The following is a 57671-nucleotide window of genomic DNA, read 5'->3' on the forward strand; positions in this document are numbered from 1 at the left end:
TTATACGGACTTTATCGAAAAAAATATTATTTGAATAATGAAAACGCTTTCGTAATATAAATTATAATGATAACATATTATTAATTTATAAAAGGAGGAGTTTTTATGACTAATATAAATCATCAAAAATTTGTAAATAATATTATTTTCGAAAAAGAGGAACTTTTAATCGAGACCAGTAAATATTTATGGTCTCATCCCGAAACAAGGTTTGAAGAATACTTATCTTCTAAAAAATTACTAACTGTACTAGAAGAAGAAGGATTCCAAATTGAAGAAAATTTAGCTGACATTAAAACTGCTTTTAAAGGCGAGTATGGCCAAGGGAAGCCTATCATAGGGTTTTTAGGTGAGTTTGATGCCTTATCTGGTTTAAGTCAAAAAGCACTGACAGATATTGAACAAGCTATAGATGGACAAACTAATGGGCACGGATGTGGTCATAATCTATTAGGTGTTGGTTCATTAGGAGCTGCAATAGCAACTAAAGCTTATTTAAAAGAAAACAACTTATCAGGTACAGTTATATATTATGGTTGTCCAGGAGAAGAAGGCGGTTCTGGGAAGACGTTTATGTCGAGAGCAGGTGTATTTGATCAATTGGATTATGCTTTCTGTTGGCATCCTTCACCAGCAAATGCCATTATGAGCAACAAAACTTTAGCTAATTTTCAAGTATATTTTCGGTTTAAAGGTATCAGTTCACATGCTGCAAATTCACCAGAATTAGGTAGAAGTGCTTTAGATGCTGTTGAATTAATGAATGTGGGTGTCAATTATCTAAGGGAACATATGCCAATGACAAATAGAATTCATTATGCTTTGACAAATACAGGAGGGATATCACCGAATGTAGTTCAATCAAATGCTGAAGTATTATACTTAATTCGTGCGGAAAATCTAAGCGAAGTAAATGAATTATTAGATAGAGTCAAAAATATAGCTCAAGGTGCAGCATTAATGACTGGTACAGAATGTGAAATAGAAATAGATAAGGCATGTTCTGACTATTCTCCCAATCGTAAAATGGAAGAAATTATGTATCAATATTTAAAAGAAGAAGAAAAAACTATTTCATATACTAAAGAAGAATTGGATTTTGCGGAAAATATTTGGGACTCTTTGACACAAGGTGAAAAAGGAAATGCTAGAAAAATGTTACAGAGCTTTGGTGTCATTAAAGATAGTGATAAATTAGAAAATATGAAACTCAGTAATATTGTTAATGATTACATAATTCCAGAAACACCTATGATGGGTTCTTCTGATGTAGCGGATGTTAGTTGGGTAACGCCTACAGCTCAATGTACGTGTACAACTGAAGCTATGGGCACACCGTTACATACATGGCAAATGGTGTCGCAAGGATTATCAACATATGCATTCAAAGGTATGTTTAGGGCTTCAAGCGTTATGGCTAACACTGCTATACATATTCTAAAAGATGAACAACTTTTAAAAGCGATAAAAAAAGAGCATAAGGAAAAATTAGAAAAATATCCTTATAAAAACCCTATACCGGATGATGTGGAACCATCAACATTATGATTTAAAATACACCATTATATTTCAGAAAATTCTGTAAAATAAAGGGGCGTTTTGATGGCGAATAAAGTAAAAAAGCAAAGTAAATTTTTAAATAAGGTAGAATATTTGGGCAATAAATTACCTCATCCATTTTTTCTTTTTATATATTTAGCATTAGTTGTGGTAGTGCTTTCATTTATATTTAACATGTATGGTGCAACTGTTAGACCACCAGGAAGTGAGAAAACATTAGAAGTTAAAAATTTGCTATCTGGTGACGGATTACAATATATGTTAGAAAACATGATTACAAACTTCACGGGATTCGCACCATTAGGAATTGTCATTGCTATGATGTTAGGTGTTGGTTTAGCAGAAAAAGTAGGTTTGTTAGAATATGTTATTAGAAAAACGATTACAAAAGCACCTTCTTCATTAGTTACATATGTTGTAGTGTTTGTCGGTATAATGGGGAATATTGCGTCAGATGCAGCAATGATCTTGGTACCTCCATTAGCTGCAATTGTTTTTTATAAATTAGGTAGACATCCAATCGCAGGGTTAGCGGCTGGTTTTGGTGCAGCAGGTGCTGGTTTTACAGCAAATTTATTTGTAGTTGGTACAGATGCATTACTATCTGGTATCAGTACTGAAGCAGCCTCGATTATTGACACAGGTTTAAAAGTTTCACCAGTATCCAACTGGTATTTTAATATTGTCTCAACATTTGCACTCACGATTGTTGGTGGTTTGGTAACTACGAGAATTATAGAGCCGAGACTAGGTGAATATAATAAAAAAGTAGATGATTTAGAAGTAGATGAGTCATCTCCTACTGCTAAGAAAGCATTGATTAGTTCATTGATTGCTGCTTTATTATATATACTTGCAATTGTTATCACATTATTTATACCAAATAGTCCTTTACGTGGTGAAAATGGTTCAATTATAAACTCACCCTTTATAGATGGTATTGTGCCAATTATATTGGTATTGTTTTTAATCATTGGTATTACGTTTGGTATTGTTGACAATAAAATTCATACTACACATGACATAGGTAAATATATGACCGATGCTGTACGAGACTTATCAGGTTATATTGTTTTAGCATTTGCTGCAGCACAATTTATAAGTTTTTTCCAATGGTCCAATATGGCTACATGGATTGCTGTTAATGGTGCAGAATTTCTGAAAAGTATTAATTTAACTGGATTCCCATTGATTATCCTATACATTATATTTACTGCCTTCCTTGGATTCTTAATCACATCTGGTTCGGCCAAGTGGGCGTTAGAAGCGCCGGTATTTGTGCCAATGTTTATGCAACTAGGTGTGCACCCAGGCTTTACACAAGTGGCATACAGAGTGGCTGATTCCTCAATTGCGACTGTTACACCGCTAAACCCATATTTTGTGGTAATACTATCTTTCTTAAATAAATATGATAAAAAAGCAGGTGTTGGTACGTTAATTTCATTAATGATACCTTATACGCTATCATTCTTATTTACATGGATTATTCTAGTAGCATTTTTCTATTTAACAGGATTGCCGGTAGGTCCTGGTGTTACGAAAGATTTAAAATAAAGGAGCGAGAAAGTAATGCTAAATGATAATCAAAAAACATATTTAAAAAAACTAAGAAGAAAGCTACACACGATACCTGAACCGGGTTTTTTAGAAATAAATACGGCAAATATACTGTATGATGAACTTCAATTATTAGATTTTGATTTGAAAATTGGTGATGAAGTTATGGATTCGCATTATATGCTGGGTAGACCGAGCGAGGAAACATTGAATGAACATATCACATATTTAGAAAATAATGGATTTAAAATTGAAAAATTCAAAGATGGCTTAACTGGTTTGGTTGCAACAAAACATTTTGAACAACCAGGGCCAACATTAGCTTTTAGATTTGATATAGATGCATTACCAATTCAAGAAAGCACGTCAGAATGTCATGTACCTTATCAAGCAAAGTTTAGTTCGCAAAATGAAGGTTATATGCATGCATGTGGACATGATGCACATATGACTATGGGTATTGGTTTAGCAAATTTAATTAATGTAAGTGATTTTAATAAAGGTAAAATAAAACTTATTTTTCAACCAGCAGAAGAAGGCGTGCGAGGTGCACTTTCTATGGTGAAAAAAGGAGTTGTTGATGACGTTGATTATTTCTTTGCAACACATATTGGTTTAAATGGAAAATCGAATGAAATTATTACGTCTGTTGAAGGTTTTATGGCCTCAACTAAATATGATTTATTTATAAATGGTGAATCCAGCCATGCAGGTGCTAATCCACAAGATGGTAGTAATGCGATATTAGCTGCTGCCACGCTCATACAGCAATTGTATGCAATTCAACGACATGAGAATGGCGATTCTCGAATTAATGTCGGAAAGATTATGGGAGGTTCGAGTAGGAATATCATAGCTGATAAAGTTAAACTTGAAATTGAAGTAAGGGGTATCAACAACGAAGTTAATCTATTTATGAAGCGTCGTGTCTCTGAAATTATACAAGGCGTTGAACAAATGTTTAAGGTTGAAATTTTCCAAATTAAAGTTGGAGAAGCGCCTAGCATCGAACCTTCAAGTAAGTTGAAAGAAAAAATTTATTCATTAATTTCAAAAGAAGTAGCTGATTTAAAAATTTTAAAAGAAGAAATTACACCATCTGGCAGTGAAGATGCAACTTACTTTATTCAAAGAGTTCAAGAATTAGGGCATGAAGGTCTATATTTAAATATAGGCTCAAACCATTCATTTAATCATCATCATCCACAGTTTGATATTGTTGAACAAGATATATTTAATGGTATAAATGTATTATATGCAATTGCTAAACATTTCAATGCTTAATCGTTAATGGAAATGTTATATGATAATGGTTTATACTTATTGATTTTAAAAGGGAGGAAATAAATGGAATATAATCAGTTTAAACAACCTATTGGTAAGTCATTAATCAATTTCACTCAACCCAAAGCACCAACCGTTGATGTGTTAGAAGGGAAGTACTGTAGGTTAGAAAAATTAACTTCGCAACATATTAACCCTTTATTTAATCATTTCAAGGCACAAGATGATGCACCTAATTGGACTTATTTACCGGATGAGCAGCCTCAAAGTTATGATGATTTTGCAGCATATATAAATAATAAAAGACAAACAAAAGATCCATACTTTTTTGCTATAATTGATCAATTGGATAATGACGTGGTAGGTATTTTATCATTACTGAGAATAAATGAACAAAATGCAACGATTGAAGTTGGGCATATTCATTATGCTAATAAAATGCAACAAACACGTATAGCTACAGAGACACACTACTTATTAGCAAAATATATTTTTGACACGTTGGGTTATAGAAGGTATGAATGGAAGTGTGATGCATTCAATGAACCATCTATAAAAGCAGCAAAACGACTTGGGTTCAAATATGAAGGTTTATTTAAACATCATACTATTTATAAACAACGAAGTAGAGATACATACTGGCTTGCTATGTTAGCAGATGAGTGGTCACTTTATAAAAGTAAGTTTGAAAATTGGTTGAACGAAAACAATTTTGATGAATTTGGTAATCAAATCAATAAGTTATCGCTATGATTTTACAAAAGTTAACTGGAGCATAAAAATATATTACACCGTAAGCTTGTATGTGAGAGCTTGCGGTTATATTTTGTGATGAAGTAAAAGCGTAAAAAAGAAAATATGTATTGTTTTAACGCTTGCATTTCATCTAACCTTGGTGCAAATTTAACTAAAATAAGTTATAATGATGTGATGAATTTTTATGAGGAGTAATTTGTATGACAATAAAGCAACTTGTTGCAGCAGAAAATCCAATTTTACATAAAAACGTTCCTGATGTAACGCGATTTGATGAAAACTTAGCTCAATTATTGCTCGATTTAGAAGACACTATGTATGAAGTTGAAGCTTCTGCCATATGTGCGCCACAAATTGGCATCTTACAAAAAGTAGCTATTATCGATATGGAAGTAGATGGATTGTTACAACTTATCAATCCAAAAATTATTCGCGAATCAGACCAAAAAGTAACTGACTTAGAAGGATCTATTTCATTACCTGACATTTATGGTGAAGTTGAAAGAAGTAAAATGATTGTTGTTAAAAGTAATGATAAAAATGGAAATGAAGTAGAGATGACAGCATATGATGATATTGCGCGTATGATATTACATATGATTGATCATTTTGAAGGGAAGTTTTTTACAGAACGTGCGGATAAAATTTTGACTGAAGCAGAAGTGGAGGCGTATTTTGAAAATGAGTAGAATTATTTTTATGGGCACACCTGATTTTTCGACAAAAGTGTTAGAAATGTTAATTGCAGAACATAATGTCATAGCAGTAGTTACACAACCTGATCGACCAGTTGGCAGAAAACGAAAATTAACACCACCACCAGTGAAACAAGTTGCGATAGAACATGCAATTCCTGTATATCAACCGGAAAAACTGTCACAATCTGAAGAATTACAGATGTTGATTGATTTGAACGCGGATTTAATTGTTACTGCAGCATTTGGCCAATTATTACCACAAACTTTATTGGATTCACCAAAGTTAGGTGCTATCAATGTGCATGCATCATTATTGCCTAAATATAGAGGTGGCGCTCCCATACATCAAGCGATTATTGATGGAGAAAAACAAACTGGTATTTCTATCATGTATATGGCTAAGAAATTGGATGCTGGAAATATTATATCTCAAAAAGCAATCGATATTGAACCACAAGATGATGTTGGTGTGATGCATGATAAATTAAGCTTTTTAGGTGCTGAATTATTAAAAGAAACACTTCCTTCTATTATTAATGGTACGAATGAAAGTATTGTTCAAAATGAAGACGAAGCAACATTTGCATCTAACATTCGTCGTGAAGATGAAAAAATTGATTGGTCAGAACCTGCTGAAGTAATTTATAACCATATTAGAGGCTTGTCTCCATGGCCGGTTGCTTACACAATAATGGATGAAGAAAATTTAAAGGTCTATGCTTCTCGCATTGAAAATGATAAAGATGGTGAACCGGGTACAATAATAGAGACAACTAAGAAAGCAATTATTGTGGCTACAGGTTCTAACGATGCGATTGCATTAACAGAGATTCAAGTTGCAGGTAAAAAAAGAATGCCTACAGCTAATTACTTAAGTGGTGTGCAATCAACACTCGTTGGGAAGGTATTAAAATGACAATTGAAACTAATGTAAGATTATTAGCTTTTGAAACATTACAAGATATTATTAATGATAAGGCATATAGTAATATTATTATTAACGAGGTATTAACCAATAATGATTTGAGCCGGGCAGATAAGAATTTATTAACCGAATTGGTATATGGTACATTAAAAAGAAAATATACACTTGATTATTATTTGAAACCTTTCGTACAAACTAAACTTAAAGGTTGGGTCAGACAATTACTGTGGATGAGTATCTATCAGTATATTTACTTGGATAAAGTCCCTGAACATGCGATTATTAATGAAGCTGTTAATATAGCAAAATATAAAGGTGGCCCGCATAACGGTAATGTGGTTAATGGGATTTTGAGAAACCTTATGCGCAGTGAATTACCAAATTTTAATGAAATTACGGACGATAAAAAGCGCATTGCTATTCAATATAGTTTGCCCAAATGGCTTGTTGATCACTGGGTTACACACTTTGGAATAGAAGAAACTGAAGCAATTGCACAATCATTTTTAACAAAAGTGACAACAACTGTAAGGGTCAATTTGACAAGAATTTCAGTTGAAAATGTGATGCAACGTTTAGAAGACGAAGGTTATACCGTAACGCAAGATAGTGACATTACAATTTGTTTACATATTAGTGGTAAACCAATTATAGAGTCACGTGTATTTAAAGATGGTCTAGTGTCTATCCAAGATAAAAGCTCTATGTTTGTAGCTGATGTAATGAATCTCCAAGATGGCGACCTTGTATTAGATGCTTGTAGTGCACCTGGCGGAAAGGCATGCTATATAGCAGAAAGGCTTCACGGTACTGGACATGTAGATGCGACAGATATCCATGAACATAAAATCGACTTGATTGATTTTAATATTCGAAAATTACGATTATCTAACATTTCTGCTTTTAGTCACGATGCGACGGAAAATTATGATAAAGTGTATGATAAGATTTTGGTAGATGCACCTTGTAGTGGCTTGGGTGTACTTAGACATAAGCCAGAAATCAAATATGAACAAAGTCAACAAAGCATTCAATCTTTAGTGAATATTCAACTAGAAATTTTAAATAACGTGAAAAATCATTTACGACCTGGTGGCACATTAGTTTATTCAACTTGTACGATAGAACAGTTAGAAAATGAAAATGTTATATATACATTTTTAAAAGAAAATAAAGATTTTGAATTTGATTTATTTGAACATCCAATCAGTGGAGAAAAAGTAAAAACGTTACAGGTGCTACCACAGCAATTTAATTCTGATGGCTTTTTCATTACTAGGATAAAAAGAAAGGAACAATAAATAATGATAACTGCAGAGAAGAAGAAAAAAAATAAATTTCTTCCCAATTTCGAAAAGCAATCTATTTACTCTTTGAGATATGATGAAATGGAAAATTGGTTAAAAGAAAATGGACAACAAAAATTTAGAGCGAAACAAATCTTTGAATGGTTATATGAAAAACGAGTAGATAGCATTGATGAAATGACAAATTTGTCTAAAGAGCTAAGAGCACTTTTGAAAGACCATTTTGCAATGACAGTGATGACTACAGTAGTTAAACAAGAAAGTAGAGACGGAACGATTAAGTTTTTATTTGAATTACAAGATGGTTACACGATTGAAACAGTATTAATGAGACATGAATATGGGAACTCCGTATGTGTTACTACTCAAGTGGGTTGCCGTATAGGTTGTACATTCTGTGCATCCACATTAGGTGGCCTAAAGCGTAATTTAGAAGCGGGAGAAATTGTATCTCAGGTACTCACTGTCCAAAAAGCATTAGATGAAACCGATGAACGTGTATCACAAATTGTAATCATGGGAATTGGTGAGCCATTTGAAAACTATGATGAAATGATGGACTTTTTAAAGATTGTTAACCATGATAATGGTTTAAATATAGGTGCGCGTCATATTACTGTTTCTACTTCTGGTATTATACCTAGAATTTATGATTTTGCTGACGAAGATATTCAAATAAATTTTGCAGTAAGCTTACATGGTGCTAATGACGAAATTCGTTCTCGTTTAATGCCTATTAATCGAGCGTATAATGTTGAAAAATTAATGGAAGCCATTAAATATTATCAAGAAACAACAAATAGACGTATTACATTTGAATATGGACTGTTTGGAGGAGTCAACGACCAAGTTGAACATGCAAGAGAATTAGCACATTTAATCCAAAAATTAAACTGTCATGTGAATTTAATACCTGTAAACCATGTACCAGAAAGAAATTACGTTAAGACACCTAAAGAGGATATTTTTAAATTTGAGAAAGAATTAAAGAGACTAGGTATTAATGCAACAATAAGAAGAGAACAAGGTGCTGATATCGATGCAGCATGTGGTCAATTAAGAGCTAAGGAACGAAAAGTAGAAACGAGGTAATAGTATGCTAAAAGCACAATTTTTTACTGACACAGGTCAATATCGTGATAAGAACGAAGATGCAGGTGGTGTGTTCTTTAATCAAACAGAACAACAATTACTTGTACTCTGTGATGGTATGGGTGGACATTTAGCAGGAGAAGTAGCAAGTCAATTTGTGACAGATGAGTTGCAACGTCGTTTTGAAGAAGAAAATTTAATTGAACCTAACCAAGCTGAAGATTGGCTGAGAACCACACTAAAAGCGATTAACCGTGAATTATATCAACTCTCAGTTGACAATGCAGACTATCATGGTATGGGAACAACTTGTGTTTGTGCACTTGTATTTGATGATTATGTCGTTGTCGCAAATATTGGTGATTCAAGAGGATATTTGATTAATAGTAGAGAAATTGAACAAATTACAAATGATCATTCCTTCGTTAATCACTTAGTAATGATTGGGCAAATTAGTGTCGAAGAAGCATTTAATCATCCCCAAAAGAATATCATTACAAAAGTCATGGGTACGGATAAAGTAGTAACACCAGATATTTTTGTAAAAAGAACCAATTTTTATGATTTTCTATTATTAAATTCGGATGGATTAACAGACTTTGCAAGAAATCAAATGATTCAAGAAGAATTAATGCAAGAAAATGATCTAGAAACACATGGTCGGAATCTTATTGAATTAGCATTATCACAAGAAACAAATGATAATGTAAGCATTGTTTTAGCAGAAATTGAAGGAGATAAGGTATGATTGGAAAATTAATAAGCGAACGTTATAAAGTGATAAAAAAGCTTGGCGGCGGTGGCATGAGCACGGTTTATTTGGCTGATGACACTATTTTGAATCGCAATGTAGCAATCAAAGCTATTAGGATACCTTCTGGTGAAAAAGAAGAAACAATAAAGCGTTTTGAGCGTGAAGTTCACAACTTAACACAACTTTCACATAAACATATCGTTAATGTTTTTGATGTTACTGAAAATGATGAAAATTTCTTTTTAGTGATGGAATACATAGAAGGTCCCACTTTATCAGAATATATTCAACAACATCGACCTTTAGACATCAAAACTGTAATCAAATTTACTGAACAAATTATTGAAGGAATAAAGCATGCACATGATACAAAAATTGTTCATCGTGATGTAAAGCCTCAAAATATTTTGGTGAATCATGATCAAACATTAAAAATATTAGATTTTGGTATTGCTAAAGCATTAAGTGAAACAACGATGACTCAAACAAATCATGTTTTAGGTACAGTTCAATACCTTTCTCCTGAACAAGCTCGCGGTGATGCAACAGATAACGGTACGGATATATATTCTATTGGTGTTGTGCTTTATGAAATGTTAGTAGGGCAACCTCCATTTTCAGGTGAAACAGCAGTAAGCATTGCTATAAAGCATATTCAAGATCCGATGCCTAATGTTTCTAATAAACGTTCTGAAGTACCACAATCACTGAGCAATGTCGTGCTAAAAGCTACTGAAAAAGATAAGAATGATCGTTATCAAACAGTTCAAGAAATGCAAGATGACTTGTCTACTGTGCTGTCAAAAGAGCGAGAGAATGAATCACCATATCATTCTGTTGATGCTGACACTAAAACGGTTCCTATTGATAAAAATGAAATAGCTAATCAGACACGTGCTGAAGATAAATCAAAAAGCATGAATCAAACCATGCAAATTCCAATTGTTAATCAACAATATTTTCAATCAAATGAGGAACAATTATATGCGATGCCTCCGAAAAAAAGATCAAAAAAGAAAAAGTTTTTCTATGGTTTAATCATCGTACTACTTTTATTTGGACTTTTTGGTTTCATGGCTATGGGAATGTTTGGTAATAAATATTTAGAAACACCTAATTTAATAGGTAAAACTGAAAAAGAAGCAGAAGGTATTTTAAAAGATAACAAACTAGAATTAGGCAAAACTACAAGAGCATACAGTGATAAGTATCCGGAGAATAAAATTATTAAAACAACACCAGGAAAAGGTGAGCGTTTAGAACAGCAAAGTAAAGTAGACATTGTATTATCAAAAGGTCCTAAAACTGCAGAAATGCCAAATTTATATGGCTTACCAAAATCAGAAGCGTTAAATAAATTAAAAAAACTAGGAATTGATGATGCTAAAGTTGACCAATCTTATACAAAACAAAATGTTGCTAAAGGTTTAATTGAAGCACAAAGTATTTCACCAGGAGACAGAGTGAAAATCAATGATAGTGATATTAAATTGACTGAATCGTTAGGTGTTAAACAAGTTTATGTGGATGATTATGAGAAAAAATCGTTTAAGACTGCTAAATCCGAGCTGGAATCTAAAGGGTTTAAAGTAGCTACTGTAGAAAAACGCTCTGATAAAACAGTTAAAAAGGATAATGTCATTAGTCAATCACCTAAAGGCGAAGAAGTAGATGAAGGTTCTACTATAGAATTTGTGGTATCCACAGGTGAACCGAAATCATCAGAGAAAAAAGATGATAAAGATTCTGATGAGCAAGAAGATAAGTCATCTAAAGAAGATGAAAAATCACAAACTAAAACATATACAGAAACCTATCAAGTTCCCTATACGGGTGATGATGATGAAAGTCAAGAAGTGAAGGTATATGTGAGAGATAAAGATGACAAAGGATCGTCAGCTGCACAAAGCTTTAAAATTAAAGATGACAAAACTGTAACCATTCCGATGACTATTGAAAAAGGAGAGACGGCTGGTTATACCATTCGAGTTGATGGTAAGGTTGTAGCTGATAAAGATATTCCTTACGATTTTTAGCGCAACTTAACGAATGGAGCAAAGCGAAGAGAGTTTAGTTGCGCTTATGCAGAAGCCAAAGGCTTCAGCGAACCGAAAGGCGAATGGAGCAAAGCGAAGAGAGTTTAGTTGCGCTTATGCACAGCGTACTGCTTTTAAAAAACGTTTATAACAGAGTGTTATTTCTACGATTGCTCGTAGTTATAATGCTCTGTTATTTATTTTTAACTGAAATAGTCTCAAATCGTATTTAAATTAAAAAGCCTTTGCTATAATATAGTATGTAAAGCTTTAAAAAGAGGGGTGCCTAAGTGAAAACAGGACGCATCATAAAATCATTAAGTGGTGTATATCGTGTAGATGTAAATGGAGAAATGTATGACACAAAACCACGTGGATTATTTAGAAAAAATAAATTTTCGCCTATAGTTGGTGATGTTGTAGATTTTGAAGTTGAAAATATTACAGAGGGCTATATTCACCATGTTCATGAACGAAAAAATGAATTAAAAAGACCACCAGTTAGCAATGTTGATCATCTTGTATTAGTGATGAGTGCAGTAGAGCCTGAATTTTCAACTCAGTTATTGGATAGATTTTTAGTAATAGCACATTCTTATCATATGAGACCTCGCATATTAGTAACAAAACGGGATATTACTTCACCTAACATGCAAAATACAATATTGCAGACACTAAAAGTTTATGAAAAGATGGGATATAATACACAATTTATAAGTGTTGAAGACCATATTGGTGAGGTTTTCACACAATGGGGTGAAGGACTAGTGGTATTAAGCGGTCAGTCAGGTGTAGGGAAATCTACGTTATTAAATAAATATTTTCCAGAATTGGATATTGAAACGCAACATATATCTAAAGCCTTAAATAGAGGAAGACATACTACAAGACATGTAGAGTTATTTGAACGAGAAAATGGCTTTATAGCTGATACGCCTGGATTTAGTGCGCTAGATTTTAATCATATTCAAAAAGATGAAGTGAAACATTATTTCATGGAAATCAATGAATATGGCGAACAATGTAAATTTAGAGACTGCAACCATATAAACGAACCCAAATGTAACGTTAAAAATGAAATAGAAAAAGGAAATATAGCTCATTTTAGATATGAGCATTATTTACAATTATTTAAAGAAATTGCAAACAGAAAGGAAAGATATTAAGTGGCAAAATTATATCCATCATTATTATCAGCTGATTTTTTACAATTACAAAAGGAATTAAAGGCTTTGGAAGATGCAGGTGTTGATGGTGTGCACTTTGATGTGATGGACGGTCAATTTGTTCCAAACATTTCAATTGGATTACCTATATTAGAAGCAGTTAGGAAGGGTACTGATTTACCAATAGATGTACATTTAATGATAGAAGAACCTGAAAAATATGTAGAGCTTTTTGCAACGCAAGGAGCAGATATGATTTCAGTACATGTAGAAGCAACGCCACATATTCACAGAGTGATACAACAAATTAAAAAGACAAATGTAAAAGCTGGTGTAGTCATTAACCCAGGTACATCGGTTGATGCGATTATTCCAGTATTGAAAATGGTGGATTATGTACTTGTCATGACAGTCAATCCTGGATTTGGTGGACAAACTTTCATTCAAGAAAGTATTGATAAATTAGATCAACTTGACAAGATGAAGAAAGAATTAAATTTATCATTTGAAATTGAAGTTGATGGTGGTATTAACGAAGAAACAGTTGCAACTGTAATCGAACACGGTGCTACTATGTTAGTAGCTGGTTCATATTTCTTTAAACAAAAGGATTATAAACAAGTGACGCAAACATTGAAAGGTTGAAGTCAATGAAAGTCAATTTATTATGCGGTGCAAGAAATTTACCAGAAAACATTTTACAAAATAAAACAAATGAGGCATGGATAGGGATTGATCGAGGTGCATTAATCTTGATTGAATCAGGGATTATGCCACAATTTGCAGTCGGTGATTTTGATTCAATAACTAAAGAAGAAAAGGATTATTTGACTGAAAAATTAGCAATTAATCCATATAATTCTGAAAAAGATGACACTGATTTAGCATTAGGTATCGAACAAGCTATAAGTTCAGGTTATAGTGAAATATGTGTTTACGGTGCAACCGGAGGGCGTTTAGACCATTTTATGGGTGCAATGCAAATATTAGAAAAGCCAGAATATACAAAAAAACAAATTAATATTAAAATCATTGATCAACAAAATGAAATTTCATATCTATCTGCTAAAGACTATAATATCGATAGAGATTTAAATTACCCATATATATCATTTATTCCTATTGCATATCCCACAGTTATTTCATTAATCAATTTTAAATATGAATTGAAACAAGCATCTTTACAGCTAGGTTCTACATTGACAATATCTAATGAATTAATAAAACCACAGGGCATTGTTTCTATACATTCAGGTAGCGTGTTAATGATTAAAAGTAAAGATTGATACATCGTAGTAAATTTAATTTCAAACAAAAAAAAGACCAATCCTCCACATAAGGATTGGTCTTTTTCGTGCATTATATTTATTAAACTCTAGTTACTTTACCAGATTTTAAAGCACGTGCAGAAACCCAAACTTTTTTAGGTTTTCCGTCTACAAGAATTCTAACTTTTTGAAGGTTAGCATTCCATCTTCTTTTAGAAGAATTTAAAGCGTGTGAACGATTGTTTCCAGTTGAAGCTTTGCGACCTGTTACGAAACATTGTTTGCCCATGAAAGTACCTCCTTTAATAAATATAAATACACATATCTACTACATACTTGAATAATGTACCACATAAAAAAAATAATGGCAATAAAATGAAAAAAATTTCTTTACATAGCTTCTACTTTTGTTACACTCATTTTATGATATAATTGTAAACTATGGATAATATTGTATTTTTTAATCTTAATAAAAAGTTTTAAAGTATCAAAAATAAAGTAAGAACCATAAACTAGGAGGCCCAATAAAATGACATTAGAAATTACAAATGATTATGGTAGCATAGACATTTCAAACGAAGTAATAGCTTCAGTTGTGGGTAGTAAAGCAGTAGAATGTTATGGCATTGTAGGAATGGCTTCTAGACAACAAGTAAGAGATGGAATTGCTGAAATATTAGGCTATGAAAATTATGCAAAAGGCATTGTTGTGAGAGAAGAAAATAGTGTGTTGGATGTTGATATGTACATTATTGTAAGTTATGGTACGAAGATATCAGAAGTTGCAAGCAATGTTCAATCAACTGTCAAATATACATTAGAACAAACATTAAAAGTTAAAGTAAATTCAATTAATATATTTGTACAAGGCGTACGAGTGGATAATGGCAAGAAAAACTAGGAGGACATAACGAGATGGTTAGTAAAATAAATGGTAAATTATTTGCCGAAATGATTATTCAAGGGGCACAAAATTTATCTAATCATTCAGATTTAGTAGATTCATTAAATGTATACCCGGTTCCAGATGGTGATACTGGGACAAATATGAACTTAACTATGACATCAGGTAGAGAAGCTGTAGAAGAGAATTTATCTCAACATATAGGTGAGTTAGGTAAAACCTTTTCAAAAGGTTTATTAATGGGTGCACGAGGTAATTCTGGTGTTATTTTATCACAACTTTTTAGAGGCTTTAGTAAAAATTTAGAAGAATTTAGTGAAATTAATGCGCAACAATTAGCAGACAGTTTTAAAGCTGGTGTTGACACTGCATACAAAGCAATTATGAAACCAGTAGAAGGTACAATTTTAACTGTTGCTAGAGATGCTGCGGATGCAGGTATACAAAAGGCACAGGAAACAGAAGATTGCATTGAACTTGTGACATATATTATAGAACAAGCTCATATTTCTTTAGAAAATACGCCTAATTTATTACCTGTATTAAAAGAAGTTGGTGTAGTTGACAGTGGCGGTAAAGGATTAGTCATCGTTTATGAAGGTTTTCTAAAAGCGTTAAAAGGTGAAACTGTAACTGCAGAAACTCCAAAATTAGATACAGAAACTTTAGTAAATGAAGAACATGACTTCCACGGTGTGATTAATACTGAAGATATTGTTTATGGGTATTGTACCGAAATGATGGTTCGTTTTGGAGTTAATAAAAAAGTATTCGATGAAAATACTTTTAGAGAAGAGATGAGCCAATTTGGTGATTCTTTATTAGTTATTAATGATGATGAAATTGTAAAAGTTCATGTACATACTGAAAAACCCGGAGATGTTTTTAATTACGGTCAGCAATACGGTGAATTAATTAAACTAAAAGTTGAGAATATGCGTGAACAACATCGTGAAGTTGTAAAAAAAGAACAAAAAGGTACAAATGCACAACAATCTAATCAAGAAACTTCAACAGTAGACACTGCAGTCATCGCTATATCTATGGGAGAAGGCATATCTGAATTGTTTAAATCCATGGGTGCGACACATTTAATAAGTGGTGGCCAGACAATGAATCCGTCTACAGAAGATATTGTAAAAGTGATTGAACAATCACAATGTAAACGTGCAATCATCTTACCAAATAATAAAAATATTATGATGGCGAGTGAACAGGCTGCAACAATCGTAGATGCTGAAGCTGTTGTCATTCCTACGAAATCTATACCACAGGGAATAGCTGCATTATTTAACTTTGATGAATCCGACGAGCTAACTGACAATAAAGCACGTATGGTTGAATCATTAGAAGTGATAGCGTCTGGTTCTGTTACTTACGCGGTGAGAGATACTAAAGTTGATGGTGTAGAAATTAAAAAAGATGCATTTATGGGATTAATCGAAGATAAAATTATCACAAGTAATGAAGACGAATTTGAGACAGTTAAGCAACTATTGTCTCAAATGATTACTGATGAAAGTGAAATCATCACTATGATTATCGGTGAAGATGCCAATGGTGATATAACATCCAATGTTGAATCTTGGATTGAAGCAACATATCCAGACATTGAACTAGATCAACATCAAGGTGATCAGCCAGTATATCAATATCTGTTCTCCGTTGAATAATTTTAGTTTGTTGATAATGACAAAAATTTCTATCAATATACGTAATTAGGTATGTTTCATATCTAGTTACGTATATTTATTTTTGAAGTAAAATAAAACATTTGGTAGATTTAAAATTTTTAAAAAGTATATACAAGATTGTTATGTTTAATTTATTAACGTTTATTGTGAAAAATAATTATTTTCACTACTTTTATATGTATATTCAATTCACAATAGTGTGCAATTTGTAACAATTTTAAATTAAAAGCAGTACAACCAAAATTAGTTTATAATGTTAACTTAAATTGTTATAATAATAAAGGTGCAAATAAAATGTAAGCGCAACACTTTAGAATGATTAAAAATAAGGGTGGGGTATCCATTATGAAATATAAAACAGTTTTCGATATAATTGGTCCAACAATGGTTGGTCCATCATCTTCACATACAGCAGGTGCAGTCAGAATTGGGTTAGTAGCTAAAGATTTATTTAATGAAATACCAAAACAAGTTGATATATATTTGTATGGCTCATTTATGGAAACATATAAGGGTCATGGTACTGATGTTGCACTTGTAGGTGGTTTATTAGGATATGATACAGACGATGATCGAATCCAAAAAAGTTTGGAAACTGCTGAAGAAATTGGGATGAAAGTAAATTTTATTGAAATGGCAGAAGAACGTTCTCATCCAAATACTGCAATTATTAATATGAGAGACGGAGAAAAAGAAATTTCTGTTGAAGGTGTATCTATCGGTGGTGGTAAAATAGAGGTTGTTGCAATCAATGGTTTTAGTATTGCAATTAGTGGCAATTATCCAGCACTTTTAGTATTCCATAAAGATACATTCGGTACGATTGGACGCGTAGCTAATATTTTAGGTGATTCCAGTATTAATGTTGGCAGCATGCAAGTTTCAAGAAAAGAAAAAGGTGACCAAGCATTAATGACTTGTGAATTAGATGATGCTATCAATGATGAAATAATAGAAAAAATAAAAAACGTCGATGGTGTAGTGACAGTCTCACTCATGGGCGACGCCTAATGGAGGGTTATCAATGTTTAAAAGTGTGAAAGAACTCATTGAAAAATGTGAGACAGAAAATAAAAAAATATATGAAGTGATGCTCGAGCAAGAAATGGAAGTTACGGGTCTATCAGAAGAAGAAGTATATGCACATATGGATAAGAATTTACAAACTATGGAAAATGCTTTAGATGAAGGCTTAGAAGGTGTTACTTCAACGACTGGTTTAACAGGTGGAGATGCTGTTTTAATCAAAGAATACTTAAAAACAGGTAAATCTTTATCTGGTGCAACATTATTAGACGCTGTGAGTAAAGCAGTAGCAACAAATGAAGTAAACGCTGCAATGGGGAAAATTTGTGCTACACCAACAGCTGGTTCAGCTGGGGTAGTTCCCGGCGTTCTATTTGGTTTGAAACCACGACTAGAACCTACGCGTAAAGATATGTTAAATTTCTTACTTACTTCAGGTGCATTTGGATTTGTTGTAGCAAATAATGCATCGATATCAGGTGCGGCAGGAGGTTGCCAGGCTGAAGTTGGCTCTGCTGCAGCTATGGCAGCAGGTGCAACAGTTGAACTTGCAGGTGGTACACCTCAACAATCTTCTGAAGCTTTTGCAATTTGTTTGAAAAATATGCTAGGTTTAGTATGTGATCCAGTAGCTGGTTTAGTAGAAGTACCTTGTGTAAAAAGAAATGCAGCTGGAGCATCTAATGCAATCGTATCAGCAGATATGGCATTAGCAGGTGTAACTTCTAGAATACCGACAGATGAAGTTATAGAAGCGATGTATAAAATAGGGCAAACGATGCCTTCAGCATTGCGTGAAACTGGTCGTGGAGGTTTAGCAGGTACACCGACAGGACAGCGTTTAAAACAAGAAATATTTGGTGATTAAAATGTCAAAAGTCAATTTAATAGAAAGTCCATTTCCTTTATCTCAAATCAAGGGTTTAGGTCCGAAAAGGTTAGCGGTATTAAATGAATTGAACATTTATACAGTAGAGGATTTAATTTTATATCTACCAACGCGTTATGAAGACAATACTGTAATTGACTTGAATGAAGCAGAAGATCAAGCGATGGTGACTGTTGTTGGGGAAGTATACTCAACACCCACTGTCGCTTTTTTTGGTAGGAATAAATCTAAGCTTACAGTTCATCTAATGGTTAACAATATTGCTGTAAAATGCGTGTTTTTTAACCAACCTTATCTGAAAAACAAATTAGAATTACACCAAACGATTACGATTAAAGGTAAATGGAATAGAAACAAGCAAGAAATCAACGGAAATCGAATGTTTTTTAATCAATCAGCGATGGATGATGTACAATTTGAACCCATTTATCGAATTAAAGAAGGTATAAAGCAAAAACCACTACGTGATATGATTAGGCAAGTATTAGGACATGTCACGATTCATGAATGGATATCAGATTCGTTAAGAGCAAAATATAAATTAGAAACGCTAGAAGATACAATCAAAACATTGCACCTTGCGCCTGATAAAACCTCATTACTCAAAGCTAGAAGAACATACGCATTTATTGAATTATTTATGTTTGAACTAAGAATGCAATGGCTAAATAGATTGGAAAAAATTTCAGATGAGGCAATCGAAATTGATTATGATATTCAATTAGTTAGAAATTTTATAGCAAGTTTGCCATTTGAATTAACCGACGCACAAAAACAAAGTGTCAATGAGATATTTAGAGATTTAAAGGCCCCCATCCGTATGCATAGATTATTACAAGGTGATGTTGGCTCAGGGAAAACAGTAGTAGCTGCAATTTGTATGTATGCATTAAAAACGGCAGGTTATCAATCTGCTTTAATGGTACCTACGGAAATACTTGCCGAGCAGCACGCTGAAAGTCTTGCGGAGATATTTGGTGACAGAATGAATATTGCTTTACTAACAGGTTCAGTTAAAGGGAAAAAGCGCAGAATTTTGTTGGAACAACTTGAGCAAAATGAGATAGATTGCATTATTGGAACACATGCGCTTATTCAAGATGATGTTGTGTTTAATAATGTCGGTCTTGTAATTACAGACGAACAGCATCGTTTTGGTGTCAATCAACGACAATTGTTGAGAGAGAAGGGTGCTATGACAAATGTTTTGTTTATGACAGCGACACCTATTCCACGTACATTAGCGATTTCAGTTTTTGGAGAGATGGATGTATCCTCAATCAAACAGTTACCAAAAGGTAGGAAACCTATTATAACTTCTTGGTCTAAGCATGAAGCATATGAAAGTGTATTAAAACAAATGTCTGCTGAATTAAAAAAAGGTAGACAAGCATATGTGATTTGTCCATTGATAGAAAGTTCAGAGCATTTAGAAGATGTACAAAATGTTGTTGAATTATTTGAGTCTTTACAAGTTTATTATGGTACTGAAAAAGTTGGATTACTTCATGGTAAATTAACTTCTGAAGAAAAAGATCAAGTGATGCAACAATTTAGTAAGCACGAAATTGATATATTAGTGTCTACAACTGTTGTAGAAGTGGGCGTTAATGTACCAAATGCAACATTTATGATGATTTACGATGCAGATCGTTTTGGATTATCGACTTTGCACCAATTAAGAGGACGTGTTGGTAGAAGTGAACATCAAAGCTATTGTGTATTAATCGCTTCTCCTAAAACAGAAACAGGAATAGAACGTATGAATGTAATGACCCAAACAACAGATGGCTTTGAATTAAGTGAACGCGACTTAGAAATGAGAGGACCTGGTGATTTCTTTGGTGTAAAACAAAGTGGATTACCTGATTTCTTAGTAGCCAATGTAGTTGAAGATTACAAAATGTTAGAAGTAGCAAGAGATGAGGCAGCAGAATTAATACAATCTGGTGCATTTTTTGAAGATGAGTATCAAAGGTTAAGAACTTTTGTAGAAGATAATTTACTATATACAAGCTTCGATTAACCAAATAATATAAAAAAACAGCAATTTAGTACGGGTTTCGCTAAACTGCTGTTTTTTTATATTTACTAATCAACCCCTACATCAGTCCACGCTTGATCTATGGACTTTGATTCGGTACTATCATGACCATATAATTCATCTGAAGCTTGTTTTAAAGCAATTTTAGCATCAGAAAATTCAGCGTTGGATGTCAAATATTGCGTTAATGCTAGATAGTATATTTGTTCAGCCTTATCTTTACCAATAGATTGTATAGTAAGATATGCTGCTTTGTTTGGAATACCACTATTAATATGAACACCACCATTATCTTCAGAGCCAGTATAAAATTGGTCCATATGTGCTGGTTGATCATATTTTTCTGGATTTTTTAAGCTTCTTAACGCATCACCATCTTGTTTGGGTGTATATACATCTTCACCCATTAACCAGTTATCAGGATCTATAAAATATCCAAAAACATCTGAAAAAGATTCGTTGAGCGCACCAGATTGGTTTGCATATTCTAAATTAGCAGTTCTTTCTGTCACTGCATGCGTTAATTCATGAGCGACAATATCTTTAGCGCCTGATAAAGGATTAAATGTTTGACCATCACCATCACCATAAACCATATATTGTCCAGTCCATGCAGCATTATTATAGTTCTTATCAAAGTGTACGATAGAATTAATGTCAGCAGCATTACCGTCGTAACTATTTCTGCCGTGCGTATTTAAATAATAATCATAAACTGCTTTTGCGTAATAGTGTGCATCGACGCCCGGACGTTGTTGTTTTTCATCAAAATGTTTTGAATCGTGAGTGATAGGAGAAAATCGATCAATGGTTTCATCGGCACTTTTAGTATTAATATGCGCATCTGTAGTTGTATCATTTAAAGTATATTGTCCACCGTTACTAGAAACGTTAAGTGGTGATTTTTTATCCCCGTTCACTCCGATACCAGAACCTTCTTCCGAAGCATGTTCAATCACATTTTGTTTTTTTAATATTTCCCCAGTACTAGCATCCACTTGTATTTGCCAATGCGCAAGTTTTGGAGATACGTAATTTAATTCAATATTATGTATAAATCTTTCTTTTTCACTATTAATATCTAATTTGTTTTTAGACACTATTTTAAAGCCATCTATGTTTGCAACATCATTACTTTTTTTACCAATCGCTTTAAAGGCTAATTTTTCTGCTTGAGAAGATGAAATGTTTACTTTGTTTTTAACGTCGATATGTTGTCTGTGTATATGCCCATTAATGAGTGATACCTTACCATCTCGGTTGACATGGACTTTTATCGTACTATCATCTGCTAATACATTATTGATTTTTGGCTTTAATTCATAATGCGAAACGCCAGTTGAATCAGTATTGCTATTGATTACTTTATATTGTTTGAAAGCATTTTTATTAATTGATTCCGTTTTCGTTTTATTATTATTGTTAAGCATAGACGTAGCATTGTTTTGAAGGTAATTTTCTACATCTATTTTATTGGAAATTTCTGTTTCAGTTGAACTTTCTAAGCGTTCAGGAATGATACTATTTAGTTCTTTTGCGTTGGACTGAGTAGAGATAGCTGCAAAAAATGTTGCTGATAGTAATGTATTGGTCACTACTTTTTTCAATGTTTTCAACCCCTTTGAATTGGAATGTATGATCTATTTATTTCTTAAAAATTTCTTGATAGTTAAGAATTTTTAAAATTATACATATTATTTTTATATAATTTAACATACTATTATTTTTAATTATATATTAACTACAAAAAACTTTTTTATTTTAACAATAAAGATGCTCAGTTTTAACTGATATATTATAGAAAGTCTTATGTTTTTAGTTGAGCAATTGAAATAGAAAGTGTTATGATATGTGAGGAATGTTTAAGACTTGGTACTAAAATTGGGGAGTAGTAAACTATGAAATTAAAAAAACAAGAACGTCGTGAAGCAATTAAAAAAGAAATAGAAAAAAATCCCTTTATTACTGATCTTGATTTAAGTAGTCTTTTTTCAGTCAGTATCCAAACAATAAGATTGGACCGTACACACTTAAATATTCCTGAGTTGAGAAAAAGAATAAAATCCGTTGCTCGAAAAAATTACGAAAGTATTCGGTCTATTGACGGAAGTGAAATCATAGGTGATGTGATTAACGTAGAACCTGATCATCAAGCAACATCTCTGATTAATATTGATGAAGATTCAGTATTTACAAGAAATAAGATTGCCAGAGGTCATGTGTTGTTTGCACAGGCCAATTCATTATGTGTGGCACTTATACATAAACCAATCGTTTTAACTAAAGAAAGTAACGTTTCATTTTTAAAACAAGTTAAATTAAATGATACGGTACGTGCTGAAGCACAAGCTGTTGAAATAACTAATAAATATTTTAAGATAAAAGTAAGTTCGTATGTCAAAGATACTTTAGTATTTAGAGGTACCTTCAAAATGTATTATACAAGTGAGGATGAACAAAATGGTTAAAATAGCTATCGACATGATGGGTGGCGATGATGCGCCCGGCATCGTTTTAGAAGCTGTTGAAAAAGCGGTCAATGATTTTAAAGATTTAGAAATTATATTATTTGGTGATCAAAATAAATGTAATATTAACCACGGTCGAGTGGAAGTGCGTCACTGTACAGAAGCAATAACGATGGAAGATGAACCTGTAAGAGCAATTAAACGAAAAAAAAATAGTTCCATGGTGCGCATGGCTGAAGCAGTAAAATCTGGAGAAGCGGATGGTTGTGTATCAGCTGGGAATACAGGTGCTTTAATGTCAGCAGGATTATTTATAGTTGGTAGGATTAAAGGTGTTGAAAGACCAGCCTTAGTGCTTACTTTACCGACTGTCTCAGGTAAAGGTTTTGTATTTATGGATGTTGGTGCAAATGCAGATGCTAAAGCAGAACATTTATTGCAATATGCGCAATTAGGCAATATTTATGCACAAAAAATACGTAATATTGAACAACCTTCTGTAGCATTACTTAATATAGGAACTGAAGCAGCCAAAGGGAATACATTAACTAAAAAAGCATTTAATCTAATGGAAGAACAACAAGATTTTTATTTTGCTGGTAATGTTGAAGCTAAAGTATTAATGGATGATGCTGCAGATGTCGTTGTTACGGATGGGTATACTGGGAATATGATTTTAAAAAATCTAGAAGGTGTAGCAAAATCTATAGGAAAAATGTTGAAAACCACACTTTTAAGTAATTTTAAAAATAAGTTGGCAGCATTAGTCTTGCGTAAAGATTTAAATGAGATAACTACAAAAATGGACTATGCAGAATACGGTGGCTCAGTTTTACTGGGATTGAATGGTATCGTTGTTAAAGCGCATGGTAGTTCTAATGCCAAGGCATTTTATTCAGCAATTCGTCAAGCTAAGGTTGCCGGAGAATTAAATATAGTAGATACAATGAGAGAAACGGTGGGGTCAAAAAATGGGTAAAACAGCGATTATCTTTCCTGGACAAGGGTCACAAAAAGTAGGTATGGCTAGTGATTTGTTTAATGAAAATGATGCAGCAACATCAATTCTAAATGAAGCGCAAGTACAATTGGATTTTGATATTTTAGAAACAATGTTTGAAGATGCCGAAGATAAGTTAGGCCAAACTGAAAATACACAACCAGCATTACTTACGCATAGCACTGCACTATTAAAGGCGTTAAATCAGATCAATGCAGATTATACAATGGGGCATAGCTTAGGTGAATACGCAAGTTTAGTAGCGAGCGGTGTATTAAAGTTTGAAGATGCGGTAAAAATAGTACGTAAACGTGGACAATTAATGTCAGCAGCTTTTCCTGATGGTGTTGGTAGCATGGCGGCTGTACTAGGTTTAAATTACAGTGAAGTTGATGATATTTGTAAACAACTTTCAACAGAAGACGAAATCATAGAACCTGCTAATATAAATGCACCTGGACAAATTGTGGTTTCAGGACATAAAACTTTGATAGATCAACTCGTTGCTGAAGGAAAATCTATGGGTGCTAAACGTGTGATGCCTTTAGCCGTTTCTGGACCATTTCATTCATCAATGATGCAAGTCATTGAATCAGATTTTGCAAATTATATCGAGCAATTTGAGTGGAACGATGCGCATTATCCAGTTGTTCAAAATGTAAATGCTAAAGGTGAAACAGACGCTAAAATAATTAAATCAAATATGATTAAGCAATTATATTCTCCGGTTCAATTTATAGATTCTACAAAATGGTTACTCGACCAAGGTGTAGATCATTTTATAGAAATTGGACCAGGTAAAGTGCTTTCAGGTCTAATTAAAAAAATAAATAGAGATGTTAAACTCACTTCAATTCAAACATTAGAAGACGTAAAAGGGTGGAATGAAAATGACTAAAAATGCATTAGTAACTGGGGCATCTAGAGGTATCGGTCGTAGTATAGCAATTCAATTAGCTGAAGAAGGTTATAACGTAGCAGTAAATTTTGCAGGTAATAAAGAAAAAGCAGAAGCTGTAGTAGCAGAAATCAAAGCTAAAGGTGTAGAAAGTTTTGCAATTCAAGCTAATGTTGCCAATGGTGATGAAGTAAAAGCAATGATTAAAGAAGTTGTAAGCCAATTTGGTACAGTCGATGTATTAGTTAACAATGCAGGTATAACTAGAGATAATTTATTGATGCGTATGAAAGAAAGTGAATGGGATGACGTTATCGATACTAATTTAAAAGGTGTATTTAACTGTATTCAAAAAGTAACACCACAAATGTTACGACAAAGAAGTGGTTCAATCATCAATTTATCTAGCGTAGTTGGTGCAGTCGGTAATCCTGGTCAAGCAAACTATGTGGCGACAAAAGCAGGCGTTATTGGTTTGACTAAATCTGCTGCGAAGGAATTAGCTTCAAGAAATATTACAGTTAACGCTGTTGCACCAGGATTTATTGTTTCTGACATGACAGATGCGTTAACAGATGATTTAAAAGATCAAATGCTTCAACAAATTCCATTATCAAGATTCGGTGAAGATACTGATATTGCAAATACAGTGGCGTTTTTAGCTTCAGACAAAGCAAAATATATTACTGGTCAAACAATACATGTTAATGGTGGCATGTTCATGGAATAGTGTTAACGTGTGAAAAACACCATTTTAACATTACTTGATGTGTCTTATATATGTATGTCATGCTTTAAGTATGTAATTCGTCGAAATACTACTTGTATTTCAATGGATAAAATGGGAAAATATAAAAGTCTATCATAGACTTTTAAAAGGAGGTGAATCGACGTGGAAAACTTCGACAAAGTAAAAGATATCATCGTTGACCGTTTAGGTGTTGACGCTGAAAAAGTAACTCAAGATGCATCTTTCAAAGATGATTTAGGCGCTGACTCACTTGATATTGCTGAATTAGTTATGGAATTAGAAGACGAATTTGGTACTGAAATTCCAGATGAAGAAGCTGAAAAAATCAACACAGTTGGTGACGCAGTTAACTTTATCAATAGTATGGAAAAATAATAAACCAATATCTGAGTCGTGGATTTTACGGCTCAGATTTTTTTCTATTAAAAATGGTTAATTTCAGCAATAATATTATGAGTATTCGTTAAAAAAGTTAAGTGTACGATATATGATAAAATGAACGTATTATTAGCAGTTTTCCCTTTTGTTTTATAATAAATTCACGTAAAATATAAAGGCATAAGTATATACAAAATTACATTAGATTGAGGTGGAAAAGTATTGACGAATCATAAAAAGAAAGAAATGGTTCATGCATTCCAAGAAAAGTTTTCCAAAAAAATGCAAGAATTAAATTTGAATTTTAATCAGGTAAATTTATACCAACAAGCATTTTCGCATTCGAGCTTCATTAATGACTTTAACATGGACAGATTAGATCATAATGAACGTTTAGAGTTTTTAGGAGATGCGGTATTAGAATTGACGGTTTCACGCTATTTGTTTGATAAATATCCAGAGTTACCTGAAGGTAATTTAACTAAAATGCGTGCGACAATTGTTTGTGAGCCTTCACTTGTAATATTCGCGAATAAAATTGCATTACACGACCTTATCTTATTAGGTAAAGGAGAAGAAAAAACAGGTGGCAGAACAAGGCCTTCACTCGTATCAGATGCATTTGAAGCTTTTGTAGGTGCATTATATTTAGACCAAGGACTAGCCGCTGTTTGGAAATTTGCTGAAAATGTGATTTTTCCATTTGTTGAAGGAGATAAACTTGATGGCGTCGTTGATTTTAAAACACAGTTTCAAGAATATGTGCATCAACAAAACAAAGGTGACGTTACTTATCGTTTAATAAATGAAGAAGGGCCTGCACATCATCGTTTATTTACGTCGGAAGTCATCTTAGAAAACAAGCCAGTTGCGATTGGCAAAGGCAAAACGAAAAAAGAATCGGAACAGCAAGCAGCAGAAAGTGCATATAAACTTTTGAAAAATAAAGAAGTTTAATAACAGTGCAATTGTTTAGTGTGATATAGCTCACACGTGATTTATCGCATATTGTACAAAATTGTAATTTATGTAGCATGAGTTAAGAACTGATGTAAAAGTATTTCTAAGAGATTAGTCTATAATGCATTTATTACATGTCTTTAATTGTGGATATTATTTGGTGGAAATGTAATAACTGCAAGTCGTTGTGCCAAATTTATTGATGCACTAATCATATAGAAGCGAGAGCATGAGCATAACTGTATTGCGTAGTTTTTATCTCGCATCTGAGAAACACTTTAAAGGAGAATAGCATGGTATATTTGAAATCTATTGATGCCTTTGGATTTAAATCATTTGCTGAACATACAAATGTACAGTTTGATGAAGGTGTCACGGCAATAGTTGGACCTAATGGTAGTGGTAAGAGTAATATTACAGATGCAATAAAGTGGGTATTGGGCGAACAATCCGCGAAATCATTGCGTGGCGCTAAAATGGAAGATATTATTTTTTCTGGTGCAGAGCATAGAAAAGCTCAAAATTTTGCTGAAGTAAAATTAAAATTAGATAATAGTACAGGTAAATTAAATGTTGATACAGAAGAATTAGTAGTCACTCGCCGTTTATATAGAAGTGGGGAAAGTGAATATTATTTAAATAATGACCGGTCACGACTTAAAGATATTATAGAATTATTTTTAGATTCGGGATTAGGAAAAGAAGCATTCAGTATAATATCTCAAGGTCGCGTTGATGAAATTCTTAATGCAAAGCCAATTGATAGAAGACAAATATTGGAAGAATCTGCAGGTGTATTAAAATATAAAAAAAGAAAGGCAACTTCTGTGCAAAAATTAGATCAAACAGAAGACAACCTGACGCGTGTAGAAGATATTTTATTTGATTTAGAAGGTCGTGTCGAACCATTACGAGAAGAAGCTGCAATAGCAAAAGAATATAAACACTTATCTAATGAGATGGAAAAAAGTGATGTGCTAGTCACTGTTTATGATATTGAGCAATATAATCAAAATATTTATGAGCTAGACGAAAATCTCAATCGCTTAAAAAGTCAACAAGCTTCAAAAGATGCAGAAAAGGTACAACACACACAATCATTAAATCAATATAAATCTGAACGTCAACAATTAGACGAAACAATCGAATCTTTAAATTTTAAACTGGTTAAAGCAACTGAAGAAGTTGAAAAATTTGCTGGACAGTTAAATGTGTTAGAGGAACGTAAGAAAAATCAATCACAAACTAATGCACGATTTGAAGAAGAACAAGAAAGTCTAGAGACACAAGTCACAAATATAAAGCAAGAGCAAGCAGAAGTGAAAGACCAAATAAAACATTTAAAATCCAAACAAACAGATTTAAATGAAGAGATACAACAATATGAGTCACAGCTTTATGTATCCGATGAACAACATGATGAAAAGTTAGAGTCAATAAAAGATAAATACTATCAACTTATGTCAGAACAATCAGATGTCAATAATGATATTCGTTTTTTAGAGCATATGATTCAAGAAAATGAAACGAAACAATCACGATTAGATTCACGCTTGTTAGATGCTTATAAAGATTTGAAAAATATTCAAAATCAAATTACTGAAACTGAGAAACAAAGTACCATCGCGAAAAAAGAGTTGAAAAAAGCGGAAAGTGATTTAGCATCTTATGAGAAAAAACTAACACAACTTAAAAATCAACAAAATGAATACGAAGAGAAATTACACCAAGCATACAGATTTAATGAAAAATTAAAATCACGTATCGACAGTTTAGCGACACAGCAAGAAGAATATAGTTATTTTTTCAATGGTGTCAAACACATACTGAAAATGAAAGATAATAAACTTTCTGGCATCCGTGGCGCAGTCGCAGAAGTCATCCATGTGCCTTCGAATTTAACGAAAGCAATTGAAACGGCATTAGGTGCTTCACTGCAACATATCATTGTGGATTCTGAAAAAGATGGTCGTCAAGCAATACAATATTTAAAACAAAATGGTCTTGGAAGAGCTACATTTTTACCATTAAATGTCATTCAACCTCGTAATGTTGCAAGCGATATTTTGAATATAGCAGATAGCTCAACTGGCTTTGTAAACGTTGCTTCAAATGCGATACAAGTTGAAAATGATTATAAACATGTGATTCAAAATTTATTAGGTAATACAATAATTGTAGACAATTTGAAAAATGCTAACGAGTTAGCTAGAAAAATTCGTTATAGAACACGTATCGTAACGTTAGAAGGAGATATTGTAAACCCAGGTGGTTCCATGACTGGTGGTGGTGATCGTAAAACTAAAAGTATTTTATCTCAAAAAGATGAGCTTTCAACAATGCGTGCACAATTAGAAGATTATCAACAACAAACTGTTTCATTCGAAAAACAGTTCCAAGCTATTAAAGAAGAAGCAGATGCGTTAAGTAATACTTATTTTGATACGAGTCAAAACTATAATACGATAAAACAAAACGTACATGAATTTGACTTAGAATTGGATAGATTACGAAAGCAAGAAACACATTTAAAAAATGAGCATGAGGAATTTGAATTTGAGAAAAATGATGGTTACCAAAGCGAAACAAGTAAGCAAACCTTAAACGACAAAAAGGAACAATTAGCAACAATTCAAGCGCAATTGCAAAAATTAGAAGAAGATATTAATATCTATACAAAATTATCAAAAGAAGGTAAAGAGAGTACAACGTTAATACAACAAAAATTACATCAAAAACAATCTGATTTAGCAGTAATTAAAGAAAGACTAAATACTCAAAAGCAAACTGAATCAAGATTAAATCATCAACTTAAACAATTAAAAGAGCAAAAGCAAAAATTGAGTGAACAAATTGAATTATTTAATTCAGATGAAATAACTGGCGAAAAAGCTTTCGAAACGATTCAAAATAATATTGAACAAAGTAAAAATAATAAAGTAAAATTAACTGAAGATTTAGCTACTATTAAATCACAACGTCAAGCTTTGAATGATACAATTGAGACAACAGAACGTAAGTTGGAAGAAGCAAATCAAGATATTTTATCAATTGAAAACCGTTACCAAGATATTAAAGCAGAACAATCTCGTTTAGATGTACTCATTAACCATGCGATAGATCATTTAAGTGAGCAGTATCATCTTACCTTTGAACGAGCGAGTGAATTATATACATTAGAAGAAGATATTGAGAGTTTGCGTAAAAAAGTAAAATTAACGAAGATGTCTATTGAAGAATTAGGACCTGTAAACTTAAATGCGATTGAACAATTTGAAGAAATCAATGAACGTTATACTTTCTTGAATGAGCAACGTGCAGATTTAAGAGCAGCCAAAGCGACATTAGAACAATTAATTGAAGAAATGGATAAAGAAGTTAAGGAACGGTTTAAAGAGACTTTTCATTCCGTACAAGGTCATTTTTCTGAAGTATTTAAATCATTATTTGGTGGGGGACAAGCAGAGCTGCGCTTGACAGATGATGATTATTTATCAGCAGGGGTAGATATTATCGTCCAACCACCAGGTAAAAAACTACAAAATCTATCATTATTAAGTGGTGGAGAACGTGCTTTAAGTGCAATTGCTTTGTTATTCGCAATTTTAAAAGTGAGATCAGCGCCATTTGTGATTTTAGATGAAGTAGAAGCCGCTTTAGATGAAGCCAATGTTATACGTTATGCGCAATATTTAAAAGCATTATCAAGTCAAACTCAGTTTATTGTCATAACACATCGTAAAGGTACGATGGAATTTTCAGATCGTTTATACGGTGTAACGATGCAAGAATCAGGTGTATCAAAATTAGTAAGTGTCAATTTAAATACGATTGATGAAGTCATTAAGGAGGAACAAGTATGAGCTTTTTCAAACGACTAAAAGATAAATTCACAACGTCTACAGAAAATCAAAAACCAGACGAATTAGAGCAAGAACAACAATCTGAATTAGATGTAGAACAATCTCAAACATCTGAAGAACCACAAGAAAAAACAAAACAGCCAAAAAAATTAAAAGAAGCTGATTTTGATGATGACGGATTAATTTCAATTGAGGATTTTGAAGAAATTGAAGCACAGCAATTAGGTGCAAAATTTAGAGCAGGGTTAGAAAAATCTCGCGAAAATTTCCAAGAACAGTTAAATAACTTAATTGCACGTTATCGTAAAGTTGATGAAGATTTCTTTGAAGCATTGGAAGAAATGTTAATAACTGCAGATGTTGGCTTTAATACAGTGATGGAACTCGTAGAAGAATTACGTAACGAAGCTCAGCGACGTAATATTTCAGAAACTGAAGATTTACGTGAAGTTATCGTAGAAAAAATTGTAGATATCTATCATCAAGACGATGAACATTCAGAAGTAATGAACATTGAAAATGAAGGATTAAATGTCATTTTAATGGTAGGTGTGAATGGTGTTGGCAAAACGACAACAATCGGTAAATTAGCACATCGTTATCAAGCTGAAGGTAAGAAAGTGATGCTAGCAGCTGGTGATACTTTTAGAGCTGGCGCTATTGAACAACTCAAAGTATGGGGAGAACGTGTTGGTGTGGAAGTAATGAGCCAAAAAGAAGGTTCAGACCCAGCTGCAGTTATGTATGATGCTATCAATGCAGCTAAAAGTAAGGGCGTTGATATTTTAATTTGTGATACTGCAGGTCGCTTACAAAATAAATCTAATTTAATGAATGAATTAGAAAAAGTAAAACGTGTGATAGGCAGAGCAGTACCAGAAGCGCCCCATGAAGTACTTCTTTGTTTAGATGCTACTACCGGACAAAATGCATTGTCCCAAGCTAAATCATTTAAAGAGGTTACGAATGTGACTGGTATTGTATTAACTAAGCTGGATGGAACTGCAAAAGGCGGTATCGTTTTAGCGATACGTAATGAATTAAAAATACCAGTTAAATATGTTGGCTTAGGTGAAAAATTAGATGATTTACAACCATTTAATCCAGAAAGTTATGTATATGGACTATTTGCTGATATGATTGAACAAAATGTTGATGATACAGAGGCATCTGACGATGGTACAGATAGCACGGATGTGCAGAATGAAGGCAATAAAGATGAGTCAAAATGATTTAATTAAGACAATACGTATGAATTATTTGTTTGATTTTTATCAATCATTATTAACGGAAAAGCAACGAAACTATCTAGAACTATTTTACCTACAAGATTATTCTTTAAGTGAGATTGCAGATACGTTTGATGTGAGCCGCCAAGCAGTGTATGATAACATAAGAAGAACTGGTGATTTAGTAGAAGATTATGAAGAGAAACTAGGTCTTTATCAAAATTTTGAAAAACGACAAAATATATATGAAGCAATAAAAAAGCATATTGAGGAGCCAGAAAAAATTAAACAGTATCTTCAAACACTTGAAGATTTAGAATAATTAAGAGTATAAAGGAGGGTATTGATATGGCATTTGAAGGGTTATCCGATCGTCTCCAAGGGACGATGCAAAAAATCCGTGGCAAAGGGAAAGTAACTGAAGCAGATATTAAATTAATGATGCGAGAGGTCCGACTAGCATTACTTGAAGCAGACGTTAACTTTAAAGTCGTAAAGGATTTTGTCAAAACCGTATCAGAACGAGCTTTAGGTTCAGATGTAATGAAGTCTTTAACACCTGGACAACAAGTCATTAAGATAGTACAAGAAGAACTTACACAACTCATGGGTGGCGAAAATGCAACCATCCAGATGGCCAACAAACCGCCAACAGTTGTGATGATGGTTGGTTTACAAGGTGCAGGTAAAACTACGACTGCAGGTAAGTTAGCATTGCTTATGCGTAAAAAATACAACAAAAAACCATTATTAGTTGCGGCCGATATTTATAGACCAGCAGCAATTGATCAATTACAAACTGTAGGTAAGCAAATTGATATTCCTGTATACAGTGAAGGAGACCAAGTTAAGCCACAACAAATTGTAGAAAATGCAATTAAACATGCAAAAGAGGAACATTTAGATTTTGTCATTATTGATACTGCAGGTCGTTTGCATGTTGATGAAGCATTAATGGAAGAATTAAGTGATGTAAAAGAAATCACTAAACCAGATGAGATTATGCTTGTTGTTGATGCCATGACTGGTCAAGATGCAGTAAATGTAGCCCAATCGTTTGATGAGCAATTAGAAGTTTCAGGTGTTACCTTGACAAAACTAGATGGTGATACACGTGGTGGTGCTGCTTTATCAATTAGAGCAGTGACACAAAAGCCAATTAAATTTGTTGGTATGAGTGAAAAGTTAGATGGCTTAGAACCATTTCATCCAGAACGTATGGCTTCTCGAATATTAGGTATGGGTGATGTGTTAAGTTTAATAGAAAAAGCGCAACAAGATGTAGATGAAGATAAAGCTAAAGATTTAGAAAAGAAAATGCGTACGTCATCATTTACTTTGGAAGATTTCTTAGAACAATTAGATCAAGTCAAGAACCTTGGTCCATTAGATGACATTATGAAAATGATCCCTGGAATGAACAAAATGAAAGGGATGAATAATCTTAATATGGATGATAAACAAATCGACCATATTAAAGCTATTATTCAATCTATGACACCTAATGAACGTAATAACCCTGAAACATTAAATGTATCACGTAAAAAACGTATTGCTAAGGGTTCAGGACGTACTGTTCAAGAAGTTAACAGATTGATGAAACAATTTAATGAAATGAAGAAAATGATGAAGCAATTTTCTGGTGGCGGCAAAGGCAAAAAAGGTAAACGTAAACAAATGGAGAATATGTTAAATGGTATGAACTTACCATTTTAACAATTGTCTATAAAATAATTTTTTAAAGAAATAAACGGGCACAAGTCTCATTCACAAAATAAAGGACTAATCCATATGAAAATGGATTAGTCCTTTTTATATGGATAATTTGCGATTTTGAACGTGCATGCTTGCCTGGGGATATGGCTCGAGCTCGTAGTCTCTCGCTCATATCATTTCCCTGGGCGTCAGCACGATGCAAAATCGTTTAAAATATTTCTCAAGATACAAAAGAAAAGGTTCAATTAAAACAATTTATTAACCCTAATAAATTGATGAAGTTCTTATTTTATAAAGTTACTAACATGAATTATCTTGAAATAATAAGTAATAAAGAATTAGTCCTTTTTATATGGATAATTTGCGATTTTGAACGTGCATGCTTGCCTGGGGATATGGCTCGAGCCTGTAGTCTCTCGCTCATATCATTTCCCTGGGCGTCAGCACGATGCAAAACCTCTATAAGTGATGTGCTTTAATACAATAGAAAAAAGCTTCGTCTTATTTAACTTATACAACTAATAGAAAGTCATATTTTAACTAACCAAAAGATATAACTTAATATGAATACACATGATGGATGAGTCCATTTTATATAAAAAACTTACGATTTTGACTGTGCATGCTTGCCTGAGGATATGGCTCGAGCCCGTAGTCTCTCGCTCATATCATTTCCCTGGGCGTCAGCACGATGCAAAATCGTTTAAAATATAAAATTATGAATTTTCATTTGTGAATGGCATGTTATTTAATTTAACTTAGGTATATTAATATTTTCCCTAAATGTCGTACCTTCATATTCTGTTCTAAAAAGATTTCTTTTTTGTAATTCTGGAATGATGTAATCTACAAAATCTTCCAAGCTATTAGGAAAAGTTGGCGGCATTAAATTAAATCCGTCAGCTACACCCTCATTAAACCAATGTTCCATTTCATCAACAATTTGTTCTGGTGTTCCGATGAGCGTTAAATGCCCACCACCTGCACTAAGATATCCTAACAATTGTCGTAAAGTTGGATTTTTGTCTTTTATAATTTCCAACACAGTTTGATAACGACCTTTGGGGCCTTTAAAAGATTCTAATGGTGGTAAAGGTGGCACCGGTTCATCCAAATCCCAATTATGACAATCTTGATGGATGAAAAATTCTAATTGATTTAATGCTGTTTCAATTGCTAAGTTTGCATCTAGTTTTTGCTTTTTAGCATAAGCTTCTTCGTATGTTGGGGCGACATATGTGACTAATCCTGGAAAGACTTTTAAACTGTTTTCTGATTTACCTGCTAATTTTAGTTGATGATTTAATCTTTTTTTAAATACAGTGGCTTGCTGTATGTTCCAAGCTACTGCATAAACAGCATCTGCGTATTTAGTAGCTAATGCAATGCCAGGATCTGATGCACCAGCTTGCATAGCAACAGGTTTGCCTTGTAGGCTGCTTGGTGTTGTTAAAGGTCCCTGTACTTTGAAATGCTCTCCTACATGATTGATCGCATGGATATGATTCGCATTGATTAGAATATCATGTGCCTTGTCATGTATAAAATCATCTGAGCTCCAAGATGTTAATAATTGATTCATGACACATGCAAATTCATCTGCTTTTTTATAACGTTCATGATGTGCAGGTAAACTAGACATGCTATGATTTGCAGCTTCTAAATCCGTCATAGACGTTACTAAATTCCAGCCTGCACGTCCTTGACTCATATGATCAAGGCTCAATAATTGCCTTGCAGCAGTAAAAGGATTCGAAAATGTACTTGAGATAGTTGCAACAAGACCTATATTTTGTGTTACTTGTGCTATTGCTGCTAAATTCATTAATGGGTCAAACCAAAAAGCAGGCATGTCATTATCCGTTTTAGCAGGAAAAGATTGATTATCTGCAAAAAATATAGCGTCCAACAACCCCCGTTCTGCTAGTCTAGCTAACGATTTGTAATAAGCGGTATCTCCAATTTGGTCAATACTAGAATCATGCATACGCCATGCAGCTTGGTGATGGCCACAACCATAAAGTAATACACCTATATTGAGATGTTGGGTATGTGTCATAATTGATGTCCTCCATATTTTAATTCATTGTTAAGCCGCCATCTACGGTAATATTTTGACCAGTGATACCATTAGCCTGATCGGAAACTAAAAATGTCACCATGTTAGCTACATCTTGTGGTGTTGTAACTTTATGTAATGGCGTAGTTTGTTCGATTAAATCAAACACTTCATCCGTAGTGACAGCACTAGCGTCTGTAGTTTTTAATAAACCACCAGAAACGACATTAGCTTTGATGCCATATTGTCCTAGTTCGGCAGCGATATTTCTAGTGAAACCGATTAAACTTGACTTAGCGGTAGTATATTCGTGGTAGGGTACGACAGGATTTTGGTATAAATTCGTTCCGATAGATATAATGGTACCTGATTTGTGCTTAATAAATTGATCAATAACGCTTTGCGTTACATTGAAAGCACCTTTGAGCGTACCGTCAATTTGTTGTTGATAATCTGACCAGCTTAAGTCTTTAAATGATTTTTGACTAGAAGGATCAAATTTAAATCCTATAAGCGCATTATTCACAACAGCATCTATTTTTCCAAAATAATTAGTAGCTTCGGTGATTAATTGATCAACTTGTGTTCTGTCTGTGACATCAGCACGTATTGCAATTGCATGTTCGTGACCAATTTCGTCCACAACTTTTTCTGCTAATGCTTTATTTTGAAAATAATTGATAATTACATTATGTCCTTGTTTACCTAAAGTTTTTGCTATTGATGCACCTAATCCTCTACTGCTACCAGTTATAAGTATTGTTTTAGTCATCATTTCACTCCTAGAATTATTTATTAAATAAAAAAATACACAACCTCCGTGAGAGAAGTTGTGTACTAAAAATCTACAATCTATAGTTAAGATATTAAAATAGCTTTGTCATTTTTGTAACACTTCCCTCCGCTAGTATGGACTAGATCAGGTTCAAAGGGTTTGAGTAAACTCATCTCAGTTAAAAAACACCCCTAGTGCATTTCATATTTAATTTATTCTCAATTTATAGTGTTTAATGATTAATGTCAAGTTTACTTCGAAATCGGAAGCTATATTGATACAATTAATTGTTTAAAAGTAAAAATATAAAATGGTAAAGAAGAAACTCTTTACAAACTTCTAAATAACTGTTAATATTATTTCTTGTAGAAAATAAAAATTAGAACAATCAAAGGAGAGAATATAAATGGCAGTTAAATTACGTTTAACACGTTTAGGCTCAAAAAGAAATCCATTCTATCGTATCGTAGCAGCAGATGCTCGTGCGCCACGTGATGGTCGTAACATCGAACAAATCGGAACTTATAATCCAAATAATGTAAATGCTCCAGAAGTTAAAATTGACGAAGAGTTAGCATTAAAATGGTTAAAAAATGGTGCTAAACCAACAGATACTGTACACAATATCTTATCAAGAGAAGGTATCTTGAAAAAATTTGACGATCAAAAATAATTGTCATCATTTACACATATTAAATTTATAAAAGGAGAGGCGTAGAAATCTCAGTGATTTAAAATGATTTCGTCGTCTCATCTTCGCATGAATGACTAAGGTAAAATGTTTACCATAGCGCATGCCAATATAATGATAAGAGGCTGAGACAATACATTTGTCCCAGCCTTTTAAATTATCACAAACATTTTAATGCACATTAACTAATTGATAAGATTGTTTAAAGGAATAAATAAAATAATCAATACAACATTTTACCACGTAACGATAGAGAAGGCTTATTATAATTATAATAATTCATGTTATAATTATTTTAGTCAAAAAATGAAAAAAACGAATTTCAATGATATATACACATTATCGGAGGAGCTTAAATGAAAGTAGAAATAGGTAAAATTATCAATACACATGGTATAAAAGGCGAAATCAAAGTCCAATCTCACTCAGATTTTACAGATATCCGCTTTCAACCAGGTGAAATTGTGATGATAGAACGTCAAAATGAACCAACAATAGAATTGAAAGTTGCGACATATCGTATGCATAAAGGGTTGCACATGTTGACTTTTGAAGGCATCAATAATATTAATGATATTGAGCATTTAAAAGGGGAGATACTTTTACAAGAACGCGACCATGAAGAAATTGAATTAGGTGAACATGAATATTATTACTCAGATATTATTGGTTGTACCGTATTCGATGAAAAAGAAACGCCTATTGGACGCGTGATAGAAATTTTTGAAACGGGTGCGAATGATGTATGGGTTGTCAAAGGTGATAAAGAATATCTTATACCATATATAGAAGATGTTGTTAAACATATAGATGTTGAAGGTAGACGTATTGATATTACGCCTATGGAAGGACTGTTGGAGTAATGAAGATAGATTATTTAACTTTGTTCCCTCAAATGTTTGATGGCGTATTAAATCAATCGATTTTAAAAAGAGCACAAGATAAGGAAATGCTACAAGTCAATACTGTCGATTTTAGAAGTTTCGCTGAAAATAAGCATAATCAAGTAGATGATTATCCATTTGGCGGTGGACAAGGTATGGTGCTTAAACCAGAACCTATATTTAATGCAATGAAGTGCATTGAAAAAACAGAAAATACACGAGTGATTTTAATGTGTCCACAAGGTCGGCCATTTAATCAGGAAATTGCCCAGGAACTTAGTCATTCAGAACATTTGGTTTTTATTTGTGGACATTATGAAGGATATGATGAACGAATTCGACAGCATCTAGTTACTGATGAAATTTCTATGGGAGATTATGTTTTAACAGGTGGAGAATTGCCTGCTATGGTAATGACTGATGCAATTGTAAGGTTAATACCAGGTGTTTTAGGTAATCAACAATCACATGAGGATGATTCCTTTCAGGATGGTTTATTAGAATTTCCACAATATACAAGACCACGTTCATACCAAGATATGAACGTGCCAGATGTATTATTATCAGGTAATCATGCGCATATTGATCATTGGCGTCATGAGCAAAAACTGATACGTACGTGGGAAAAGCGTCCAGATTTATTAGAAAATTATCCACTTACGGATAAAGATAAAGATATTTTAGAAAGATATAAAAAGCAATTGAAAAATGAATGACAGTGTGCTAACATAATTTAAGTGTGCGACACACGAAAATCACTATGATCCGCTGCTATATATTTGTCAAGGCAAGAACATAGGTTGAAGGAGAGAAAAAATAATGAGTAATCACAAATTAATCGAAGCAGTAACACAATCACAATTACGCACAGATTTACCTTCATTCCGTCCAGGTGACACTTTAAGAGTTCACGTACGTATTATTGAAGGTACTCGCGAACGTATCCAAGTATTCGAAGGTGTTGTAATCAAACGTCGTGGTGGAGGTATTTCAGAAACTTTCACAGTACGTAAGATTTCTTCAGGTGTAGGTGTGGAACGTACATTCCCATTACACACTCCAAAAATCGAAAAAATCGAAGTTAAACGTCGCGGTAAAGTACGTCGTGCTAAATTATATTACTTACGTGAATTACGTGGTAAAGCTGCTAGAATCAAAGAAATTCGTTAATCAGCATAAAAGTCATAAAAAAGAAGCAGTTCCTAATAGGAACTGCTTCTTTTTTTGTTTCGTAATCAATTCGACGAAGGTAATAATGATATTATTTTTTAGCGTAAATCCATTTTGTATATATGAAACTTAAAACGACGCCAATAACACTAATTATGATCAATAACCATGTATAGGGTGGTGTATATTTAAGCGTAATTGTCTTTTGTCCTTGTTCTACAGGGATGATTGTCATGATGCCATTTCCTTGTTTAACTGGTAACGTTTTGCCTTTGTCTGTATAAGCTTTCATTCCATCTCTATAAGGCATTGGCAACACGAGATAACCTTCATCATTTTTATTTTTTTCAATTGTATAATTACGCGCATTTTGTGAAACTTTCACTGAATGTAGTTGTTTATGTGCTTTATTTAATACGTCGTAGTTTTCTCCGTATATTCCTTTAATATTAAAACGATAAGTACCTTTAGATAATTTTATATTCAAATCTTGAGCAGATTTTATGCGCATTGTTACAGGAGTGACGAAACGTCTGTACTTATAAGATAAGTTATTACGATGTTGATTATATTCATTTACGCCAACATTGTGTACTTTATCTGGTCCCAATAATTCAACATCCATCTCTACATAGAGGTCTTCATATTGATTGGCAATAGATGTTGGTAACTTATACTGGATACCACCGCCGTCCTTAGAAACGGATAATTTATTTTTTTGTGTACGTTTTGCATTAACTAAATGAGTTGAAGTTTCTGCAAGTAAGTTTTTATTCGGTGTGAACTGTTGATTGGTAGGGTATGCGTCTGTCTGGTCAAAAACGACCCCTTGTAACATTGCTTGTTCTTTATCCAAAGGTGATTTAAGATCTTTTTTATTAAATACTTTATTTGTAATATGCGCACTTGGATAGTTGATTTTATTTGTTGAGTGTACAAAGGATTCATCATCAGAATGTTTGATTGTACTATGCTTAGAAAAACCATAAGGCATATTTTTGTCTTCTGGACGTCGTATACGATCATTGACATCCCAAAGTGCCATCAAATTAGCTCTATTTGAAAGTAAACGGTAAGTGCTGTTTTTATCCGTATGCATATTGATTTGTAATGCTTTATCATAATATTTTAAAATATCGCCATCAAAAATACTTGAATATAATGCAATGCCGTTGAAATGATATATCATTGGTGAATTCAAACCGTATTGTGACATGTAATCGATTCTACTGAATGGATTATCTTGACTCTGTTTAATCTTATCAATTTTTTTGGCTAATGAAGGACTTTTATATTTTGAATCATGCATTGACGAAACTGTCGATTCGTATTTTTGAACATTATTTACATGGTCGTTTTCTAAAATAATTGCTTGTTGAATAATGAATAATATTACAAGTACAACAGATGGCCATTTTAATTTGAATAGTGATTTTTTATAAAGCAATATACCGATAAAAATCATAATTACAAGGCAGACGCCCATCCATGACATTTTTTGTTCTTTTACTATAATTTGCATAATACCCATAATCATTAATACGGGTAAGCAAGCGAATATATACGACTTCAATGATAATTCAGATAAATGCTGAATAAATAATGCAATTAATCCAGCAGTAGTAAGCGCAAATATATAAACCCAGCGGCGCTCAGGTGTTGAGAACCCATTGAACATACTATCGAAAAGGGGAGTTAGAGATCCTATTAGCATCACCCAAGTTGCGATAGCGAAAAGTCTATAATAATAATGTCGATATAATTTAAAAGATAGTAAGGCAATGAGTGCAATGATAGTAACAGTGATATAAAATCCATTTGTGAAAAAATGTTTTTGTCGTGCGAAATCTGTAATGATACCAAAATTAAAATAAGGATTACTTACTCTATCATTATTTAAAAAAGAAGAAACTCCAGTATAAAAACCCCATATAGCAATTAAGGTACTTAATATAACAGCTATAGGTATCATCCAAAGTTGTTGTTTCCTTGTGACGCTATCTTTTGCATGTGGGAAGATACATCTGTAGATAAAGTAACTCAAAATGACAATAGCTTCGTAATAACTAAAATAAAAATTAGAAAATAATGTTAAAGCAATAGCAAAAATAAATAATCCAATTTTTCTTTCTTTATAAAACCGTTCAATACCAAGCAAAGATAGTGGGAGAAAAATTAATAAATCTCCATAATATGACCAAGTAAAATTAAAATAAATGACGGTTGTTGAAGCTGCATATAACATTGAAGCCAAAAATACTATGTAGTTTTTGAGCTTGATATAATTAAAGAAATAGAACGCAAGGATAAATGTAGCAATACCTTTGACAAAAGCTACAATCAATTGGTTACTTGCCCAATATGTGATATTGCTAGGGTTGCTATTAAATATTACTTCAGATAACCACACGAATAAAAAATTAATTATTACAAAAGGTGAGGTTGCATAGTAATAGGATAAATCTTTAACATAATCTCCACCTAAACCAAAAGAATGATCATAAAAACTTTTGAATTGGCTAAAGTGTTCGTAAAGATACATTTGGAAAGGCATCATTTGCCTAAACCCATCACCATGACCACTGAATACGACACCGTCAGTTAAATAGCGATAAATATATGGTGTGAACGTTAATAAAGCTACGCCAACACCCATTAAAAGGATCGTAAAAAATCTTGTTAGTTTGTGAGACCAAATTCTATGAAACACGGTCATACCTCATCTCAGATAAACTCCTTTATTTAAATTTAGATTTTTGTTTTAGACACCAAAAAGCACTTATTAAGATACTTATACCTGAAATTATAATCATCGTAAACCAATATTTCGGTCGATATTTAATGACAATTTCATGATCTTGTTCTGAGACTGGCACACCAGTCATCATATAATTTACTTTTTTAGGTTTTACTTTTTTATGATCTATGTAGGCCATCATACCGTCACGATAAGGAATGTTAATCGTTGCGATACCCTCAGAGTGTGGCGCTAACTTCACTTTAACTCCATTGTTAATATCATTATAATAATGATTTTGTTTTGTGTTATAGGCTTTTTTAAGTTTATTATAGTTTTCTCCATGAAGACTTTGAATTTCAAAATAATAATTACCTCTAGGATTAATAGCTATGTTAATATTACCATCTTTATCTGGTTGCGTCCTATATAATTGGTTTTCAACGCCAGTTTTATAGGTTGAATTGTTATATAAACGGTGGTTAGCATAATTATTTATATTAATTGTGTAGTTACTATCGGGTTTGCCACGTTGAACTTTTAAACTTAAATAAAAGTCTGAATAACGTTTTCTTATGTGATTTGGAACATGAATTTTAATCTGACCTTGGTTTTTGGGCAGATAGATTTGATTATGATTTTTCATTTTTACATTTTTATAAACTATTTTAGTTGAATTGATAAGGTTTTGTGCATTGTCCGTATAAGTCTCACCTTTATTTTTTATAACAACACCATCTAACATCGCATGTTCTCGATCGATAGGTGTTTTTAAAGCGTCGGCATTATAGATTTGATCACTCACTTTTACGGAAGGTAAGTTTAAAGTATTCTCATAAATGTGATATTGTCCTTCACTTTTTACTTTTTTAAAATAACTAGGAACATTGTTTTCGTAATCTTTTAACATTAAATATTTCATTGAAAATAAACTGCTAATATTTTGTCGCCCATTAGTACTTTGGTATCTACTCACTGATTCAGACTGCAGGTTAATTTTTAAATCATCGTAGTAATAGTCTAAAATATTATGGTGAAAGATACTTGAGTATATACTTGAACCTTTAAAAAATTGATACATAGGTGTGTTATCTTGTTCATTAACACGCCAATCGATACGTTCGTCTTCGGTCTTAGAATGTTTCATTTCAGAGACTAACTGTCTTTGTAACGGTGTGTTAAAAAGACTTGCATTGACATAATAACGATTTGCTCGTTCAACATGATCTTCAAAATAAATTTGATTGCGTATAAAAACAGCTACAACGAGTGTTGCTAATATCAATATGGCAGTATAGTAAAAATAAGCTAAACGTTTACGATAAGTTGGAACATGAATACACAATACTAATAAGCCAATTAAACTAACAATAGGTGTAAACCAAAGCCAAGAAACGAAATCATCATAAACCCAAGCGCTTATAAAGATAAAACTTAAACTTATGATTGATGAAAAAAGATAGTTTTTAACCGTTAAAGTGCTAAAGTATTTTGCATATAGTCCAATGAGCAATGCAGCGTTAAAAGCTATTAAGTAATGCCATCTTTTTTGTGGAGCAGAAAAGCCGTTAAAGAGCTGATCGACAAATGGTAAATAATTAGCACCTATCGTTAGGATCATAAAGAAAGCGAATAACTTAAAATAAAAATGTTTGTACAGTTTAAATGATAACAGTGCTTGTATCACTATAAATAAAATCACTATTAAGTAATTGTCATAAAATAAATTCGTATTTTGGTTGAAGGGTTCAAAAGCATCTACGTCTCCATTAAAAGGTATACGTCTATTATTGGTATAAGCACGTAAGCCATGATAAAAAAAGAAAAGACTACAACCAAGTGCTAAAATTGCAGCAATGAGGATTGTGTATATTGCTTTAAGTCTAGGAACGATATCATGTTTATGCCTATATATTAACCTAACCGTGAAATAGATTAGGCCTACGATTAATTGATAATATGCAAAATAAAAGTTATTAATTAATGAAACTGTGACTACTATAATAAACATAGCTTTTTTTTCTTTTTGCAAAAATAATTCAATAGACCATAAGAGTAGCGGTAATAATATAAAAATATCACTGAAAAAAGGCCAATATACAGTAAACCTAAAATAGAGTGGTGATATTACAAAAAGATATGACGATAGTAGTGCAATGCTTCTGTTATGTGTAATGTAACGTACAAAACCAAAAGTTGCTAACATCGCTAATGTTGATTTAAATACTGATATGACAATAGCATTTGTCATCCAAAACATGATGTCTTGCGTATTTAAATTGACAACTAATTTTATTATAAAGATAAACAGCACATTCATCATAAATAAAATATTAGTTGAAAAATAATAACTTAAGTCAGTAAAAAAATCTCCGCCTAATCCAAAATCAGTGGCGTAAAACCATTGTCCATGACTCCATTTATCATACAAGTACATTTGCATTGGAATCATTTGTTCCATGCCATCGTTGGGCCCTGTAAATAAAACACCATCATTTATAAATCTATAGATGACATATCCATGACCAATGATTGCTAATATAAAGCATAATAATATGTAAAAAAGCATCCTTTTCATGAGTAGTCTCCTGTAATTGAATTATTTTAATTCTATTGTAACGATTTTTTAGATTTATTGATAAAAATTACTATTATTTTATTTCAAAAAAATTAATCTCAAGATTATATTTATTTTGGTGTTTAGTATTGAAGGACACAAATTTGCTTAGTTTAAGGTCTGTTATAGACAATTGGGCACTTATTATAGGAAAATAGTGTAAATTAGTTTTTTAAATAAAGTAAATACAAGTTTTTATTTATCTCTATTCACCGCTCGTGTTATGATTTTAAGGTCAATGAATGGTATGAATAAAATATAAAATTTTGAAAAACAAACGAATAAACGTAAAAAGAAAGGTGAAGTAAATGGTAATCCAATGGTATCCAGGACATATGGCAAAAGCAAAACGCGAAGTTGCTGAACAATTAAAGAAAGTAGATGTTGTTTTTGAACTTGTTGACGCCCGTATTCCTTATAGTTCAAGAAATCCAATGATTGATGACGTGATACAACAAAAACCGAGAGTAGTTATTTTGAATAAAAAAGACATGGCGAATTTAAAAGAATTAGAAAAATGGGAGTCTTATTTTAAAGAAAAAGGCTATTATCCAGTGGCAATCGATGCTAAACATGGAAAAGGACTAAAATTAGTAGAGCAAACAGCTATTAAAGCAACACAAGAAAAATTTGACCGTGAAAAGAAAAAAGGTCTAAAACCACGTGCGATACGTGCGATGATCGTCGGCATTCCTAATGTTGGAAAATCTACACTCATTAATAAGTTAGCACACAAATCCATTGCTAAAACTGGAAATACACCTGGTGTCACAAAGCAACAACAATGGATCAAAGTTGGAAATTCACTTCAATTATTAGATACGCCAGGTATACTTTGGCCTAAATTTGAAGATCAACTTGTAGGGAAAAAATTAAGTATTACCGGAGCGATTAAAGATAGTATTGTACATTTGGATGAAGTTGCGATTTATGGTCTTGAATTTTTAAAAACCTATGATTATGAAGGATTGAAAAATCACTATAAGGTCGATGTGCCAATAGAAGCTGAAAATTTAGAATGGTTTGATGCTATAGGACGTCGTAGAGGATTGTTGCGTAGCGGTAATGAGGTTGATTATGAAGCGGTCATTGAATTAATCATCCATGAAATTAGAAATGCAAAAATCGGAACATATACGTTTGATGTTATTAAAGAAATGGATGTGTAACATAAATTTATGAAGCAAACGATAAAAGAAATTAAAGACCAATTAGCAACGTTACACAACACAAGCGACATTCAACTTCAACCATTTTATAAGGATGAACGTATTGGGGTTCAAAAAGCAATAGCAACAAGAATAAAACAACTAGATAAAGAACAACAATTATTAAATCAATATCAAGCCATGACATTTTATGAAAATCAAATATTAGCAAATGATGAAAGTGCGATAATTTGTGGTATTGATGAAGTAGGGAGAGGTCCACTTGCAGGACCAGTTGTCGCTTGTGCGGTGATATTAAATCATGATCATCACTTTACAGGTCTTAATGATTCGAAACAACTTACTGCCAAAAAAAGAAAAGTATTAGAACGTCAATTATTAGAGGAATTACATGCTTATGCATTCGGCTATGCTACTGTAGAGGAAATTGATGAAATCAATATTTATGAAGCGACAAAATTAGCTATGAAACGTGCTATTAATGGGCTGTCAGTTCAGCCAACACATTTACTCATTGATGCGATGACTTTAGAAACAAATATCGATCAAACATCTCTTGTGAAAGGTGATGCTAAAAGTGTATCGATTGCTGCAGCAAGTGTCTTAGCCAAAGAAAATAGAGACAGGTATATGACTCAGCTTGCCCAAAAATTTCCAGAATATGGGTTTGAAAAAAACGTTGGCTATGGTACTCAGCAACACTTAGATGCAATTAAAAATCACGGCATTTTAAATGTCCACAGAAAAACATTTCAACCAATTAAATCACTTTATAAATAATCTAAAAATTAAAAGAATTGAAATAAGTAGTTTAAATCAGTTTACAATAGCGCTTTCATTTCCTATAATTAAATATGAACTTAACCTAAGAAACAGGAGGATGGAGAATGAATATCCACGAGTATCAAGGTAAAGCAATATTTCGTTCAATGGGCGTTGCTGTCCCAGAAGGACGTGTAGCATTTACTGTTGAAGAAGCAGTTGAAAAGGCAAAAGAATTAGATTCAAATGTATATGTTGTAAAAGCGCAAATTCACGCCGGGGGTAGAGGTAATGCAGGCGGTGTTAAAATTGCAAAATCACTATCTGAAGTGGAAACATATGCAAAAGAATTGTTAGGAAAAACATTAGTAACACATCAAACTGGACCAGAAGGTAAAGAGATTAAGCGCCTTTACATAGAAGAAGGCTGCGATATTCAAAAAGAATATTATGTTGGATTTGTAATTGATCGTGCAACTGATAGAGTAACTTTGATGGCATCAGAAGAAGGCGGTACTGAAATTGAAAAGGTTGCTGCTGAAACACCCGAAAAAATCTTCAAAGAAACAATTGATCCAGTTGTTGGATTAGCACCTTATCAAGCAAGAAGAATTGCTTTCAATATTAATATTCCTAAAGAATCTATTAATAAAGCAGCTAAGTTTTTAGTATCACTTTATAATGTATTTATTGAAAAGGATTGTTCAATTGTTGAGATTAACCCACTTGTAACTACAGGTGATGGGCAAGTACTTGCATTAGATGCAAAACTCAACTTTGATGACAATGCGTTATTTAAACATAAAGATATCCAAGAATTACGCGATTTAGAAGAAGAAGATCCAAAAGAAATCGAAGCTTCTAAATATGATTTATCATACATTGCATTAGATGGCGACATTGGCTGTATGGTAAATGGTGCTGGTCTTGCAATGGCGACAATGGATACAATCAATCACTTTAGTGGTAATCCGGCGAACTTCCTTGACGTAGGGGGCGGCGCAACGAAAGAAAAAGTTACTGAAGCGTTTAAAATCATATTGGGTGATGAAAACGTAAAAGGTATCTTTGTTAATATCTTTGGTGGCATTATGAAATGCGACATTATTGCTGAAGGTATTGTTGCTGCAGTTAAAGAAGTAGAATTAACTTTACCGTTAGTTGTACGTTTAGAAGGTACAAATGTTGAAAGAGGTAAAGAAATTCTGAAAGAATCAGGATTAGCTATTGAACCGGCTGCAACAATGGCAGAAGGCGCACAAAAAATCGTAAAACTTGTAAAAGAAGCGTAAGGAAAGGATGGGAACGCTAAGATGAGCGTAATGATAGATAAAAATACAAAAGTAATTGTACAAGGTATCACAGGGTCTACTGCACTTTTCCATACAAAACAAATGCTTGAATATGGTACGCAAATTGTTGCAGGGGTAACTCCAGGTAAAGGTGGACAAGTGGTTGAAGGCGTACCAGTTTTCAATACTGTTGAAGAAGCTAAAAAAGAAACTGGTGCAACCGTTTCAGTAATCTATGTACCTGCTCCATTTGCAGCAGATGCTATTTTAGAATGCATTGAAGCTGAGTTAGATTTAGCTATATGTATTACAGAGCATATTCCAGTTATCGACATGGTTAAAGTGAAACGTTATTCAGAAGGTAAGAAAACACGTGTTATTGGACCAAACTGTCCAGGTGTTATTACTGCAGACGAATGTAAGATTGGTATCATGCCTGGTTATATACACAAAAAAGGTCATGTGGGCGTAGTTTCACGTTCAGGTACATTGACTTATGAAGCTGTACATCAGTTGACTGAAGAAGGCATTGGTCAAACTACTGCAGTAGGTATCGGAGGAGATCCAGTTAACGGTACTAACTTCATCGATGTATTAAAACAATTTAATGAAGATGATGAAACGAAAGCAGTTGTTATGATTGGTGAAATTGGCGGTACAGCAGAAGAAGAAGCTGCTGAGTGGATTAAAGCTAATATGAATAAACCTGTTGTAGGTTTCGTTGGTGGCCAAACAGCGCCTCCAGGAAAACGTATGGGTCATGCTGGCGCAATTGTTTCTGGTGGTAAAGGTACTGCAGATGAGAAAATCAAAACATTAAATAGTTGTGGTGTGAAGACTGCAGATACACCATCAGAAATTGGTACTACGTTAATTGATGCTGCAAAAGAAGCAGGTATCTATGAACAGTTACTTACTGTTAAATAGTATAAATTAACAATAAAATAGTATTAAAAATGAGCACAAACTCCCGAAATATGTTGGAGTTTGTGCTATTTTAAGTGTATGAAATTTGTATGATATGAAGATTATGTACTGTACTCATTTAAATTTCTTTTTAAAAATAGATTACAAATGTAGTGTAAATGAATTTAATTTGTAAACTGACTTTATATCGATTTACTTTATAATGATTTTATAAAGGAGCACGATATATGAACACAGATTATCTATTTTTAAAATTACGTTTCTCAGGACTGTCCACACAGCAAATACATCGGTTACTTAAATTTAAAAGCAATTTTCTGTCATACACTAAGCGTGAACAACAAACAATATTAAAACTATATTTATCAACTACTAAATCTCAAAAGAAATATCAAATATATCATGATTTTGTTAACTATCATATTGATGCTATACTGATGCAATTATATAAATGGAATATTAATTTTATTGGAATTAACCATCCATCTTATCCAAATTTACTTCGTGAAATACACGATCCCCCGTTCATACTTTTTTATAAAGGAGATATCGCATTAACTGCACGTGATCAAAACCTTGCAATTGTCGGCTCTAGACATGCTACTGATTATACAAGGGATGCTCTGAAATTCCTTTTTCCTTCATTTAAAAAGAAGAATTTAACTATCGTTTCTGGATTAGCAGAAGGTGCAGACCAAGTAGCACATCAATACGCTATAGAAAATCATATGTCAGCTATTGCAGTGTTAGCCTTTGGCCACCTTAATCATTATCCAAAATCGACGCAAAAACTTAGGAAACAGTTAGAACAAACAGGATTAGTCATTAGTGAATATCTGCCTTATCAAAAACCGCTTAAACACCATTTTCCAGAAAGAAATAGATTGATTAGTGGTCTTTCGAAAGGTGTATTGATAACAGAATCTACAATTAAAAGTGGCACTTCAATTACAACAAATTGCGCATTAGAACAAAATAGAGAAGTATATGTTTTACCAGGTTCAATGTTTAATAATATGACAATGGGCAACCTAATGAGTGCACAAGAAGGCGCAAAAATTGTAATTTCACCGAAAGATATCATAGATGATTTTGATTAAAATTGATATAAATAAAATTGTACGAGAATACTTTTTGATTTATAAAAAAGATGTGAATAATCGGTGTCTTTTCCAATAATTAAAGCTAAATATGCCTTTGTTTAAATGAATTTAAAATTAAAAACATTGACAAAAACAAAATAGACCGTTTATCATTTATCTTTGTAATTAGAAATGCAAGGGGGTAACTACTTTGGCAGAAAATTTAGTCATAGTTGAATCGCCTGCAAAAGCTAAAACCATTGAAAAATATTTAGGTAAAAAATATAAAGTTATCGCATCTATGGGGCATGTAAGAGATTTGCCAAGAAGCCAAATGGGCGTAGATGTAGAAAATGACTATGAACCCAAATATATTACTATACGTGGCAAGGGTCCTGTTGTTAAGGAATTAAAAAAACATGCTAAGAAAGCAAAAAATATATTCTTAGCAAGTGACCCCGATCGTGAAGGTGAGGCAATTGCTTGGCATTTAGCGAATATATTAAATTTAGAAGACTCAACTGAAAATAGAGTAGTATTTAATGAAATAACAAAAGATGCAGTAAAACAAAGTTTTAAACATCCTAGGGGCATAGAAATGGAACTCGTGGATGCACAACAGGCTAGAAGAATTTTAGACCGTTTAGTAGGTTATAATATTTCACCTGTTTTATGGAAGAAAGTTAAAAAAGGACTTTCTGCGGGTCGCGTACAATCAGTCGCTTTAAGATTAGTCATAGATCGTGAAAATGAAATCAGAAATTTCAAGCCAGAAGAATATTGGAAAATAGAAGGGGAATTTAGATATAAAAAATCAAAATTTAGTGCTAAATTCTTACATTATAAAAACAAACCATACAAATTAACTAATAAAAATGAAGTTGAGACGATTACATCACAACTTGAAGGAGATCAATTTGAAGTTACAAAAGTAACAAAAAAAGAGAAGACGCGTTATCCTGCAAATCCATTTACGACTTCAACACTACAACAAGAAGCTGCAAGAAAATTGAATTTCAAAGCGCGTAAAACAATGATGCTTGCTCAACAATTATATGAAGGTATCGACTTGAAAAAACAAGGTACAGTTGGTTTAATCACTTATATGCGTACAGATTCTACTAGAATTTCTGAACAAGCCAAGAGTGAAGCTAAAGGTTATATTCAAGATACTTATGGGAATGAATATACCTCAAATCGTAAATCTAAAGGTCAAGGAGACCAAGATGCCCACGAAGCTATTAGACCATCTAGTACTTTGCGTACACCTAGCGAAATGAAAAATTATTTAACTAGGGATCAATATAGATTATATAAATTAATTTGGGAGCGTTTTGTGGCAAGTCAAATGGCACCAGCTATTTTAGATACGGTAGCATTAGATTTAACGCAAAATGATTTGAAATTTAGAGCCAATGGACAAACAATCAAATTCAAAGGTTTTATGACTTTATATGTAGAAACAAAAGATGATGGAGATGAAGGTAAAGAAAATAAGTTACCTAATATAAATGAAGGTGAAATGGTTACAGCAACAAATATTGAACCTTCACAACATTTTACACAACCTCCACCACGTTATACCGAAGCAAGATTAGTAAAAACCTTGGAAGAAATGAAAATAGGACGTCCATCAACTTATGCACCTACAATTGATACAATTCAAAAAAGAAACTACGTTAAAAATGAGAGTAAGCGTTTTGTTCCTACCGAATTAGGTGAAATTGTTCATGAACAAGTTAAAGAATACTTCCCTGAAATTATTGATGTAGACTTTACAGTTAATATGGAGACATTACTCGATAAAGTTGCAGAAGGTGAGGTAGCATGGAAAAAAGTTATTTCAGATTTCTATAATAGCTTTAAACAAGATGTTGAACGTGCAGAAGAAGAAATGGAAAAAATAGAAATTAAGGACGAACCTGCTGGAGAAGATTGTGAAGTTTGCGGTGCACCTATGGTTATAAAAATGGGTCGATATGGTAAATTTATGGCATGTTCTAACTTCCCTGATTGTAGAAATACAAAAGCAATCGTCAAAACAATTGGTGTGACTTGCCCTAAATGTAAAGAGGGCGATGTCGTTGAACGTAAGTCTAAGAAAAATCGTATCTTCTATGGTTGTTCTAAATATCCTGAATGTGATTTTGTGACTTGGGATAAACCAATTGGACGTGATTGTCCAAAATGTGAACACTATTTAGTTGAGAAAAAACAAGGACGTAAAAGTCAGGTTATTTGCTCAAACTGTGATTACAAAGAAGAAGAACAAAAATAACAATTATATATAAATTGATTATTAGGAAAAGAAAGTATTTTTTTAATAATATTTAGCAACTTACGATTCATATTTATAATGTAGAGATATGTTATTAAACTTATAAATTAGTATCGTAGTTGCTATTTTTTGTATAGGAGGATAATATATGACTCAAATTGTCAATGTTGTAGGAGCTGGTTTAGCTGGCTCAGAAGCCGCTTATCAATTAGCGCAAAGAGGCATAAAAGTAAATTTAATTGAAATGAGGCCGGTTAAACAAACTCCAGCACATCATACAGATAAGTTTGCTGAATTAGTATGTTCCAATTCATTACGTGGCAATGCGCTAACTAATGCCGTGGGTGTATTAAAAGAAGAAATGCGCCGAATGGATTCTCTCGTTATAACCGCAGCAGATAAAGCACGTGTACCTGCTGGTGGAGCACTTGCTGTAGATAGACATGATTTTGCAGGTTATATTACTGAAACGTTGAAAAATCACCCGAATGTAACTGTAATGAATAAAGAAATTAATACGATACCTGAAGGATATACTATTATTGCTACTGGTCCGCTAACAACAGATCAATTAGCACAAGAAATTGTTGATGTAACAGGTGAAGATCAGCTATATTTTTATGATGCTGCAGCACCGATTGTTGAAAAAGACAGTATTGACATGAATAAAGTTTATTTAAAATCACGTTATGATAAAGGTGAAGCGGCTTATTTAAATTGTCCTATGACCGAAGAAGAATTTAATAAATTTTATGATGCTTTATTAGCAGCAGAGGTAGCACCTGTGAATGAATTCGAAAAAGAAAAATATTTCGAAGGTTGTATGCCATTTGAAGTAATGGCAGCACGTGGACGTAAAACGTTATTGTTTGGTCCAATGAAACCAGTTGGCTTGGAAGATCCTAAGACTGGTGAAATACCATATGCTGTTGTACAATTACGTCAGGACGATGCTGCTGGTACTTTGTATAATTTAGTAGGGTTTCAAACACATCTAAAATGGGGTGCACAAAAAGAAGTGCTTAGATTGATACCGGGTTTAGAAAATGTTGAAATCGTTAGATATGGTGTTATGCATAGAAATACATTTATTAATTCTCCTGATGTACTTACGGAGACTTATGAATTAAAAGGAAAAGAAACACTTCACTTTGCTGGCCAAATGACTGGTGTAGAAGGTTATGTAGAAAGTGCGGCAAGTGGTTTGATTGCTGGTATTAACGTAGCACATAAAATTAAAAATAGAGGAAAGGTTATTTTCCCTAGAGAAACAATGTTAGGTAGCATGGCTTATTATATTGCTCATGCAAAAAATGAAAAAAACTTCCAGCCGATGAATGCTAATTTTGGTTTGCTACCAGTTTTAGATGAAAAAATTAAAGATAAAAAAATAAGATATGAACAACTCGCTCATAGAGCTTTATCATATTTGGACAACTTTAAAGAAACATTATGATTTTAATAGAATGAAAAAGTGATTCAGAAAATTAAAAAAAGTTTTTCTCAATTTAATAGTTATTTTTCGCAGTTCCCTCCATCGATATGCTACAATTTATATCGATGGAGGGGTTTTTATTGGAAGAAATCCAACAAGCTTATTTATATATGCTTAAAGTAGAACGGCATTTTTCAGATCATACATTAAAATCATATCATGATGATTTAGAACAATTTAATGATTTTTTAAATCAAGAGCATTTAAGCTTAGCTAATTTTGAATATAAAGATGCAAGAAATTACTTAAGCTTTTTATATTCAAAAAACTTGAAAAGAACAACGGTTTCTCGTAAAATTTCTACGCTGAGAAGTTTTTATGAGTATTGGATGGTACAAGATGAAAGTGTTATAAATCCATTTATACAATTAGTTCATCCGAAAAAAGAACAGTATTTGCCGCATTTCTTTTATGAAGAAGAAATGGAAGCATTATTTAAAACAGTAGAGCAAGATTTAAAAAAAGGTTTAAGAGATCGTGTTATTTTGGAACTTTTATATGCAACTGGGATTAGGGTTTCAGAATTAGTAAATATCAAAGAACAAGATTTGGACATGAATTTGCCAGGTGTTAAAGTTTTAGGTAAGGGTGGTAAAGAAAGGTTTATCCCTTTCGGCGAATTTTGTAAACAGAGCATTGAACATTACTTAGAAACATTTAGACCCAAAAAAAGTACCGAACACGATTATTTGTTAGTTAATATGAACGGTGCGCCTATCACTGAGCGTGGCGTTCGTTATGTGTTGAATGATGTAGTGAAACGAACTGCAGGTGTGACAGATATACATCCGCATAAATTAAGACATACGTTTGCTACACATATGTTAAATCAAGGCGCTGACTTAAGAACAGTGCAATCGTTATTAGGACATGTTAATTTATCGACGACAGGTCGTTATACACATGTTACGAATGAACAGCTTAAAAAAGTATATTTAAATGCACATCCTCGTGCAAAGAAGGAGAATTAATATATGAGTACATCTATTCATGCTACAACTATTTTCGCAGTACAACATAATGGACATTCGGCAATGGCTGGTGATGGTCAAGTAACACTTGGAGAACAAGTGATTATGAAGAAAACCGCTAGAAAAGTTCGACGCTTATATAATGATAAAGTGTTAGCAGGATTCGCAGGTAGTGTGGCAGATGCATTTACACTGTTTGAAAAGTTCGAGACAAAATTACAACAGTTTAGTGGTAATTTGGAAAGAGCCGCTGTCGAATTAGCGCAAGAATGGAGAGGCGATAAACAGTTAAGACAACTAGAAGCAATGCTTATTGTTATGGATAAAGATTCCATCCTTGTGGTGAGTGGTACTGGGGAAGTGATTGCACCAGATGATGATTTGATTGCAATTGGATCAGGTGGTAACTATGCCCTAAGTGCAGGTAGAGCATTAAAACGTCATGCGACAGATTTAAGCGCGCGCGAGATGGCTTATGAAAGTTTGAAAGTTGCATCAGATATTTGCGTATTCACGAATGACCAAATCGTAGTAGAAGAACTTTAAAAATTCATGTTTTAACGTAAGTAGAAATAACAAAAACTAAAAAATTATGAAATAAATGCATAATAAATGACGAGTTTTTGAAGAAAATATAGTAACGGAGGTATTTATCTTATGGAGTCGAATGGTATTAAATTAACGCCAAAAGATATCGTTTCAAAACTTAACGAATATATAGTCGGTCAAGATGACGCTAAACGCAAGGTAGCAGTAGCATTAAGAAATAGATATAGACGGAGCTTGCTTTCTGATGAAGAGAAACAAGAAATTGCACCTAAAAATATTTTAATGATTGGACCAACTGGTGTAGGGAAAACGGAAATTGCGCGACGTATGGCTAAAGTGGTTGGCGCACCTTTTATTAAAGTAGAAGCTACGAAATTTACAGAAGTAGGTTACGTTGGTCGTGACGTTGAGAGTATGGTTAGAGACTTGGTTGACATTGCTGTTAGATTAGTTAAAGATCAAAAGAAAGCGTTAGTTAAAGATGAAGCGAGAAATAAAGCAAATGAAAAATTAGTTAAACTTTTAGTACCAAGTATGAAGAAGAAAGCGAATAGCAGTAATAGTAATAACCCTTTAGAGTCTCTTTTTGGTGGAGCAATACCCAATTTTGGTCAAAATAATGAAGATGATGAAGAAGATACACCAACAGAAGAAATCAAAACAAAGCGTTCTGAAATTAAACAACAATTATTAAATGGTGAACTTGAAGAAGAAAAAGTGGGATTAAAAGTCGAGCAAGACCCAGGTGCCTTAGGTATGTTAGGAACAAATCAAAATCAACAAATGCAAGATATGATGAACCAACTTATGCCTAAGAAAAAAGTGGAAAGAGAAGTACCAGTCAAAACAGCTCGAAATATTTTGACAGATGAATATGCTGATGAATTGATTGATCAAGAAACTGCCAACCAAGAAGCGATTGAGCTAGCTGAACAAATGGGAATTATTTTTATTGATGAAATAGATAAAGTGGCTACGAACAATCAAAATTCAGGTCAAGACGTTTCACGACAAGGTGTTCAAAGAGACATTTTACCTATACTTGAAGGTAGCATGGTTCAAACCAAATATGGTACTGTTAATACTGAACATATGCTATTCATTGGCGCAGGAGCATTTCATGTTTCAAAACCAAGTGATTTAATACCTGAATTACAAGGTCGTTTCCCAATTCGTGTTGAATTAGAAAGCCTATCTGTGGAAGACTTTGTAAGCATTTTAACTGAACCTAAATTATCATTAATTAAACAGTATGAAGCGCTACTTCAAACAGAGCAAGTAACAGTTAATTTTACTGAAGAAGCGATTAAACGTCTGGCAGAAATTGCTTTTCAAGTTAATCAAGATACAGATAATATTGGCGCGCGTAGATTGCATACAATACTTGAAAAAATGTTGGAAGATTTATCGTTTGAAGCACCGAGCATGCCACATGCTGTCGTAGATATCACACCTCAATATGTTGATGATAAGTTGAAATCAATTTCAACAAATAAAGATTTAAGTGCATTTATTTTATAATACAAACAAAAAGGAGAAGTAATATGAGCTTATTATCAAAAACAAGAGAATTAAATACACTTTTGCAAAAGCACAAAGGAATTGCTGTAGACTTTAAAGACGTCGCACAAACAATAAGCAGTGTAACAGTGACAAATGTTTTTATTGTGTCAAGAAAAGGTAAAATTTTAGGATCAAGTTTAAATGAATTGTTAAAAAATGAACGTATTATTCAAATGTTAGAAAATAGACATATACCTGTAGAATATACTGACAAGTTAATGGATGTAAAAGAGACAGAATCTAACATTGGTATTGAAAGTGCTCTTTCAGTTTTCCCACCTGAAAATAAAGATGTATTTAAAGATAGTAAGTCAACTATCTTTCCAATACTAGGTGGGGGAGAAAGACTAGGTACGTTAGTACTTGGGCGTGTACAAGACGATTTTTCTGAAAACGATCTCGTTTTAGGTGAGTACGCGGCTAC

49 protein-coding genes and 1 riboswitch (1 of these 50 running past the window's edge) are annotated in these 57671 nt (G+C 33.0%); of the genes, 43 read left to right on the forward strand and 6 right to left on the reverse strand.

The annotated features are described in order from the left end of the window. Window positions 1-105: 105 nt before the first annotated feature. From KA873_RS04780 to KA873_RS04840, 13 genes are all read left to right on the forward strand, one after another. The gene (locus KA873_RS04780; RefSeq protein WP_107521392.1) at window positions 106-1548 is read left to right on the forward strand and encodes a M20 family metallopeptidase; all 1443 of its coding nucleotides are present in this window, start codon (window positions 106-108) and stop codon (window positions 1546-1548) included. Window positions 1549-1602: 54 nt separating this feature from the next. Beyond that, the gene (locus KA873_RS04785; protein WP_107386243.1) at window positions 1603-3117 is read left to right on the forward strand and encodes an AbgT family transporter; all 1515 of its coding nucleotides are present in this window, start codon (window positions 1603-1605) and stop codon (window positions 3115-3117) included. A gap of 15 nt (window positions 3118-3132) precedes the next feature. Beyond that, window positions 3133-4404, forward strand: a complete 1272-nt coding sequence (locus KA873_RS04790) for an amidohydrolase (RefSeq protein WP_107386244.1) — start codon at window positions 3133-3135, stop codon at window positions 4402-4404. A 63-nt stretch (window positions 4405-4467) separates the two neighbouring features. Then, on the forward strand, window positions 4468-5157 hold the full coding sequence (locus KA873_RS04795; RefSeq protein WP_107386245.1) for a GNAT family N-acetyltransferase: 690 nt from the start codon (window positions 4468-4470) through the stop codon (window positions 5155-5157). A gap of 203 nt (window positions 5158-5360) precedes the next feature. Beyond that, complete coding sequence (locus KA873_RS04800) at window positions 5361-5849, forward strand: peptide deformylase (protein WP_107505140.1); 489 nt, start codon at window positions 5361-5363, stop codon at window positions 5847-5849. Then, window positions 5842-6774, forward strand: coding sequence for a methionyl-tRNA formyltransferase (gene fmt, locus KA873_RS04805; RefSeq protein WP_107384641.1), 933 nt, complete (start codon window positions 5842-5844; stop codon window positions 6772-6774). Before KA873_RS04800 ends, fmt begins: the two co-directional genes overlap by 8 nt. 2 nt (window positions 6775-6776) lie before the next feature. Next, a complete protein-coding gene (gene rsmB, locus KA873_RS04810; RefSeq protein ID WP_348634378.1) occupies window positions 6777-8084 on the forward strand; it encodes a 16S rRNA (cytosine(967)-C(5))-methyltransferase RsmB in 1308 nt (435 codons plus the stop codon). Between the two features lie 3 nt (window positions 8085-8087). After that, window positions 8088-9182, forward strand: a complete 1095-nt coding sequence (gene rlmN, locus KA873_RS04815) for a dual-specificity RNA methyltransferase RlmN (RefSeq protein ID WP_019467762.1) — start codon at window positions 8088-8090, stop codon at window positions 9180-9182. 4 nt (window positions 9183-9186) lie between these two features. Next, complete coding sequence (locus KA873_RS04820; protein WP_107505141.1) at window positions 9187-9930, forward strand: Stp1/IreP family PP2C-type Ser/Thr phosphatase; 744 nt, start codon at window positions 9187-9189, stop codon at window positions 9928-9930. Beyond that, on the forward strand, window positions 9927-11972 hold the full coding sequence (gene pknB / locus KA873_RS04825; RefSeq protein WP_107386248.1) for a Stk1 family PASTA domain-containing Ser/Thr kinase: 2046 nt from the start codon (window positions 9927-9929) through the stop codon (window positions 11970-11972). Before KA873_RS04820 ends, pknB begins: the two co-directional genes overlap by 4 nt. Window positions 11973-12262: 290 nt before the next feature. Beyond that, the gene (rsgA, locus tag KA873_RS04830; protein WP_107505142.1) at window positions 12263-13138 is read left to right on the forward strand and encodes a ribosome small subunit-dependent GTPase A; all 876 of its coding nucleotides are present in this window, start codon (window positions 12263-12265) and stop codon (window positions 13136-13138) included. Then, window positions 13139-13783 carry a ribulose-phosphate 3-epimerase gene (gene rpe, locus KA873_RS04835; protein WP_107384633.1) on the forward strand — a complete coding sequence of 215 codons (645 nt, stop codon included), beginning with the start codon at window positions 13139-13141 and terminating at the stop codon, window positions 13781-13783. A 5-nt stretch (window positions 13784-13788) separates the two neighbouring features. Beyond that, window positions 13789-14424, forward strand: a complete 636-nt coding sequence (locus KA873_RS04840) for a thiamine diphosphokinase (protein WP_107386250.1) — start codon at window positions 13789-13791, stop codon at window positions 14422-14424. 82 nt (window positions 14425-14506) lie between these two features. Here the strand turns inward: KA873_RS04840 and rpmB are convergent, their stop codons facing one another. Next, a complete protein-coding gene (gene rpmB / locus KA873_RS04845) occupies window positions 14507-14695 on the reverse strand; it encodes a 50S ribosomal protein L28 (RefSeq protein WP_002483503.1) in 189 nt (62 codons plus the stop codon). A gap of 240 nt (window positions 14696-14935) precedes the next feature. Here rpmB and KA873_RS04850 point away from each other — a divergent pair, with 240 nt between their 5' ends. The 5 genes from KA873_RS04850 to recG all read left to right on the forward strand — a co-directional run bounded on the left by KA873_RS04850 (window position 14936) and on the right by recG (window position 20945). Next, a complete protein-coding gene (locus tag KA873_RS04850; protein ID WP_019467949.1) occupies window positions 14936-15307 on the forward strand; it encodes an Asp23/Gls24 family envelope stress response protein in 372 nt (123 codons plus the stop codon). 14 nt (window positions 15308-15321) lie between these two features. Further along, window positions 15322-16983 carry a fatty acid kinase catalytic subunit FakA gene (gene fakA / locus KA873_RS04855; RefSeq protein WP_107384631.1) on the forward strand — a complete coding sequence of 554 codons (1662 nt, stop codon included), beginning with the start codon at window positions 15322-15324 and terminating at the stop codon, window positions 16981-16983. Window positions 16984-17349: 366 nt separating this feature from the next. After that, a complete protein-coding gene (gene sdaAB / locus KA873_RS04860; RefSeq protein ID WP_040030555.1) occupies window positions 17350-18015 on the forward strand; it encodes an L-serine ammonia-lyase, iron-sulfur-dependent subunit beta in 666 nt (221 codons plus the stop codon). A 13-nt stretch (window positions 18016-18028) separates the two neighbouring features. Further along, window positions 18029-18898 (forward strand): L-serine ammonia-lyase, iron-sulfur-dependent, subunit alpha, encoded by an 870-nt coding sequence (gene sdaAA / locus KA873_RS04865; protein ID WP_019467946.1) that lies wholly within the window; start codon window positions 18029-18031, stop codon window positions 18896-18898. Window position 18899: 1 nt separating this feature from the next. Then, complete coding sequence (recG, locus tag KA873_RS04870) at window positions 18900-20945, forward strand: ATP-dependent DNA helicase RecG (RefSeq protein WP_107504891.1); 2046 nt, start codon at window positions 18900-18902, stop codon at window positions 20943-20945. A gap of 65 nt (window positions 20946-21010) precedes the next feature. On the opposite strand, the gene KA873_RS04875 is transcribed toward recG, so the two are convergent. Continuing rightward, window positions 21011-22570: a M4 family metallopeptidase gene (locus KA873_RS04875; RefSeq protein WP_107504892.1), complete on the reverse strand. Its 1560-nt coding sequence runs from the start codon at window positions 22568-22570 to the stop codon at window positions 21011-21013. Between the two features lie 291 nt (window positions 22571-22861). Between KA873_RS04875 and fapR the strand changes: the two genes are divergently transcribed. The 10 genes from fapR (at window position 22862) to ffh (ending at window position 34226) form a co-directional block, all read left to right on the forward strand. Further along, window positions 22862-23431: a transcription factor FapR gene (gene fapR, locus KA873_RS04880; protein ID WP_107384505.1), complete on the forward strand. Its 570-nt coding sequence runs from the start codon at window positions 22862-22864 to the stop codon at window positions 23429-23431. After that, window positions 23424-24410 (forward strand): phosphate acyltransferase PlsX, encoded by a 987-nt coding sequence (gene plsX / locus KA873_RS04885; protein ID WP_107504893.1) that lies wholly within the window; start codon window positions 23424-23426, stop codon window positions 24408-24410. The genes fapR and plsX overlap by 8 nt, the downstream gene beginning before the upstream one ends. Then, window positions 24403-25329, forward strand: coding sequence for an ACP S-malonyltransferase (gene fabD / locus KA873_RS04890; protein WP_107504894.1), 927 nt, complete (start codon window positions 24403-24405; stop codon window positions 25327-25329). Before plsX ends, fabD begins: the two co-directional genes overlap by 8 nt. Beyond that, a complete protein-coding gene (gene fabG, locus KA873_RS04895; protein ID WP_107384508.1) occupies window positions 25322-26059 on the forward strand; it encodes a 3-oxoacyl-[acyl-carrier-protein] reductase in 738 nt (245 codons plus the stop codon). Before fabD ends, fabG begins: the two co-directional genes overlap by 8 nt. 162 nt (window positions 26060-26221) lie before the next feature. After that, the gene (locus KA873_RS04900) at window positions 26222-26455 is read left to right on the forward strand and encodes an acyl carrier protein (protein WP_019467939.1); all 234 of its coding nucleotides are present in this window, start codon (window positions 26222-26224) and stop codon (window positions 26453-26455) included. Between the two features lie 249 nt (window positions 26456-26704). Next, the gene (rnc, locus tag KA873_RS04905) at window positions 26705-27415 is read left to right on the forward strand and encodes a ribonuclease III (RefSeq protein WP_394859555.1); all 711 of its coding nucleotides are present in this window, start codon (window positions 26705-26707) and stop codon (window positions 27413-27415) included. 296 nt (window positions 27416-27711) lie between these two features. After that, entirely contained in the window at window positions 27712-31281 is a 3570-nt protein-coding gene (smc, locus tag KA873_RS04910; RefSeq protein ID WP_210140178.1) for a chromosome segregation protein SMC, read from the forward strand. Beyond that, window positions 31278-32513 (forward strand): signal recognition particle-docking protein FtsY, encoded by a 1236-nt coding sequence (gene ftsY / locus KA873_RS04915; protein WP_107504896.1) that lies wholly within the window; start codon window positions 31278-31280, stop codon window positions 32511-32513. The genes smc and ftsY overlap by 4 nt, the downstream gene beginning before the upstream one ends. Next, the gene (locus KA873_RS04920) at window positions 32500-32832 is read left to right on the forward strand and encodes a putative DNA-binding protein (RefSeq protein WP_107504897.1); all 333 of its coding nucleotides are present in this window, start codon (window positions 32500-32502) and stop codon (window positions 32830-32832) included. Before ftsY ends, KA873_RS04920 begins: the two co-directional genes overlap by 14 nt. A gap of 26 nt (window positions 32833-32858) precedes the next feature. Beyond that, window positions 32859-34226, forward strand: coding sequence for a signal recognition particle protein (ffh, locus tag KA873_RS04925; RefSeq protein WP_107384512.1), 1368 nt, complete (start codon window positions 32859-32861; stop codon window positions 34224-34226). Window positions 34227-34974: 748 nt separating this feature from the next. On the opposite strand, the gene KA873_RS04930 is transcribed toward ffh, so the two are convergent. Both KA873_RS04930 and KA873_RS04935 read right to left on the reverse strand, forming a co-directional pair. After that, window positions 34975-36285, reverse strand: a complete 1311-nt coding sequence (locus tag KA873_RS04930; protein WP_107504898.1) for an LLM class flavin-dependent oxidoreductase — start codon at window positions 36283-36285, stop codon at window positions 34975-34977. Window positions 36286-36304: 19 nt separating this feature from the next. Further along, on the reverse strand, window positions 36305-37057 hold the full coding sequence (locus tag KA873_RS04935; RefSeq protein WP_107384514.1) for a 3-oxoacyl-ACP reductase: 753 nt from the start codon (window positions 37055-37057) through the stop codon (window positions 36305-36307). Between the two features lie 107 nt (window positions 37058-37164). Then, window positions 37165-37263, reverse strand: a riboswitch (TPP riboswitch). 203 nt (window positions 37264-37466) lie between these two features. On the opposite strand from KA873_RS04935, the gene rpsP reads away from it, so the two are divergent. From rpsP to rplS, 4 genes are all read left to right on the forward strand, one after another. Beyond that, window positions 37467-37733, forward strand: coding sequence for a 30S ribosomal protein S16 (rpsP, locus tag KA873_RS04940; protein ID WP_019468468.1), 267 nt, complete (start codon window positions 37467-37469; stop codon window positions 37731-37733). Window positions 37734-38107: 374 nt separating this feature from the next. Next, window positions 38108-38614 carry a ribosome maturation factor RimM gene (gene rimM / locus KA873_RS04945; RefSeq protein WP_107384515.1) on the forward strand — a complete coding sequence of 169 codons (507 nt, stop codon included), beginning with the start codon at window positions 38108-38110 and terminating at the stop codon, window positions 38612-38614. Continuing rightward, window positions 38614-39351, forward strand: a complete 738-nt coding sequence (gene trmD / locus KA873_RS04950; RefSeq protein ID WP_107384516.1) for a tRNA (guanosine(37)-N1)-methyltransferase TrmD — start codon at window positions 38614-38616, stop codon at window positions 39349-39351. The genes rimM and trmD overlap by 1 nt, the downstream gene beginning before the upstream one ends. A 103-nt stretch (window positions 39352-39454) precedes the next feature. Continuing rightward, a complete protein-coding gene (rplS, locus tag KA873_RS04955) occupies window positions 39455-39805 on the forward strand; it encodes a 50S ribosomal protein L19 (RefSeq protein ID WP_019468465.1) in 351 nt (116 codons plus the stop codon). Between the two features lie 91 nt (window positions 39806-39896). Here rplS and KA873_RS04960 read toward each other — a convergent pair whose 3' ends face one another. Together KA873_RS04960 and KA873_RS04965 are read right to left on the reverse strand one after the other, a co-directional pair. Beyond that, window positions 39897-42515 (reverse strand): YfhO family protein, encoded by a 2619-nt coding sequence (locus KA873_RS04960; RefSeq protein WP_107384517.1) that lies wholly within the window; start codon window positions 42513-42515, stop codon window positions 39897-39899. A gap of 28 nt (window positions 42516-42543) precedes the next feature. Continuing rightward, window positions 42544-45120 (reverse strand): YfhO family protein, encoded by a 2577-nt coding sequence (locus tag KA873_RS04965; protein WP_107505384.1) that lies wholly within the window; start codon window positions 45118-45120, stop codon window positions 42544-42546. A gap of 347 nt (window positions 45121-45467) precedes the next feature. Here KA873_RS04965 and ylqF point away from each other — a divergent pair, with 347 nt between their 5' ends. The 11 genes from ylqF to codY all read left to right on the forward strand — a co-directional run. Beyond that, window positions 45468-46328 carry a ribosome biogenesis GTPase YlqF gene (gene ylqF / locus KA873_RS04970; RefSeq protein ID WP_107384719.1) on the forward strand — a complete coding sequence of 287 codons (861 nt, stop codon included), beginning with the start codon at window positions 45468-45470 and terminating at the stop codon, window positions 46326-46328. 9 nt (window positions 46329-46337) lie between these two features. Next, entirely contained in the window at window positions 46338-47108 is a 771-nt protein-coding gene (locus KA873_RS04975; RefSeq protein ID WP_107384720.1) for a ribonuclease HII, read from the forward strand. A gap of 107 nt (window positions 47109-47215) precedes the next feature. Continuing rightward, entirely contained in the window at window positions 47216-48382 is a 1167-nt protein-coding gene (gene sucC, locus KA873_RS04980; protein ID WP_210140179.1) for an ADP-forming succinate--CoA ligase subunit beta, read from the forward strand. A 21-nt stretch (window positions 48383-48403) separates the two neighbouring features. Beyond that, a complete protein-coding gene (gene sucD / locus KA873_RS04985; protein WP_019468459.1) occupies window positions 48404-49309 on the forward strand; it encodes a succinate--CoA ligase subunit alpha in 906 nt (301 codons plus the stop codon). Window positions 49310-49536: 227 nt separating this feature from the next. Beyond that, on the forward strand, window positions 49537-50409 hold the full coding sequence (gene dprA / locus KA873_RS04990; protein ID WP_107504628.1) for a DNA-processing protein DprA: 873 nt from the start codon (window positions 49537-49539) through the stop codon (window positions 50407-50409). 193 nt (window positions 50410-50602) lie between these two features. Beyond that, window positions 50603-52669, forward strand: a complete 2067-nt coding sequence (topA, locus tag KA873_RS04995) for a type I DNA topoisomerase (protein ID WP_210140180.1) — start codon at window positions 50603-50605, stop codon at window positions 52667-52669. A gap of 148 nt (window positions 52670-52817) precedes the next feature. Continuing rightward, window positions 52818-54125: an FADH(2)-oxidizing methylenetetrahydrofolate--tRNA-(uracil(54)-C(5))-methyltransferase TrmFO gene (gene trmFO, locus KA873_RS05000; protein ID WP_107384723.1), complete on the forward strand. Its 1308-nt coding sequence runs from the start codon at window positions 52818-52820 to the stop codon at window positions 54123-54125. Window positions 54126-54244: 119 nt separating this feature from the next. Continuing rightward, on the forward strand, window positions 54245-55135 hold the full coding sequence (gene xerC / locus KA873_RS05005; RefSeq protein ID WP_107384724.1) for a tyrosine recombinase XerC: 891 nt from the start codon (window positions 54245-54247) through the stop codon (window positions 55133-55135). A gap of 3 nt (window positions 55136-55138) precedes the next feature. Then, on the forward strand, window positions 55139-55681 hold the full coding sequence (gene hslV / locus KA873_RS05010) for an ATP-dependent protease subunit HslV (protein ID WP_107384725.1): 543 nt from the start codon (window positions 55139-55141) through the stop codon (window positions 55679-55681). Between the two features lie 111 nt (window positions 55682-55792). After that, window positions 55793-57205, forward strand: coding sequence for an ATP-dependent protease ATPase subunit HslU (gene hslU, locus KA873_RS05015; RefSeq protein ID WP_107504626.1), 1413 nt, complete (start codon window positions 55793-55795; stop codon window positions 57203-57205). A gap of 23 nt (window positions 57206-57228) precedes the next feature. Then, on the forward strand, window positions 57229-57671 hold the 5' portion of the coding sequence (gene codY / locus KA873_RS05020; protein ID WP_107384727.1) for a GTP-sensing pleiotropic transcriptional regulator CodY. Its footprint extends 331 nt past the window's final position; the window shows 443 of its 774 coding nt (coding positions 1-443); the start codon lies at window positions 57229-57231; its stop codon lies off the right edge, out of view.

It is taken from the genome of Staphylococcus sp. GDY8P45P, from assembly GCF_017892745.1.
In the GTDB taxonomy this organism is placed as follows: Bacteria; Bacillota; Bacilli; order Staphylococcales; family Staphylococcaceae; genus Staphylococcus; species Staphylococcus cohnii.

Bases quoted from the DNA above. Each gene is read 5' to 3' on its own strand.
- recG (WP_107504891.1), top strand. From the start codon at position 18,900: ATGTCAAAAGTCAATTTAATAGAAAGTCCATTTCCTTTATCTCAAATC.
- KA873_RS04965 (WP_107505384.1), bottom strand. From the start codon at position 45,120: ATGAAAAGGATGCTTTTTTACATATTATTATGCTTTATATTAGCAATC.
- rimM (WP_107384515.1), top strand. From the start codon at position 38,108: ATGAAAGTAGAAATAGGTAAAATTATCAATACACATGGTATAAAAGGC.
- sucD (WP_019468459.1), top strand. From the start codon at position 48,404: ATGAGCGTAATGATAGATAAAAATACAAAAGTAATTGTACAAGGTATC.
- KA873_RS04850 (WP_019467949.1), top strand. From the start codon at position 14,936: ATGACATTAGAAATTACAAATGATTATGGTAGCATAGACATTTCAAAC.
- KA873_RS04790 (WP_107386244.1), top strand. From the start codon at position 3,133: ATGCTAAATGATAATCAAAAAACATATTTAAAAAAACTAAGAAGAAAG.
- plsX (WP_107504893.1), top strand. From the start codon at position 23,424: ATGGTTAAAATAGCTATCGACATGATGGGTGGCGATGATGCGCCCGGC.
- KA873_RS04935 (WP_107384514.1), bottom strand. From the start codon at position 37,057: ATGACTAAAACAATACTTATAACTGGTAGCAGTAGAGGATTAGGTGCA.
- trmD (WP_107384516.1), top strand. From the start codon at position 38,614: ATGAAGATAGATTATTTAACTTTGTTCCCTCAAATGTTTGATGGCGTA.
- KA873_RS04920 (WP_107504897.1), top strand. From the start codon at position 32,500: ATGAGTCAAAATGATTTAATTAAGACAATACGTATGAATTATTTGTTT.
- KA873_RS04930 (WP_107504898.1), bottom strand. From the start codon at position 36,285: ATGACACATACCCAACATCTCAATATAGGTGTATTACTTTATGGTTGT.
- dprA (WP_107504628.1), top strand. From the start codon at position 49,537: ATGAACACAGATTATCTATTTTTAAAATTACGTTTCTCAGGACTGTCC.
- trmFO (WP_107384723.1), top strand. From the start codon at position 52,818: ATGACTCAAATTGTCAATGTTGTAGGAGCTGGTTTAGCTGGCTCAGAA.
- KA873_RS04800 (WP_107505140.1), top strand. From the start codon at position 5,361: ATGACAATAAAGCAACTTGTTGCAGCAGAAAATCCAATTTTACATAAA.
- smc (WP_210140178.1), top strand. From the start codon at position 27,712: ATGGTATATTTGAAATCTATTGATGCCTTTGGATTTAAATCATTTGCT.
- fmt (WP_107384641.1), top strand. From the start codon at position 5,842: ATGAGTAGAATTATTTTTATGGGCACACCTGATTTTTCGACAAAAGTG.
- KA873_RS04795 (WP_107386245.1), top strand. From the start codon at position 4,468: ATGGAATATAATCAGTTTAAACAACCTATTGGTAAGTCATTAATCAAT.
- KA873_RS04820 (WP_107505141.1), top strand. From the start codon at position 9,187: ATGCTAAAAGCACAATTTTTTACTGACACAGGTCAATATCGTGATAAG.
- rpsP (WP_019468468.1), top strand. From the start codon at position 37,467: ATGGCAGTTAAATTACGTTTAACACGTTTAGGCTCAAAAAGAAATCCA.
- rpmB (WP_002483503.1), bottom strand. From the start codon at position 14,695: ATGGGCAAACAATGTTTCGTAACAGGTCGCAAAGCTTCAACTGGAAAC.
- sdaAA (WP_019467946.1), top strand. From the start codon at position 18,029: ATGTTTAAAAGTGTGAAAGAACTCATTGAAAAATGTGAGACAGAAAAT.
- rplS (WP_019468465.1), top strand. From the start codon at position 39,455: ATGAGTAATCACAAATTAATCGAAGCAGTAACACAATCACAATTACGC.
- pknB (WP_107386248.1), top strand. From the start codon at position 9,927: ATGATTGGAAAATTAATAAGCGAACGTTATAAAGTGATAAAAAAGCTT.
- sucC (WP_210140179.1), top strand. From the start codon at position 47,216: ATGAATATCCACGAGTATCAAGGTAAAGCAATATTTCGTTCAATGGGC.
- ffh (WP_107384512.1), top strand. From the start codon at position 32,859: ATGGCATTTGAAGGGTTATCCGATCGTCTCCAAGGGACGATGCAAAAA.
- fabG (WP_107384508.1), top strand. From the start codon at position 25,322: ATGACTAAAAATGCATTAGTAACTGGGGCATCTAGAGGTATCGGTCGT.
- KA873_RS04780 (WP_107521392.1), top strand. From the start codon at position 106: ATGACTAATATAAATCATCAAAAATTTGTAAATAATATTATTTTCGAA.
- fapR (WP_107384505.1), top strand. From the start codon at position 22,862: ATGAAATTAAAAAAACAAGAACGTCGTGAAGCAATTAAAAAAGAAATA.
- rlmN (WP_019467762.1), top strand. From the start codon at position 8,088: ATGATAACTGCAGAGAAGAAGAAAAAAAATAAATTTCTTCCCAATTTC.
- sdaAB (WP_040030555.1), top strand. From the start codon at position 17,350: ATGAAATATAAAACAGTTTTCGATATAATTGGTCCAACAATGGTTGGT.
- ylqF (WP_107384719.1), top strand. From the start codon at position 45,468: ATGGTAATCCAATGGTATCCAGGACATATGGCAAAAGCAAAACGCGAA.
- KA873_RS04975 (WP_107384720.1), top strand. From the start codon at position 46,338: ATGAAGCAAACGATAAAAGAAATTAAAGACCAATTAGCAACGTTACAC.
- KA873_RS04840 (WP_107386250.1), top strand. From the start codon at position 13,789: ATGAAAGTCAATTTATTATGCGGTGCAAGAAATTTACCAGAAAACATT.
- hslU (WP_107504626.1), top strand. From the start codon at position 55,793: ATGGAGTCGAATGGTATTAAATTAACGCCAAAAGATATCGTTTCAAAA.
- hslV (WP_107384725.1), top strand. From the start codon at position 55,139: ATGAGTACATCTATTCATGCTACAACTATTTTCGCAGTACAACATAAT.
- ftsY (WP_107504896.1), top strand. From the start codon at position 31,278: ATGAGCTTTTTCAAACGACTAAAAGATAAATTCACAACGTCTACAGAA.
- KA873_RS04785 (WP_107386243.1), top strand. From the start codon at position 1,603: ATGGCGAATAAAGTAAAAAAGCAAAGTAAATTTTTAAATAAGGTAGAA.
- rnc (WP_394859555.1), top strand. From the start codon at position 26,705: ATGGTTCATGCATTCCAAGAAAAGTTTTCCAAAAAAATGCAAGAATTA.
- fakA (WP_107384631.1), top strand. From the start codon at position 15,322: ATGGTTAGTAAAATAAATGGTAAATTATTTGCCGAAATGATTATTCAA.
- fabD (WP_107504894.1), top strand. From the start codon at position 24,403: ATGGGTAAAACAGCGATTATCTTTCCTGGACAAGGGTCACAAAAAGTA.